Raw genomic sequence first — 54,984 nt, 5'->3', positions numbered from 1 at the left:
CAGGATGGGGCCGGTATCGACCCCGGCATCGGCGATATGCACCGTGCATCCGGTGACCTTCACCCCGTAGGCCAGGGCGTCGCGGACCCCGTGGGCGCCGGGGAAGGCCGGCAGCAGGGCCGGGTGGGTGTTGAGGTAGGTCCCGTCGAAGGCGGTGATGAATTCCTCGCCGACGATGCGCATGAACCCCGAGGAGACCACGTAGTCCGGGGCGTGGGACCGGCAGATGCGCGTGAGTTCGTGGTTCCAGGCCGCGCGGTCGGTGTATTCCTTGAACGGCACCTCGAAGGTCTCGATCCCTGCGGCCGCGGCCCGAGCCACGCCTCCGGTCCCGGTGCGGTCCGCGCCGACCGCGGCGATCTCCAGGTCCAGCTCCCCGCTCGCGACGGCATCGATGACTGCCTGGAGGTTGGAACCGGTCCCGGATACGAGGATCACAATGCGCATGGCACCAGTTTAGGTGCTCCGGCGGTCCGGACTAGGCTGAGGGCATGCCCGAACCAGAACAGGACGTCGCCCAGCGTATTGCCGCCGTGAGCGGATGGATCCGAGCCGTCGTCCTCTTCGTCTTGTTGTCCTATCTGCTCTCCTCGGTGGTCCTGCCCTGGAAGATCGCCTCGGTGGTCTTCGGGCTGGCAGGGATCGTGGCCGGGGTCGTCGCCTCGGTGAAGGTCTTCCGGCGCAAGCTGCCCGGCGTCCTGCGGATCACGTTGCCGCTGGCCACCCTGGCGTGCCTGCTCTTCACCGTCTCCACTTCCACCCAGGTGCTCTTCTACCAGCCGACCCTGGATTACGAACAGTGCATGGCCACCACCGTCACCGACCGGTCCCAGGCCCAATGCAAACACGACTACGACCAGAAGCTCTCCACCCTCCAAGGAGTGATCGGATCATGACCAGCCCCTCCGACCCGGCACCGCATGAGGACATCCAGCCGGTCCCCGACGCCAAGGACTGGACCTGGACCATCGAGCGGGCCTGTCCCGAATGCGGCACCGACGTCTCGGCGCTGAGCCCCCAGGACATCGCCATCGCGTTGCGCACCTGTCTGCCCCGCTGGGCGGCGGTCCTGCAGCGGGAGGATGTCGCCGTGCGTCCGGAACCGGCGGTCTGGAGCCCGCTGGAGTACGCGGCGCATGTGCGAGACGTGTTCAAGGTGATGCACTACCGGCTGGATCTGATGCATATGGAGGACTCCCCGACGTTCCCCGACTGGGACCAGGATGCCACCGCGCTGGAGGATGGTTACGCCGACCAGTCCCCCCGGGTCATCGCCACCCAGCTCGCAGCCGCCGGACGGGGGCTGGCCGATGCCTTCGATTCGGTCCTCAACCGCGATCTGGACCGTCCCGGGCTCCGCGGCAACGGGGCGGCTTTCACGGTCGAGACCCTGGCCCGGTACACCTGGCATGACATCGCCCACCATCTGCACGATGTGAACGGCCGGGACCCGGCGGTCTAGTCCTCCAGCACCGGATCGCGTTCGAGCAGCGGGGCCAACAGGTAGCCGATGACGACCCCCAGGCCCACCTCCCCGGCCAGCAGCAGGGCGGTCATCCAGAGGTTGGGGCCCACGTCGGTCAAACGCCCGATGCCCAGCGATCCGCCGGCCAGCCAGCTGCCGGCCAGGGAGACCACACCGGTCACGATGCCGATGAACAGCCCCAGCAGCACGGTGGACAGGGCCAGCGACAGCCACCGGGTGTTCAGCCGCATCGAGAGCCAGTCCTCGAAGTGGTTCTCCCCTTCACGCAGGAACCACCAGCCGGCCAGGATCCCGGCCAGGACCGGCAACAGCATGAAGGCCCAGGCCGCTCCGAGGTCCCCGGCTGGCAAGGCCCCCAGGAACGGCACCGCGGGCAACGGTCCGACGGCGGTGCCCAAGGGGCCCATCGTGCTGCCGACCCCCAGGGTGATCCCGCCACCGCTGATCCAGGCCAGGGCCCACAACGCCAGGTTGGGCATCATGCCCAGCTGGGCGACGGTCAGCACCGACCCGCCGACCGGCCCTGGCTGGAGCTGTTGGTAGATGTTGGAGATGTCGAGCCAGTTCAGGCCCAGGGCGGCGGTCAATGCCAGCGCGGCCAGCGCGAAGGCCGCGACGTACCCGAGCAGTCCGGCCCGGATGACGGACCAGAGGTAGGAACCGGTCCAGCGCGAATGCTGGCTGGTGGCGGCGATCCACTCCACGAAGTCCACGCCGATGAGCCGGCCCCAGGACCCGGCCTCGCGCCGCGCCCCGATCACGACTCCGAGCCCAGCGGGGATCAACGGGATCAGCGCGGCGGCGCCCAGATTGACTCCGACCTCCTCGGTGGGGACGGCGAAGCCGGTGATCAGTCCCACCAGCAGGTAGGCGCCCAGGGCCCCGGCGATGCCTTGCCACAGCTGGTCGGTATAGGAAGCCCGGGCAATGCGTCGGCCCGACCGCCAGGCCAGGAAGAACGGGATGAGCGTCAAACCCAACGGGATGAGCGTGAGCATCCCGGTCGTGACGACCGGTGAGTCCTCCCCGGTCAGGGTCAGTTGCAACGGCACCCCGTGGATCAGCAGCCAGACCTGCCCGCACATCCTGAACACGGAGTCCAGCGTCCGTTCGGCGAATCCTCCGGCGAACCAGACACCCACCAACGGCACGACCACCAGCAGGGCCGAGAGGAAGGCACACTGGATGAACTCCAGGGCTCCTTGGAGCCACAGCGGCATCGGCAGGCCCTCGCTGAAGGACTCCCGCCAGGAGGCCATGGCTCCACGCCCCCGTGCCGTCTTCGGTTCCCGCGCCTTCTCCGGGCCGGCCCCGGACTGCTGGTCTTTTTTCATCGTCTCAATCGTGCCACTTGCCGTCCCCGATCCGGGCGAGCGACGCGACCCGGGCCGCAGAGTACGACGCCGAAGGGCGCCGGAGGCGGTATCAGTAGCTGTCGGGGGTGGCGCCCTTCGCGGCGGGAACGAACTTCCCGGCCAGCGCCTCGGTCCCGCGGGCCAGGACCGCGACATCGGCGCCGACGCCGACGAAATCGGCTCCGGTGTCCATGTAGCGCAACGCCGCCGCCTCCCCGAAGGCATTGACACCGACGAACTTGCCGGCTGCCTTCACCGCGGCGATCGTGGCATCGACGGCGGAGACGACCCGGCGGTGGCCTTGCTGGCCGATCAGTCCCATGGAGGCCGCCAGATCCGAGGGGCCGATGAAGATCCCGTCGACCCCGTCGACCTCCGCGATCCGGGCGGCGTTGTCCACGGCTTCGGCAGATTCGACCTGGACGATCAGCGTGATCGTGTCCGAGGCCCGTTCCAGATAGTCGGGGACCCGGTTCCACCGCGCCGAACGGGCCAGCGCGGATCCCACCCCGCGGACGCCGTGGGGCGGATATCTGACGGCGGCCACGGCGGCCTGGGCGTCCTCGACGGTATGGACCATCGGGATGATGAGCGTCTGGGCGCCGACATCGAGGTACTGCTTGATCAACACCGTGTCGTTCACCGCAGGACGGACCACCGGGATCACGGGGTAGGAGCGCACGGCCTGGAGCTGGGCCAGGACGGTCTCGGGGGAATTGGGGGAATGCTCGGCGTCGATGAAGACCCAATCGAACCCGGCCCCGGCACAGATCTCGGCCACCAGCGGGGAGGCCGAACAGATCCAGATCCCGGCCAGCGGACGGTCGGCCGTGGCCAGGACGTCCTTGAAGGACGGATCGGGTTCTACGCGAAATGACATGTAATCGTTCCCAGCTCTCCATAGTCGGCGAAGACGGTGTCGCCCTCATTGACCCACATCGGTCGGGTGAAGGATCCGGCGAGGATGATTTCACCCGCCTTGAGACCGTCACCATGCGGGGCGATCTTATTGGCCAGCCAATGCACCCCGGACGCCGGGTGGTTCAGGACCCCGGCGGCGACGCCAGTCTCCTCCACCACGTGGTTCTTGTACAGGATCGCCGAGACCCAGCGCAGGTCCACGGCGTCGGGGGCCACGGGGCGTCCGCCCAGGACCATGGCCCCCATGGCCGCGTTGTCACTGATGGTGTCCACGATGGTCCGCCCCTCCATCTCCACGCGGGAGTCAAGGATCTCCAGGGCGGGGGTGACGTATTCGGTGGCGCGCAGCACGTCGAAGATCGTCGCCCCGGGGCCGGTGATGTCGTCCTTGAGGACGAAGGCCAGTTCCACCTCCACCCGCGGATGGGTGTATTGCTTCCATTCGATGCTTGAGGCGTTCTCCAGCACCATGTCATCAAAGATGATCCCGTAGTCCGGTTCGGTGATCCCGGTGGCGGCCTGCATGGCCCGGGAGGTGAGCCCGATCTTGCGGCCCGCCAGGCGCCGGCCGGCGGCCTCGTTGCGTTGGCGCCACAGGTTCTGCACCCGGTAGGAATCCTCGATGGTCATCTCCGGATACCGGGAGGTCAGTCGCTTCACCGGGGTCCGGCTGCGGCCGGCCTCCACCAGTTCGTCGGCGATGGAGGTGATGGTCTCGTCGTCAAGCATGTCGGAAAGTACCTTCCTGATCCTGTCGGGCGGCGGTCTGCGGGCTGCGGGGCGGCCGCGCGCACGGGGTGCCGTCCACCCACGTCCTGCTGACATCGTATACGATCACGCCGGTGACGGAGGTCATACCCCGACTTCGAACCCGCCGGAAAATCCTGCATCCCCACCATGGCGGGGACCCATCGTCGGAACCTCGATTTCCGAGCGTTTTTGCGGGCCCCACAGCTAGACGTATCCGTTGCACGGCGTTAACGTGGAAGACATCGTGCACGGCCTTGAGGTCGTCGGCCGGCACGACGGCTCCACGGAGCCGCCATCTGAGCAATACCGATGAGAGGAATGCGCAATGGGTTTGGGAGACAAGATGTCGAATAAGACCGAAGAACTCTCGGGCAAGGCCAAGGAAGCATTCGGCAAGGCCACGGACGACGAAGGCATGCAGGCGGAGGGCGTGGGCGATCAGGCCAGCGCCGGAGCCAAGCAGGCCGGCGAGCATGTCAAGGACGCCGCGAAGGACGTCAAGGACGGCCTGACCGGCGAATAATTCAAAGCACGACGGCGGCGCTGGATTGGCTCGCGGCATCTTCCCTTGAGGGGGCCATGGAACGTGGGCGTGCCTGGCGTTAGCGGTTGAATGGACGTGAGGGGCGGACCGATTGGTCCGCCCCTCACGTGCGTCCGGGGTGGTTAGGCTTCCGGTCGGATCTCGGCCAGCAGTTGTTCGAAGGGCAGTGATTCCATCGGGTCCTGCCGGGCCGCCGACAGGCCATGCCGACCACCCAGGGCCCGGGCCAGCTCGGCACCGGCCCGGTCGGACCGCTCGGCCAAGGCTCCCGACCCACTCCCGTCCGACCAGTCCCCGGGGGCCGCGAAGACCGCGGTGGGCATGGTGTTGGCCCTCAGGTAGCCGAAGATCGGGCGCATCACGTAGTCGATCACCATCGAATGCCGTGAGGATCCACCGGTGGCGGCCAACAGGACGGGCTTGTCGTCCAACAGGGTGGGATCCAGAACGTCGAGGAAGGATTTGAACAACCCGCTGACCGAGGCGGTGAACACCGGGCTGACGGCGACCACGGCGTTGGCCGACCCCACGGCCTCGATCGCTTCCTCCAGCTGCGGGGAGACCCATCCGGCGACCATGGCCTTGGCGATGTCCACTCCCAGCTCACGCAGTTCGATGACCTGGACTTCCGCGCTGATTCCGTCGGCGGCCAGGGCGGAGACCGTCGATCTGGCCAGTTGGTCCCCCAGCATACGTGAGGACGACGGCACCCCCAGTCCCCCGGAAACAACGACGATCGATGCGCCCATGACGGCCTCCTGCCACTCACCTTGGTTCATTGCCTGCGCAGATGGAACCACGTTCGTGGCAGGAGTATTCCCTTCAGGGCACCCCGCCGCTAGTCAGCCGGGTGGTGTTCGCGGGAGTCTCCGGTGCTGGTCCCCGGCCGCGGCGGGAAGCTCAGACTCAGTCGTTTCACGATGCCGTAGGCCAGCATGTACATGCCGATCAGCAGGCCGAATCCGAGCGAACCACCGGTATCGGCGTTGCCCAGGACCGCTGCGTTCAGTAGCGCGCAGATCATCAGGACCAGTAATCCGCCGGTGGCCATCGCGCTGCCCCTGATGCGGAAATCGGCGGTGGCGGCCCGTGGTGGGCGGCCTCCGGTTGGAACCGTATGTGTGAACCCCATGACCCTCTCCTTCGAAAGCCGATTCGGCCCCGGACGAGCCGAATGGGTACTTCCACGGTAGGCCGGAAACCCGTACTCCACAAGGGAGGCCCCGGTGGCGGGCCCGGAAACGGCGCCTTCCACCGGGGCCCGACCCCCGGGGCGGCTCAGCCGGCCTCGGCGGCTTCGCGGGAGGCCCGTTCGATTTCCTCCGCCCGTTCCTGGTTGGCCTCCTCGGTCAACGCGGCCCCGGCGTCCGCGTCCCGGGTCAGGTTCTCCCCCGTGGCCGGATCAAAGATGTGCAGCCGGCGGGTGTCGAGCCAGAGTTCGCAGACCCGCCCCCCGCGGATCCGGCTGGCGGCGTCGAGGGTGACCACCACCTGCGGGCGCAGTTCGTCGGCATCCAGGTCGCGGGCCAGGGAGTCCAGCATGTCCTTGACCTCGGGGGAAGGGTCGAAGTCGATGTAGCCGTATTGTTCGTTGCCCAACCACTCCGTGTGGGTCAGTTCGGCACTGAAGGCATTGCCGTGGACCAATTTGGATTCCTCCACCAGGGAGGCATCCTCGAAGTACTCGGGCCGGATGCCCAGCAGCACGATCTCCTTCCCGGCCGCGCAGCGCAGCGCACCCCTGACATCCCCGCAGCATCCTGAACGCCGCACCGTGACGATGACCCGAACGGAGGCCCTGGTGGCCATCGAAACCCCCAGCAAGACACTGACTCCCGAAGAACGCCAGTCGGTCCTGCGCACCCTGAAGTCCCCGCGGCTGCTCAAGACCGAGGTCCTGGCCGGGCTGGTCGTGGCCTTGGCGTTGATCCCCGAGGCCATCGCCTTCTCGATCATCGCCGGGGTCGATCCGCGGGTCGGGTTGTTCGCCGCCTTCACCATGGCCGTCACCATCGCCTTCGTGGGTGGGCGTCCGGCCATGATTTCCGGGGCCACCGGGGCCATCGCCCTGGTGATCGCCCCGTTGGTGGCCAGCCACGGGACCGACTACTTCATTGCCGCCGTGCTGCTGGCGGGGGTCCTGCAGATCGTGTTGGCAGTCCTCGGGGTCGCGAAGCTGATGCGGTTCATCCCCCGCCAGGTGATGGTCGGTTTCGTCAACGCGCTGGCCATCCTGATCTTCTCCGCCCAGGTCCCCGAACTGCTCGGCGTTCCCTGGCTGGTCTACCCGCTGGTGGCCCTGGGCCTGCTCATCGTCTTCGGTCTGCCGAAACTGACCACCGCGGTTCCCGCCCCGCTGGTCGCCATCGTCGTGATCACGCTGATCACCGTGCTGATCTCGATGAACGTGCCCACCGTCGGCGGCAAGGGTGATCTTCCCAATTCCCTGCCGGGGCTGGTCTTCCCGAACGTCCCGTTGACCTGGGAGACCCTGCAGATCATCTTCCCGTTCTCCCTGGCCATGGCCTTCGTGGGGTTGTTGGAGTCGTTGATGACCGCCAAGCTCGTCGACGATGTCACCGACACCCGCTCGAGCAAGACCCGGGAGTCCTGGGGCCAGGGGGTGGCGAACCTCGTCACCGGGTTCTTCGGTGGCATGGGCGGTTGCGCCATGATCGGCCAGACGATGATCAATGTGAAGGCCTCCGGGGCCAGGACCCGCATCTCCACGTTCCTGGCCGGGGCCCTGCTGCTGGTGCTGGTGGTGGCATTGGGCGACATCGTGGCCCTGATCCCCATGGCCGCGCTGGTGGCGGTGATGGTCTTCGTGTCCGTGGCGACCTTCGACTGGCACTCCATCAAACCCTCCACACTGGCCATGATGCCCAAGAGCGAAACCACGGTCATGGTCGTCACCGTGATCGGCACCGTGGCCACCAACAACCTCGCCATCGGGGTCGGCATCGGCGTGCTCACCGCCATGGTCCTCTTCGCCCGCCGGGTCGCCCACTTCGTCACCGTCGACCGGCAGGTCGAGGAAGACGACGGTGCACCGGTCGCCACCTACCGGGTCCACGGGGAATTGTTCTTCGCGTCCTCCAACGACCTCTACACCCAGTTCGACTACGCCGGGGACCCCGACCGCGTGGTGATCGACCTGAGCGATTCCCACCTCTGGGATGCCTCGACCATCGCCGCACTGGACTCCATCACCGAGAAATACGAGAAGTACGGCAAGACCGCCTCGGTCCGGGGACTGAACACCGCCAGCTTGGAAATGCGCCGGCGCATGGCGGGCAAGCTGGGCGGGTAGCCGGAGCCGGATCGAGGCCGTGACGTCATAAAGTAGTTGCCTCACACAATTATTGGTGAAGCCCCGGGGCCGGGTTTAAGGTCGGAGCACGCATCCGCCGACAGGCGGTGCCACCCGCCACGGCCAGGAGGTCTCGATGCCCGCAGCATCCACGGTTTTCAAAAATGCCCATGTGTTCGACGGCGGGGATTTCCTCCCCGCACCGGCCGACGTCGTCTTCGTCGACGGTCTGGTGGCCGCCGTCGGAGCCGGGGTCGGCGACGCCGAGAAATACGCTGCGGCCACGGTCATCGACTGCACCGGCAAGACCGTCCTGCCGGGGATGATCGACCTGCATATCCATGCCACCTCCTCCAACCCCGGGTCGCTACAGAACTTCGCCGAACCCTTCTCGCTGCAGTTCTACGAATCGGTGCGTAACCTCGAAGCCACCTTGAGGGCGGGGATCACCTCGGCCCGCGATGCCGGAGGGGCGGATCTGGGGGCCAAGGTCGCCCAGGCCAGCGGGCTGATCAAGGGGCCGCGGCTGCGCCTGGCGATTTCGATCATGTCCCAGACCGGCGGGCATGGTGATTCGTGGATGCCCTCGGGGGTCTGCAATCCTGGCCTCGGCGCCCACCCGGGCCGGCCCAGCGGGGTCGCCGACGGGGTGGAGGAAGTCCGCAAGACCACCCGGGAGATGCTGCGGGCCGGGGCCGACCAGATCAAGATCTGCTCCACCGGCGGCGTCCTCTCCCCCGCCGACGATCCGCGCCACTCCCAGTTCAGTCCGGAGGAGATCCGGGGCGTGGTGGCCGAGGCCGAGGCCCAGGGCAAATACGTCATGTCCCACGCCCAGGGCACCGCAGGGATCCGCAATGCCCTCGACGCCGGGGTGCGGACCATCGAACACGGCATCTACCTCGACGACGAAACCATCCAGGCCTTCCTGGACCGCGGAGCCTACCTGGTGCCCACGCTTGCCGCCCCGGCAGCGGTGATCAAGAAGGCAGAAACCGGCACCAGCGGCCTGTCCCAGGTGGTGATCGACAAGGCCTACCGCGTCTACGACGACCACCTCGCCTCGGTCTCCCGGGCTATCGAGGCCGGGGTGAAGATCGGCATGGGCACCGACTCCGGCGTAGGCGTCCACGGGGAGAACCTCGAGGAACTGGCCCTGCTCGCCGGAGCGGGGATGTCGCTGCAACAGGTGCTGGCCTCCACCACCTCGGTGGCCGGGGAACTGATCACCCCGGAGGCCTCGGTGGGACGGCTGGCCGAGCACCATGTAGCCGACGCCGTCGTCCTGAACGGGAAGCTGGAATCGACCGATCAGTTGACGGACCTGCACTCGATGATCGAGCGGGTCTTCCAGGACGGGATCGAACAGTTCGGTCCCGCCCCCACGCAGCAGCACTAGCGCCCACCGCGGCCAGGGAGCCACCATGTTTGAATCACCGGTCTACGTCGTCACCATCATCCTGGCGCTGCTGGCCTTCGCCGAGTTCCTGTCCCTGATCACCAAAGCGTGGGTGCCCTCGCTGCTAGTGATCATGGCCGGCTACCTGGTGCTCTTATGGGGCGGGGTGCTGCCGCCGGACCTGATCCCGAAGTCCGCACTGACCACCGTGGGGGCCGTCCTGGTCGGGGCGGTGATCACCCATATGGGCACGTTGATCCCCTTGCAACAAATCAAGACCCAATACAAGGCGATCCTGATCGCGTTGACCGGGATCGTGTTCGGCGCGATCCTCATCCTGGTGGTGCTCAGCCCGATCCTGGGGTATCCGACGGCGGTCGCCGGCACGGGGCCGGTCACCGGTGGGCTCATCGCCTACCTGATCACCACACAGAAGCTCACCGAGGCCGGTTTCGACTCCCTGATTGCGGTTGCGGCGATCGTGCTGGGCCTGCAGAGCCTGGTGGGGCTGCCGCTGGCCAACGTCCTGCTGCGCAAATATGCGACCAAGATGCGCGACCGCGGAGATTTCGACGTCCCGGCCACCGGGATGGATACCTCGGGGCCCGGGCACGCCGGCGAGGTCGACCCTGCCGTGGCGGCCGGGGCAGTACTGGAGCGGGCGCCGCGGCGCAGCTTCCAGCTGGTGCCGGCGAAGTACCAGCAGCCCTCGATCCTGTTGTTCCTGCTGTTCGTTGCCGCCAGCCTGGCCACGTGGCTCGATGCGTTGACCGGGTTGAACTACGGGGTCTGGGCGTTGCTGCTGGGCCTGGCCGGCCGGGTGCTGGGGATCTTCCCCGAAAAGGCCATGGAGAAGGCCAACGCCTTCGGCTTCGGGCTCATTGCCGTCATCGTGGTCATCATGGCCTCGATCAGCACGGTGACCTTCGCAACCGTGAAGGCCACCATCGGCCCGGCGATCCTCATTCTGGTCGTCGGGGCGGTGGGCATCATGCTCGGCGGTTGGTTGGCCTCCAAGATCTTCAAATGGGATCCGCTCAAGGGCATGCCGATCGCGTTGACGGCGCTCTTCGGCTTCCCCGGGGACTTCATGCTCTGCCAGGAGGTGTCCCGTTCGGTGGGCCGGGACGAGCGCGAACGCACTGCGATCTTCGACGAATTGGTGACCCCCATGCTGGTGGCCGGCTTCACCACGGTCACCACGGCCTCGATCGTGGTCGCCTCCATCCTGGTGACCACGCTCTAGCGACGGCCCAAGCCTCCGGGGCGGGCCACGCCGACAGCGCGGAGGATCGGCTTCCCGATATCGTGGACGCCTCCGCGACCCAGGGCGGCGATGGAACCTGGACGTTCGAGATGACGCTGAGTTCGCCCTACGACTCGCCGGAACGCCATGCCGACGGATGGCGCGTCACGGCAGGTGATCAGGTTTTCGGCGAGATGACATTGACGTACAACCACGCGGCCCAGCAACACTTTACCCGCACCCAGACCAGGGTCCAGATCCCCAACGACGTCTCCACGGTCACCGTTCAAGGGCGCGACCTGGAGAATGGTTACGGGGGCTCGACCCTGGAAGTCGGCCTCGGGAACTAAGGGGCGGGTGCGCTGGGTTACGCAGGCATTGGCTCTTTCCCACGCCTAGCCTTGTGCACAATCGTGCACAATTGATATAGTGTACGAACATGCACTATCGATTTAGTGCACGATCGTTCACATGTAGAGAGGCCCGGGCTTTGCGGCCCGGTGAAAGGCTACCCACGTGAGAACCACCCGAGAGTTCGGCATGGCAGTGCGTCGCATGCGCGAGGAAGCCGGACTCAGCCAACAGGGACTCGCTGATCGCGCCGGGGTATCACGTCGCTGGCTCCTCAACCTGGAGAACGGCAAGCCGAACGTGGACTTCTTCCTCGTCCTGAACTGCCTCGACGCCCTTGATGCCCGCCTTCAACTCACCCATCCGGACGGTGAACCATGGCAGTTCTAAAGGTCTTCCTCGACGGAACACTTGCCGGAGAGCTGAGGCAGGCACCGTCCGGAAACCTCACGTTCCATTATGATTCCGGCTACCAGAAACTACCGCACGCCACCCCCCTCTCGCTGTCCATGCCGCTGGCGTTCGCAGACCACCCCAAGCGCACGACCTTGCCGTTCTTCGAAGGACTCCTCACCGACAACCAGACGGCACGCAGGGCCATGGCCAGCCGGTTCGGCGCCAACGCCAAAAACCCCTTCGCACTCCTGCAGCATATGGGCGCCGACGTCGCTGGTGCCCTGCAGATCCTTCCCCCAGGACAGCGGCCCAGCGACGGAGGGTCCGGCTACGGCATGGACACACTCGAGACGGTAGATGTGGAACGCGAGCTCCAGTCCGTCCTTGAGGAGTACCGCGACGGCCATGCGCCCGGGGCCAGGATGGGCAGGTTCAGCCTGGCTGGCGCCCAGGCCAAGACAGCACTCTGCCGCACCCCCGACGGCCGCTGGGCGGCACCGCGCGGGGCGATGCCCAGCACTCACATCCTCAAGCCAGTCGCCGGGGATTTTCGACGCATCGACATCGTCGAGCACCTCACCATGCAGGCCGCCACGCATTTGGGACTCAACGTCGCCGAAACATGGCTAGAGAATTTCGGCGTCGTCCGAGCATTCGTGACCACAAGGTATGACCGCTCCGAAGAGGGCGGCGTGTGGCGGCGCTTGCACCAGGAGGACCTGTGCCAGGCATTGTCCGTATTGCCGGAGAAAAAATACCAACGCGAAGACGGCGGTCCCGGCGTGGCCGAAGCAGCCCGTTTATTCGCCGGGCTTCCCGTCGCCGAGGATCGCACAGCCGCTGCTGCCGCGTTCTACCAGTGGCTGGTTTTCAATATCACCCTGGAATGCACGGACGCGCACGCCAAGAACTTCGCCCTCATGCTGGACGCCGACCGGGTGAGGGCATCGCCGCTCTACGACCTGGCAACCTTCGCCCCCTACCGCGCTGAAGGAAGTACCACTCACTCCGCGATGAAAGTCGGCGGCGAATACCGGTTCCAGGCCATCAGTCCCGTGAAACTCGCCGCGGCAGCCAAGACACTGCGCCTGGATCCTCACTGGGCCGAGAACGAGGTCGAACGCCAGCGCCTCGGCGCCCTGCAGGCATTCAGCCGGGCGCGAGACGAGCTCGTGGCAGCGGACGACTCCGCCACGGATTTCGCTGATCATGTGCTGGACAAGGTGGCTGGGATCGAACGACTCGGCTGGGCCTAACGCTCCGGTTCCGCAGCTCCTTTGCCCTGCTGGAGGGTTTCGGGAACGCGGCCCAGCGGAACCGCCTCCGGCCGGCGACGGCGCTGGATGTTGCGGACCTGAGAGAGCCGGGCCAGGACCAGGACGGTGACGACGGTGACGGCCACCGAGAGGAGCAGGTCCACGAGGCCGACGTCATCGGCGTTGGCGTCGGCGACCCCGAAGGCGACGAACACGAAGATGCTGGCGTTGCCGACGATGTGCAGGGCCATCGCCGCCTCGAGTCCACCGGTGCGCCAGCTCAGCCAGCCGGCCGCGATCGCGAAGACGGCGATGTCGATCTGGCCGAGCAGCTCGTAGTCGTGACCGATGACGAACAGCGGCACCGGCAGCAGGATGGCGAAGGCCGGGTGCCGCAGCCAGCCACCGAGGGTCTGCATCAGATAGCCCCGGAAGACGTACTCCTCGGCCGCTGCCTGGAACGGGACCACCAGCAGGGCCGCAGCCAACAGCGCCAGGGTCGTTCCTCCGTCGTACCTGAATTCGCCTGCCTCCGTGGTTCCGGGGAGGACTTGTGCCACGAATTGGGCGATCACGTTGATCACCAGGGCTGCGCCGAGACACCAGAGCAGCCAGGTCCAACGCAGCCGGCCGACGACGGAGGAGAGCAGCCCCACGGGCTTCGCGCCCAGGATCAGGGTGGCCAGCCAGAGGGCGGGAATCATCAGCGCCAGTGAGGCCAGCATGGGGATCAGGACGAAGGGATCGTTCATGTCCATCAGGCCGGGGCCGCTGAGCACCCGATCCATGGAGCGTTCGAATCCGGGGCTGACCAGCCCTGCGATGACGACCCCCAGCATGGCCGCGATCATGAACCCCACGTAGATGCCGACACCGATCACCCCGACCAGCAACGGCTTCCACCACCGGTAGCCGGCCCATCCGCGGGCCAACCGGTGATAGGCCAGAGGCGCGGTGCCGTCGGTCTCGGTGGTCGCGGCGGTCTCGCTGGTCCGGGGCGGGTGCGGTGTGCTGGTGCTCATCATGGGTCCATCCTTTCCCATCCCCGGCCTCGGGCGCATCGACCCTCGGGACGAAAAACATCCGGCCCAAAGGATGAGCGCCGAACACCCCCTGCGGAGGATGTCTGGGCGGGACCCGCTGGATAGGGTTGGGACCATGACCACCACCGAGCTTTCTGCCCCCGAACGGTCCCGCCTCCGCCGGGCCTGGAGCGGCGTGTGGCGGATGCTGGTGGTCGTCTTCTTCGGCCTCGTGGGCTTCATCGTCGTCTACGCGACGGTCTTCGAACTGGACCCCTCGGGACCTGCCGGGGCTGCCTTCACCGGGTTCATTCTTCTCGATCTGCTGATGGGACTCGCGTGCTTCCTGCTCTATCCCTTCAGGCATCGGGCCCCGCGCACGATCACCGCGCTCCTGGTGGTTTTCGGGGCCTTCTCCGCGTTGGGCTCGGTTGCGGCGATGATGGGCATCGTGTCGCTGGCGACCCGGCGTCGCTGGGGCGAAATCACGTTTGTTTCAGTGCTGTTCCTGACCTCCTCGCTGGTGGCCGAATCCGTGATGCCGGTCCTGCCCGACGAAGAGGCAGCGCCCTGGTGGATCCTTGCCCTGCTGGGCACGGTGTTCACCGCCGTCCTGGTCCTGACCGGGATGTATATCGGCGGGCGCCGGCAATTACGTGCCGCACTGGAGGCCGAGCTGGCCAGCAACCGGCGTAGCCAGCAGGCCCAGTTGGAGCAGGCACGCGCGAACGAACGCACCCGGATCGCCCGGGAGATGCACGACGTGCTGGCCCACCGGCTCTCCCTGGTGGCCCTGCATGCCGGGGCTTTGGAATACCGCACCGATCTACCGCCCGAACAGGTCAGTGAGGCGGCCGGGATCATCCGCGCCAATGCGCATCTGGCGGTCAGTGAACTGCGCGAAGTCCTGGGTGTCCTGCGGGATCCGGCCACGGTATCGAACGAACCCCACTCCACCACTCCCCCGCCCACGCTGGGCCGCCTCGAGGCCCTGCTGGCCGAAAGCCGGGAGGCCGGAACCCCCACCGTCCTGGAGGGGAACCCGCCGTCGGCTACCGAACTGGAGGGGCTGGATGACACCAGCAGCCGGACCGTGTTCCGGGTCCTGCAGGAGGGGTTGACCAATGCCCGCAAGCACGCCCCCGCCCAGACCGTGTATGTGAGGTTGGCCGGTCGTGCCGGTGAACGGCTCACGGTGTCGCTGCGCAATGCCGTCACCGACAGGATGCCCGCCGTGGGCCGGGACGCCGGGGCAGCTGGCCCCAGAGCTGCCCCGGTCTCGGGCATGGGGTTGACCGGGCTCTCGGAACGCATCAGATTGGCCGGTGGATCGCTGAGCGCAGCGGACGACGGCAATGGTCACTTCGTCGTGGAGGCCTGGGTCCCATGGAACCGGTAGACGGAGGCATCCGCGTGGTGCTGGTCGATGACGAGAACCTGGTGCGGGCCGGGCTACGGCTCATCCTGGACGGGGATCCGCTGATCGAGATCGTCGGCGAGGCAGGAGACGGGGCCGCGGCCCTGGACGTGATCCGCGAATCCCGCCCCGACGTCGTGCTCATGGATGTGCGGATGCCCACCATGGACGGGCTGGCCGCGACCCGGGAACTCCTCGCCGAGGACCCCGGGCTCAGGATCCTGGTGTTGACCACCTTCGATACCGACGATCTGGTGTTGCGGGCCCTGGAACTGGGGGCCAGTGGCTTCCTGCTCAAGGACACCCCGCCGGCCCGGCTGGTCGAGGCGGTCCATCATGTGGCCGGCGGCGGGACCATGCTTTCCCCCGAAGCCATCGGGCATCTGGTCACCGCCGCCACCGCCCACCACAGCCGGGCCGAAGCAGATACCGAAGCCGTCCGCAGGATGACCCTGCTCACCGAGCGTGAACGAGGCATCGCGACGGCGGTGGCCCGCGGGCTGTCCAATGCCGATATCGCCGAGGACCTGCACATCGGAATCACCACGGTGAAAACGCACGTGGGGAGGGTGTTGGATAAGCTCGGCGCCGAGAACCGGGTGCAGATCGCCCTACTGGTCCACGACGCCGGCCGGGGACTCAGCTCCTCGCCGCGCCCGCAGCCACCGGTTCCCCCGCGCCATCCGTGAGGTTATCCTGCTCTTCGGCGCCACAGGCGGTGGCCTCCCCGCAAGAGGCATCCTCCGTTTCGGCCGGCTCCCCGGAGCAGACCCCGGTGTAGCCCAACTCGAGTTCCACCGCATCGGCGGCGCACCGGTCCCCCGCCAGCGCGGCGGCCACGGAGCGGACCTGTTCGTAGCCGGTGGCCAGCAGGAACGTGGGGGCCCGGCCGTAGCTCTTGGCCCCGACCAGGTAGAACCCGGGTTCGGGGTGGGCGAGCACGGACTCCCCATGGGCCGGGACGGTCCCGCAGCTGTGGAACTCGGGGTCGATCAGCGAACCCAACGACCGGGGCGCTTCGACCGCGGGATCCAGGTCCAGCCGCATCTCGGCCAACGGCCGCAGATCGGGCCGGAAGCCGGTGGCCGGAACCAACGCATCGACGGTCAACTCCCGCCCGTCGGCGGTCCGGACGGTCAGACGCTCGCCGGAGGCCAGCTGGGTGATCGAGAAGTCCTCCTCGATGGTGACGTCGCCGGACTCGACCAGACGGCGCAGGCTGGCGCCGAGTTGCCCGCGGGCCGGGAGCTGGTCCGCGGCCCCGCCCCCGTAGAGCCGGACCGGGTCGGCGGCACCGCGCAGTCCCCACAGGATGCGGGTTTCGGAGTTGCGTTGGCGCAGCCGGCCCAGGCTGATCAGGGTGTTCGCTGCCGAGTGCCCGGCGCCGAGGACCAGCACGGTTTTGCCGGCCAGCTGGTCCTGGTCCTCGCCCAGCGGGTCGGGCAGCGGGGAGGTGATGAATCCGCACCGGCGGGCTTCGGCCTCGCCGAGGGCTTCGAGGCCCGAGCGTCCCACGGGGTTCGGGGTGTTCCAGGTTCCGGAGGCGTCCAGGACAGCCCGGCCCAGGAGCTCGGTTTCGCCGTCGGGCGTGGCCACCCGGATCAGGAACGCCGTGTCTTCGCGGCCGGCGGTGCGGGTGCGGTCGATGCCCTTTCCGCCGGGGTGGACGCGGGAGACGTGGGTGACGCGGTGGTTGTAGCGGATGCGCGGTGCCAGTTCGGGGTGTTCGGCCAGCGGCACCAGATAGTCGGCGACGAGTTCGGCACCGGTGGGCAGATGGGCCTCCGGCGGGGCCTGCCAGTCGGCGGCATAACCGGGGGCCGGGGTTTCGAGGAGTCGGCGGGCGGCGGGGTCGATGTCGTAACGCCAGGTGGAGAACAGTTTGATGTGTCCCCAGTCACTGATGGCGGCCCCGGGGGTGGCCCCGGATTCGAGGACCAGCACCTCCTGGTCGCGTTCGCGCAGCTGTGCGGCGGCGGCCAGGCCGATGGGTCCTGCGCCGATGATGATCACCGGCAGGGTGTTCTCACTGTTCATGCTGTGTTCCTCCTGTTTCCTGTGGTGTGGTTTCCACCGTTTCGGCTCCCGGCAGCAGCTCGTCGATCAGCGACTGGACCCGGGAGCGGATGTCATCGCGGATGGGCCGCACGGCGTCGACTCCTTGTCCCGCGGGATCGGCGAGCTGCCATTCCTCGTAGCGTTTGCCCGGGAAGACGGGGCAGGCGTCGCCGCAGCCCATGGTGATGACGACGTCGGATTCCTCCACCGTCTCAGCCTTGAGCCGCTGGGGTTGTTGGGTGGAGAGGTCGATGCCGATTTCGGCCATCGCCGTCACCGCTGCCGGGTTGACGCTCTCGGCGGGTTGGGATCCGGCCGAACGGACCTCGATGCGGCCTGCGGCCAGCTGGGTGAGGAAGCCGGCGGCCATCTGGGAGCGTCCTGCGTTGTGGACGCAGACGAACAGGACGGACGGGGTCTTGGCCTGGCTCATGCGCCGACCTTTCGTTCGGTTCCGGGGGTGAAGAACTTGCGCGACCACGGCGCCACATAGACCAGTCCCACCAGGACCGGCACTTCGATCAGCGGTCCGACGACCCCGGCGAGGGCTTGTCCGCTGGTGACCCCGAAGGTGGCGATGGCGACCGCGATGGCCAGTTCGAAGTTGTTTCCCGAGGCGGTGAAGGCCAGCGTGGTGGTGCGTTCATAGCCCATTCCCAGTCCCCGACCGATGAGCATCCCGGCCCCGAAGACGACGGTGAAGTAGATGAACAGCGGTATCGCGATACGCACCACGTCGAGCGGTTGGGCGATGATCGTGTCGCCTTGGAGTGCGAAGAGCATGACGATGGTGAACAGCAGTCCGTAGAGCGCGAAGGGGCCGATCTTGGGCAGGAACGTGTCCTCGTACCAGTCGCGGCCCTTGGCTCGTTCGCCGAACGTCCGGGTCAGGAATCCTGCCACCAGCGGGATCCCCAGGAACACCAGGACGGAGAGGGTGATCGTCCAGACGGAGAAGCCGGCGCTGGTGGTCTCCAGGCCGAGCCAGCCGGGCAGGACCTGGAGGTAGAACCAGCCCAGGGCCCCGAAGGCGATGACCTGGAACACCGAGTTGATGGCGACCAGGACGGCGGCGGCTTCACCGTCGCCACAGGCGAGGTCGTTCCAGATCAGGACCATGGCGATGCAGCGGGCCAGCCCCACGATGATCAGCCCGGTGCGGTATTCGGGCAGATCGGGCAGGAAGATCCAGGCCAGGGCGAACATGAACGCCGGAGCCAGCAGCCAGTTCATGACCAGGGAGGTGATCATCAGTTTCTTGTCCCCGATGACCCGTCCGGTCTCGTTGTAACGGACCTTGGCCAGCACCGGGTACATCATCACCAACAGCCCGATGGCGATGGGTAGGGAGACCCCGGCGACCTGCAGTGAATCCAGCGCTTCCCCCAGCCCGGGGATCAGCCGTCCCAGTCCGAGCCCAACGGCCATGGCCGCGAGGATCCAGACGGCAAGGTACCGGTCCAAGGTGGAGAGCTTCTTGGTGACGTGTCCGGTGTCGGTGGGCACGGCGGTGCTGTTCATGGTGTGGAACTCCCGGGGTCTATATCGACGAACATCGATGCATCGAGTATGTTGGTCGATATCGACAGATGTCAATCTCCCGATCGGGAGCGCCAGAAAGCAGGGCAGTTCATGTCCACGTCAACGACCGGCCGGCTCGCCCCGGGCACCGACCCGGCATCCGCCGCCACGAAAACCGCGCCGGGGTGCACCTCCTCCCCCGCCAGGATTCCGCTGGCCCTCGACGCTGCCGAAGCGCTGTCCGTCTCGTTCAAGGCGCTGGCCGATCCGAGCCGGCTGCGGATCCTGTCCATCGTGGCGGCCGGCACCAACGCCGAGACCTGCGTCTGTGATCTCTCCGAGCCGTTGCAGCTGGGCCAGCCCACGGTGTCCCACCACTTGAAGATCCTGGTCGACGCCGGTTTCCTGCACCGCGAGAAGCGCGGGGTCTGGGCCTACTACTCCCTGGTCCCCGGGGCCTTGGATCACGTGGCGGAGAACTTGACCGGGCGCATCGCCCCCGACGGAACTCACTGATATGAGAATCCACCTGACCAGTGTTCAAGGACGCCCTCGTGGCACTTGGGATTCCCTTCAACCAGTTCGCTGTTGATGACGTCCACGCCGAATTCGAACGCCTACGCTGTCTCGGGGTGCATTTTTCCTGGGAACCAATGACCCTCGACCGGTGACCACCGCGGATTTCGATGACACCTGCGGGAACCTCATCCAGATCGTCACCATGGCTGACTAGGCACTACTGCTGGGAGAACGCCGCATCGAAGGAGGCCTCCGGCCGCTTCCACAACAATTCGCGGATCCGCCCGACGGCTTCCGCGGCGCCGTGCAGCCGGTCCATTCCGGCGTCCTCCCACTCCACCGAAATGGGTCCGTCGTAGCCGATATGGGCCAGTGCTCGGAAGGCGTCCTCCCAGGGGATGTCCCCGTGGCCGGTGGAGACGAAGTCCCAGCGCCGCCGTGGGTCGCCCCAGGGCAGATGGGAGCCGAGGATCCCGTTGCGGCCCATCGGCGGGCGCAGTCGGGTGTCCTTGCAGTCCACGTGGTAGATCCGGTCGGCAAAGTCGCTGATGAATCCGACCGTGTCGATGCCCTGCCAGAACATGTGGCTGGGATCCCAGTTCAGCCCGAAGGACTCCCGGTGGCCGATCGCTTCCAGGGTGCGCACGGTGGTCCAGTAGTCGTAGGCGATCTCGGAGGGGTGCACTTCGAGCGCGAATTTCACCCCTTCGTCGTCGAACACGTCCATGATGGGGTTCCAACGATCGGCGAAGTCCCGGTAACCGGCGTCGATCACCTCGCCGGGGACGGGAGGGAACATGGCCACGTACTGCCAGATCTTCGATCCCGTGAAGCCCACGACGGTGTCGGCACCGAGTTTGCGGGCTACCCGGGCCGAGCGTTTCATATCTTCTGCGGCGCGCCGACGCACGCCTTCGGCCTCGCCGTCGCCCCAGATATAGGGGCGCAGGATGCCCTGGTGGCGGAAGTCGATCGGGTCATCGCAGACGGCCTGCCCACCCAGGTGGTTGGAGATGGCCCAGACCTTGAGCCCGTGGCGGTCCAGGATCTCGAGCCGGGAGGCCAGATAGGCGTCGTCCTCATCGGCACGCTGCAGATCCAGGTGGTCGCCGGAGGCGGCAATCTCCAATCCGTCGTACCCCCATGCGGCAGCCCTGCGGGCCACCTCCTCGAAAGGCATATCGGCCCATTGGCCGGTAAACAAGGTGACGGGCTGCTGCGGGGCTGACTGCGGTGTCACGGTCATCGGTTCCTCCTGTGGGTGCGGGGGTGAAGGGGTGGGGTTCAAGATCAGGGGCTCACCGGCTATGTTGCACCGCCGGGTGATCGGTGACCGAGGAGACGTCGACCCACCGGCCGGTGGCTGCGGAAGCCAACACCGCGTCGGTGATCGCGCTGGCCCGCAACCCGTCGGCGAAGGTCGGCAACCCGGAGGGAGATCCGCCGGAGATGTGGTCGTAGGTATCGGCGACGAAGGCCGCGAAGGCTTCACGGTAACCCATGGGATGCCCTGCGGGAACGGTGGAGAGTCGCTGGGCATCGGGGACCAGCTGCGGGGCGTCGCGGGCCAGGATGGTGGATCCTGCCCGGCCGCCGAGCCAGAGTTCGTCGGGGTGCTCCTGGTCGAAGACCACGGAGCCCCGGGTTCCGGCAATTTCGAGCATGAGGGCATTTTTCCGGCCGGCGTCGACCTGGGAGACCATGAGGCTGCCGATGGCACCGCCGGCCATCTCCACGATGCACACGGCAGCATCCTCGGTTTCCACCACCTCTCCCCCACGGGTGGGGTGTGCGATACCCAAGCGGGCATTGACCCTCGCAATGCGCTCGCCCGAGACGAATTCGAGCAGGTCCACCAGATGGGAGCCGATATCGCCGAAGGCCCTGGAGGGTCCCCCGGAAACGGGGTCCACCCGCCAGTTGGTTTCCTGGTCGCAGAGCATCCAATCCTGCAGGTAGTTTCCCCGCACGGTGAGCAGGCGCCCGATCCCGCCATCGGCTGCCTGGTGCCTGGCTTGCCGGGCCATGGGGTGGAAGCGGTAGACGAACGGGACCGTGGCGGTCAGACCGGTGCGGGCAGCGAGCTCGGCCAGCTCCCCGGCTTCCTCCCGGCCGGTGGCCAGCGGTTTTTCGCAGACCACGTGTTTACCGGCATTCAGTGCCGCGCGGGCTTGATCAGCGTGGACGGCATTCGGGGAACAGATATGGACGACGTCGCAGCGGTCCAGGAGTTCTTCCCAGGAGCTGGACGCGTGCGGGATGCCCAACTCGGTAGCGGCGATTGCCGAGCGGTCGGGGTCCGAGGACATCAGGGTGACGATCTCGGCGCCGGCGGTCCGGGCGGCGCGGGCATGGGTGCTGGCCATGAAGCCGCCGCCGACGATCCCGACTTTCAGCGGTGCTGTGGATGTGGTGCTCACGGGTGTCTCCTGCGCAGATGGTCGGGTGGGGGTTACTTAACGGAGCCGGAGGACAGCCCGGCGATGAGGTGGCGCTGCACGAGCATGAAGCCGATGAGGACCGGCAGCGAGACGACCACCGAGGCGGCCATCAGCTGATTCCAGTACACGTCGTTCTGGGAGGCGTAGGAGCGCAGCCCGATCGCCAGGGTGCGGGTGGAGGAGTTCGTCAGCACCGAGGCGAAGAGCACTTCGCCCCAGGCGGTGATGAAGCAGTACACCGACACCGCGACGATGCCGGGCCTCGCGACCGGCAGGACCACCCGAATCAGCGCGCCGAGTCGTCCGGTTCCGTCGATCATCGCCGCCTCCTCCAGTGCCCGCGGGATGGAGGCGAAGAAACCGGTGAGCATCCAGATGGCGAAGGGCAGCGAGAACGTCAGGTAGGTCAGGATCAGGCCGAGGTAGCTGCCCGAAAGCTGCAGCCCCACCGTCCGTTCGATCTGGGTGAAGATCAGAAACAGCGGCAGCAGGAACAGGATGCCCGGGAACATCTGGGTGGAAAGGACCACCAGGGAGAAGGTGCGGGCCCCCTTGAATTCGAAACGGGAGATGGCATAGGCGGCCATGATGGCCAGCACGACCGAGAAGAAGGTGGCGCTGACGGTGACGATGAGGCTGTTGACGAAGTAGTCGGCCAGCGGGACGGTCGTCCAGATGTCCACGTAGGGCTGGAGGGTGATGGTGCTGGGCCACCAGGTGAAGAGCCCGCGCACATCCTCGAGCGGTTTCACGCTGGTGATCAGCACGACATACAGCGGCAGGATCACGATCGCGGAGAGTCCGAGCAGCCCGAAGGTGCGCAGGATCCGGAATCCACGGGTTTCAAGCATCGGTGCTCTTTCCCTTCGGCATGACGAGTCGGATGTAGAAGGCGGAGGCGATCAGCAGCACGATGAGCAGCAGGACGCTCATGGCCCCACCGACGCCGAAGTTCCAGTTGCTGAAGGACTGCTGGTAGATCAGCGGGGAGATCAGTGTTGCCTCCGGTGGGGAGGCCGGCCCGAACAGGACGTAGGGGACGTTGAACTGGTTGAAGATCCACAGCGAGAGGATCAGCAGCAAGACCGTGTTCGCGTGGCGGATCATCGGCAGGGTGATGTTGGTGAACTGCTTCCACAGGCTCGCCCCGTCCAGCGCTGCGGCCTCATAAACGTCGCCGGGGATGTTCTGCAGGGCCGCGAGCAGCATCAGGAACGCGAAGGGCCAGAACTGCCAGACCGTCACGATCACCATGACCCAGAAGGCGTTGGAACCCAGTAGCCAAAACGGCCGGTGGTCCAGGAGCCCCAGGTCATCGACCAGCAAACGGTTGATGACGCCGTCGCGCTGGTTGAACATGAACGCCCAGGCGATGGTGCCCACATAGCTGGGCAACGCGTACGGGACCAGGAACAGGGTCCGCAGGAAGCCGCGGCCCCGGAAGCTCGAGGAGAGCAGAACCGCGGCGAACATCCCGATGCTCCAGGCCAGGCCCACCACGATGATGGTGAACAGCACCGTCCGGCCGAGGGCGTCGTAGAACTGGCTGCCGATCGGGCCTGCCGGGTTGAGCCCGTCGACGAAGTTCTGGAATCCGATGAACTTCGCCTGCACCCAGTTCGCGATGCTCAACTGGGTCAGCGCGATGAACGCAATCCAGACCCCGAGGGCCATGGGAATGATGTGGATCAGCAGTTCCATGATGCTCGCCGGGGCGACGAGCAGATACGGGAACAGGTCCTTTTTGCGTTTGCGGGGCGTTGCGGCCGGGGCCGGGCGCCCCGCGGTGCGGGTGCCCGGATCGGATGCGGCCCGACGGCGTTTGCCGGCTTCGAGGGTGGGGCCCATGGTCAGTCCTTTCAGCGGATTCGACGAGGGGTGGGCGGAGACGGTTACATCTGCGAATTCGCGTTGTCCAGCGCCTTCTTCACGTCCGCTTCACTGACCTTCTCGCCCTGGGCGATCTTGGCGAAGAGGTTCTTCACCGCGGTGCCGACCAGGGTCTCCATCTGGCTTTCGGAGGGGTAGAGGGGCATCGGCTGGGCATGGTTGGCCAGGATGTCCTTCTTCAGCGTGATCTCGTCTGATTGGAAGGCCTCATCGTCGTAGGCGGCGGTGACCACCGGCAGCGCGGTGTATTCCTTATTCAGGTAGATCTGCTCATCGTCGCTGGTCAGGTGCTTCACGAAATCGACGGCCGCCGCCTTGTTATCCGAGTTGTCGAAGACCGAGACGTTGATCCCGGCGACGTGGCTCTGCGTACCCTCCAGGCCGGTCGCCTCGGCGGTCATCATCGGCACCGGCGCTGCCTTATAGTCCTTCATGTCCCGGGCGTTCAGGGTCTTGCCGGGGGCCTGATCGAAGAACATGGCCGACTTTCCCGCCGCGAAGTCCTCGACCATATCCGAGCCGTTCTGGGCTTCGGCCATGGACGGGTTGACCACGCCGTCGGAGCCCATCAGCTGGACCCACTGGTTCACGCCCTTGACCACTCCGTCGGTGGCGAACTGTGGCTTGCCGTCGGCGTCGTACAGGGATCCGCCGTTCTGCAGGCCGCGGATGAAGGCTGCGTGGGCGTTATTGGTGACCGAGGCTCCGGCCAGGGACACGCCCCACTGATCGGTTTTGCCATCGTCGTTGGTGTCCTTGGTCAGCTTCTTGGCGTCGGCGACGAAATCATCCCAGGTGGCCGGCGGGCTCTCGATGCCGGCCTCCTTGAACATCTTGGTGTTGTAGTACATCGAATAGCTCAGCCCGTAGAGCGGGACGGAGGTCGGCACTTTGCCCTCGGCCCCGCCGGTGGCCCAGCTGGTCTGCACGAAGCGGTCCTGTCCGCCGATCTTGTCCAGGGCGTCGCCTTCCCAAGGCATGAAGGCGCCGGAGGCCTGCAGGGAGACAGCCCAGGTGTTGCCGATGTTCAGCACGTCGGGCCCGTCGCCCGAGGAGACGGCGGTGAGGATGCGGTTGTAGAGGTCGCTCCACGGGATCACCTCGAGCTCGACCTTGGTTCCGGTCTCCTCGGTGTAGCGGTCGATGGAATCCTGCAGCACCCGCTCGTCGTCGGTAACCGAGGTGCCCTGGTTGGAGGCCCAGTAGGTGATGGTTCCACCGGCCTTTGCGTCGCCGACGTCGTCATTACTTGAGCTGCCGCAGGCCGAAAGGCCCAGGGCGAGGGTACCGATAGAGAGGACGGCGGCCCATTTCATGGGGGTTTTCATGGTGGTTTCTCTTTTTCTTCTCATCGGGCGGGGCCCGGGTGCGGTGATGCTGAGGGCAAGCGGTGGCTAGGTGGCCTGTTGCTGGAGTGGATACGGAGGGATGCGCCGGGCTGGCCCGGTGTGTTTGATCAGACGGAGCTGCTGGCTTTCGAAGGGTCCCAGTCGGCGTCCAGCGGCGTGGAGGGCTGGACCGTGCTGGTCACGTCGACAAATTGTCCGGAGTTTGCGGCTTCGCTGATGGAGACCATGGTGTCCAGGACGTGGAAGGCCAGTTCCCCGGGAACCCGTTCAGGTCGGCCCTCGTGGAGGGCTTGCGCGAGTTCGGCGACACCGGTGCCCCGGGTGAACAGGGAGCCTTCGGCCTCGATGACGCGGGATTCGTCCTCGCCGGTATGGAGGGTGGTCTCACCGTCGAACATGTTGGGATCCGGGAACACTGCGGTGCCCTCGGTGCCGGCGATCTCGACGAACCCGGCGCGCGGGAGTTTCGAATCGAAGCTGAAGACCGATTGCGCGCTCGCCCCGGATTCAAATTCGATCAACGCGGATATATGGGTAGGCACCTCGACGGGGAACTCGGTGCCGGCCTTCGGCCCGGAGCCAATGGTGCGGCTGGCGCGGGCCTGGGAGGCTGTCGCGGCTACCCGACTGATCGGACCGAAGACCTGAACCAGCGTGGTCAGGTAGTAGGGGCCGACGTCGAACATGGGGCCGGCGCCGTGCGCGAACAGGAATTCGGGGCTGGGGTGCCAGGATTCGGGTCCGGGAACCTGGAAGAGGGTCAGCCCGGTCAGCGGCTGGCCGATGGACCCGGCGTGGACGGCGCGCAGTGCAGTTTGCAGCCCGGCGCCCAGGAACGTGTCGGGGGCCACGGCCACGCGGACCCCTGCTTCGGCGGCGGCATCCATGAGTTCGCGCCCGGACTCGCGGTCCAGCGCATAGGGTTTCTCTCCCCAGACGTGCTTGCCGGCGCGGACGGCTTGGAGGGCGACCTCGACGTGTACTGCCGGGATGGTCAGATTGACGACGATCTCCACATTGGGGTTCTCCAAGAGTGCTTGATAGGAACCCGAGGCCGGGACCCCCCATGCGGCAGCCTGGCTGGCAGCGCGTGCCTCATCGAGGTCGGCGATGAAGAGCACCCGTAAATCAGGGAAGCGCGTGAGGTTTTCCAGATACTGGTCGCTAATGGTTCCAGCGCCGACGATTCCAATGCCCGTGGTGGTGCTCATTTGGTTCCTGCCAGGAAGTTGTAGGAATCGGTGACGGCCTCCAGGACGTCACCGTCGAAGTCATCGAGCTCAATCACGCGCAGCGCGTGGGGTGCGGCGGCAAGGATCTCGGCAATCGGCATCGATCCCGCACCGACCGCTACTTGTTCCAGGTCGTTCTTGGTCTTGGGCCCGTCCTTCACGTGAAGGGCCTGGACGCGATCACCCAGCCGGCCCAAGAGTTCGGGAGCACTTTCTCCTCCGACTTCCGCCCAGTAGGTGTCCACTTCCAGGACAACGGCCTCCCCCACCTCCTCGGCAAAGACCTCCAGGGCTGCGGTTCCGTCGATCCGGTTCTCCAGCTCGAAGGCGTGGTTGTGATAGCCGACGGCCAGCCCGTGCTCGGCGGCCTGCGCAGCAATGTCCTTCAGCTCGCGGGCAATGGCGGCTACGGACTCGCGGCTGGCCCAGCGAGATTCGTCGATATGGGGATCGATGATGGTGCCGATGCCCAGTTGCTTCGCTGCGGCAAAGATCGCGTCGAGGTCCCCTCCCAAGAGCTTCACATGGGCGGTCGGAGCAGAGAGGCCAAGGCGCCCCAAGTGTTCCGCGTATTCCGCGGCCCGTTCGACGAAGGCGTAGGGCTCGACCTGGCTGAAGCCGATGCCGGCAATCGCTTCAAGCGTTCCTGGTAGGTCCTCGGCCAAATGGCCGCGAACCGTATAGAGCTGGACGGACGGTGTCATGAAGAGGCTCCTCGGTGCTGCACGGACTATCGGGACTACTACTGTTGCGACCATCGTCGTGATGACGATCACATCAACGTTGGATTGAGCGTACGATTACTTTTGACGAACGTCAAGCAAAAGATGTAGATATATACTCAAAAGGTGATTCGCGACCATTCCTCTTCACCAAGATGGGGAATGGCGAATCTACTGGCATGATCGCTGCAAGCAACCGATCACCGACGACGCACGAGAAGAGGGACCATGCCAATCGACACGGCGGAGAACGGCACGGCCGACCTAGCCAAGGCCGGCGAATTCCTGCAGTTGCTGCGTGACGGACGCCCGCGGACTCGGGCCGAGTTGGCCCAGGTCACCGGCATGGCTCGTTCCACGGTGGCCTCCCGGGTGGACACCCTCCTGCAGCTCGGCTATGTCGCCCCCGTGGGAGATTCCACCTCTACCGGCGGTCGCCCGCCGTCGCTTTTTGCGCTGAACCCCGACGCCCGCGTCGTCATCGGCGCGGATCTGGGGGCCAGCCACGCCCGAGCCGTACTGGCGAACCTTGCCGGGGACGTCAAAGCCGAGTTCTGGGAGATGCTGCCGATTGCCGACGGCCCCGAAGCAGTGGTGGGCTGGCTGGCCCAGACCATCGGGCGGCTACTTGCCGAGGCGGGACGCACAACCAACGAACTCGCAGCCATCGGCGTTGGGCTCCCCGGCCCGGTGGAATTCCAGACGGGCCGTCCGGTCAGCCCTCCGATCATGCCGGGCTGGGATGGCTACGACCTACCGGCCCGGCTGCACCAGGACTACAACGTTCCCGTGCTGGTGGATAACGACGTGAACATCATGGCCCTCGGCGAGCACAAAGCAAACCTGCCCACCGACCAGGACATCCTCTTCGTGAAGGTGGCCACGGGCATCGGCGCCGGCATCATTGCCGGCGGCAACCTCGAACGTGGCGCCCAGGGAACCGCAGGAGACCTCGGGCACGTGCGGGTCCCCGGCGGACCAGAGACCCTGTGCACCTGCGGGAATGTGGGCTGCCTGGAGGCAGTTGCTAGCGGCCCGGCCATCGCCCTGAAGTTGGGCCTAACCCCCAAACCGGGCCAGAACATCCCATCCCTCGTGGCCCAGCAAGTGCGCGACGGCGATGCCGCCGCCATTGCTGCGGTGCGTCAGGCCGGTCGGGACCTCGGCAGTGTGCTGGCCACCTGCGTCAGCCTGCTGAACCCGTCGGTCATCGTCGTCGGCGGCTCATTGGCCCAGGTGGGCGAGCACCTCTTGGCAGGGATCCGAGAGGTGGTCTATCAACGCTCACTCCCCCTGGCCACCAAGCACCTGCGCATCATCGCGTCCAGCTCCGGTTCCCACGCCGGCGTCCTCGGCGCCGTGGCCTTGGCGTCGGAGTTCGCGCTCTCGCCGAAGGCTATCGAGGTGCCTCATAGCTAGGCCCTGAACGCGGTGATGCGACTACCGTTTCACCAATTATCGTTACATAGGGGGCCTGATGAACTCCTGCCGCCAGACACCGCGCGTCTAGACCCAGGGCTGCGCCCGCAGACCGTGAGCACCTCGATAGCGCGGTGACTCCGGCTCGCACCAGCCACGGGTCAGTTCCTCGTCGAGAGCGTAGACAGTTACCTGTAGGGGATGGCAGTTCTCCACCGGGTCCTCGGTTCCGGCACCGAACATGGGCTGAGAGAGGTCACCGCCGGGGCACGCCGACAGTGCGGCCAACAGATCCTGCTCGGCGAAGAACTCGAAATAGTCCCCCGGCCGGGCCGGGCAGGTCTTCATGAAGTACTCATCCCGATCATTCAGTCCCGTGCATTGGAAGACGTTGAGCACATCGTGGACATCGAATTCTGTGAGTCCGAACGGCAGCACGGCACGCACCAGGTTCGAATGGCAGTGGAAATCGAAATCAACGTCGTTGAGTATCTGAGAAACATAGGGGTCGCACCGCGTACCCAGGGTGTCGTGCAAACGTCCACCGTCGGCATCGGTACCGTAGTCCGTCAGGGTATCCCCCACGATCGTTGCCATGGGCCTCAGGAACGGCAGGGTCGACCAGAGTCGGTCGTAGGTACCCAGATGCGCGGCCTGGAGTTGACGGGTGCGCGCCGCCCAGAAGCGTTCGCGGGGATCGTGGCGGTTCCACAAATTCAGATCCCCGACCTGTGGACCTTCGACCGAGGAGATCCGGCATACGTGTCCTGCCGGTACCTCCCACGCCTCCCCCGAACGGATCTGCACAGTCAGTTCGCGCACCACGGTGCGTTGCTCCGCCTGTTCGCCAATCCGCCCGTAGAACTCACGGTCAACTTCCAAGGCCCTTCCTTGGTAGGCGGCTTCGGTCAATCGAGGATCTGGTGTCATCGGAACTCCTAGGGGCGAGGCTGGATCCCGTGGTCCCGAGGGCCAACAGGTACCTGCCTATGCTGTCGCTCACCGAGACTAACCACAAGGCCTCTGCTGATGCGAAGCAAGAGATGAAAGGCGGCAGCCATGAGGATCGTTGACTGACCGGGGTTTCCGCGGAGGACCCCGAGGGCACCGAACTCCTCCTCGACCCCAGCGGCCATCCGGCAGCAAAGCCATTCAGGGACGCCCTGGTCGCAGACGGCATCCCGTTCACGCAATTCTCCGTTGACGACGCCCACGCCGAGTTTGAGCGCCTGCGAGGCCTCGGTGTGGCGAGTAGGGCTTGACGGTAGCGCGAGTCCGCGTAGTTGGTAGCGTTTCTGACGAGGCGGTAGCGGCCCTAGTCGAGTTCCCGGGCCGCTACGCTGCTATTCCCAATAGTCCTCGTGGGCCCGAGCCTGGTCGTTGCGGTGTCTACGCATGTCGATCTGGCCAAGGTTGATGATTCTGGCGTTGTTGGCGAGCCGGTTCACGATCGAGTCCGCAGCAACGCGGTCCGGCAGTTCGGCAACCCAGTGCGCCGGCTCGGTCTGCGAGGCAATCATCGTTGGCAACCGATGCTCGCGGTTCGCGAGGATCGCGAACAGGTCGCTGGCCGCGTCACTGTCGATGCCGACCGTAAGGAAGTCATCAATGATGAGCAGGTCAATGTTGGAAAGTTCGTTCAACAGTTTCTGGTGGGCGATGCCGTCGCTCCGCGCGACGATGAGCCGACGGGCTAGATGTACTCGGCCAGGACATTGTTGACAGTTAAATAGGTGGAGACCTCTTAGGTTGGTAGTTACCACAACAACCGATCCAAGAGGTCTCCATGTCCCACGATATCGTCCGTCGCCCGATCCTCAACCACAATTCCCGCCTGACCCCGCACGGTCGACGTCTGCTCGTGGACCGGGTCCATGCCGGCCAACCAGCAGCCCACGTAGCCAAGCAAATGGGAATCTCCCGAACCGCCGCCTACCGGTGGGTCAAACGCTATACCGATCAAGGCCCTGACGGCCTGCGGGACCGTTCCTCTCGGCCACACTCCCACGCGAACGCGACCGATCCCGACCAGGCCGCCAAGGTCCTGAACGATCGACAAGAACACCGCGAAGGCCCCGCGGACATTTCTTGGCGCACCGGCATCCCTGAGCGCACCGTCTCGCGGATCATCGCCCGTGCCGGCTTGCCACGGATCTGGGAAATGGACCCGATGACCGGGGAAAGGATCCGCGCCGGCCGGGCCTCCGAACGCCGCTACGAACGTGAACATCCCGGGGAACTGATGCACACCGACGTGAAGAAACTCGGCCGGATCCCCGACGGCGGAGGCTGGCGCGCGGATCCGGAACAATCGCGGCAGAACCACAAAACCGGCCACGGCAAGGTCGGCTACGACTACGTCCACGTCGCAGTGGATGAACATTCGCGTCTGGCCTATGCCGAGGTCCTACCCAACGAGACCGGAAGCACCAGTGCCGCGTTCATCCGGCGTGCAGCGGCATTCATGACTGGCCACGGGGCTCCAGTCCAACGAGTGATGACAGATAACGCGTGGGCCTACACCCGTTCCAAGGACTTTGCCCGGGCCTTGGCCGACCTCGACGCCAAACACGTGCGCACCAAGCCGCGTCATCCCTGGCAAAACGGCAAGGCAGAACGCTTCAACCGCACACTGCAGGAAGGCTGGGCCTACCGACAGCCATTCGCTGATAACGAGTCACGAACGAACGCATTGAAACCATGGCTAGACTTCTACAACTACCAACGCCGCCACAGCGCCCTCGGAGGACATCCACCCATGAGTAGGTGTCAACAAGGAAATGGCTGAGTACAGCTAGATCGTCCATCCGGAAGTAGAGAACCGAGTGTTCACTCTGGCAGGCGCCGATGGCCAGCGCGCATGCGAGGTAGGTCTTCCCGCCACCGGTAGGCGAGATGATGAGCAAGTTCGTCGCGTCCGATCGCCAGTCATGTACTGCATAGCGTCGCATTCTGACCGGCGTGATGCCGCGCCCATCGCGGTAGTCCACCTCCGCGACAGTCGCCCCCGGGATGGGGAAAGCGGCCTGGCGGATGAGTTTGTCGACTTTGTTGATGCGTCGGGACTCCAACGCATCATCGACGGCGGTGAGGAACAACTGCTCGGGGGTGAGCGTGTCGTTGGCTTCGTCCTGGATGAGTTCCTCCAGCCGGGTCGCGACATGGGTCACGCGCAAGGCCCGGAACTTGTCGTAGTCAATGCTGGTGAACATCACTGTCCCTCCTCGTCGCGTACGTAATGAGAGGCATCGCGAACATAAACATCCGCGGTGATGTCGGGGAAAACGACGGGTCTGACGCGTTTGCGCGTCGAGGCCACCGGGACCACCGGCCGGGGCTTTTTCGCATCGCTGTCGATCGCCGCCATCAAGCGCTTCAGGCTCGTATAGCTCGGATGGGCACGGCGGTTCATGAGTTCCTGGCAGGCCGCCTCCAATCGTTCCCGGTTGTTTTTGCCGAGACCGTCGAGGATGTTCTGGCAGGTCAAATAGCCCTGCGCCTCGATCACTTGGCCATCGAGGATCTGTTCGATGACTGGCACTGTTGCCGGCCCGACACTGCGGGCCCGATCGGTGAACCAACTCCTGGACCACAGCCCATCGATGTTGCGATGCTGCGGCGGAACATGTTCGGGCAACGTCGAGTATTGCCCCTTGCGGCCCGTCAACCGGGGGTGCTCGCAGATCCTCTCGTGTCCGTCGAAGACGGTCAGCCGGGACGATGTCAGCCTCACCCGCAGCAACCGGCCCGCCAACGCAAACGGCACGGAATACCGTTGCGTGTCCGCGGTGACGTGGTAGTTTCGAGCCGCCTTCAGCTCCTTCCACTCGACGTCCTCAAACCCGTCCTCGGGCAGCGGGCCGAGAACGGGGGCTTCCTCGGCTTTGAATCTCTCCCACCGGGACGTGTCGTCGGCGCGGCGGATATCATGATTGATCTCCCTCACCCGCTCCTCGATCGCCTCGTTCAGCTCGCTGAGGGTCGTGAATACATCGTCCTCGAGATAGCCGATGACGCGTTTGTTCACCACGTTGACCGCGTTTTCGGCCGCCGCCTTGTCTCGGGGTTTCTTCACTCGCGCCGGCACGATCGCGGTCTGGTAGTGGTCGGCGAGCTGCTGATAACGTGCGTTCACCACCCGCTCGGCATCACCCTTGCGGGCCTGGTGGGTCGAGGTCGTCGGGTTATCAGGCACGACGATCTGCGCCACGCCACCAAAGAACGCGAAAGACTGCACGTGGGCGTCGAGCCACGCCGGGGACTTCATATCCGCATAGGCGCGGCAGAACACCGCGCCAGAGTACGGCAACACCGCAACGAACAGAACCGCTCGGACCACCTCGCCGGAGATCGCGTCCACGACGTCCATTGTGTCGCCGGCCCAGTCCACCAGCATCGCCCGACCTGGCTGGTGGCGCAGCACGGCCACGAGATCGTGGGTGCGGAGGTAGTCGGTGAACAGTGCACAGAACTGCGAATACCCATACTTCTTCCCGGCTTCCTTGGTGTCGATGTATCGACGCCAGGCCAACAGCAAAGTGAAGTGCCGGTTCTGCTTCATCGCCGCCACCACCCGCGACAGGTCGGGCTGGTCATACTCATCCGAGACTTTCCGCCGCCCGTCCGGGAACCACTGCGCGAGCTCAGCGTCGCTCACCGCGACCACCGAGGTCAGGGCCCGCTCACGGATTTCTTGCCGAACCCGTGACACGTCGCGGTGCGAGCATTCCGCGATCTCTACAACCTCGCGGTAGCTGCGCCCCTCCAGCAGCAGCACCAAGATCTTTCGATAGTCCGCCATGACCCCACCCTCCAAAATGAAAAGACAACACCCCTTGTGTCGTCATCTCACATCAGAGCAGCCCCATGCCCGGAGCGCTACCATATCCCCGGAACCGTGCTACCAAATGTCCAGACGTGCGCTACCGTCAAGCGCTACTCGCCACTCGGTGTTCGTTTCACGCAAGAACCCTCCACCTTGGGCCCGGTGACCACCGACCTGTTGGACGACGACTGCATGAACCTCACCCAGATCGCCAGTCAACACGCTTCCACGGGTCCCTAAACCTCTACTCTAGGGCGACGTAAGATACCTGAGCGGGCCCGCAGCGGAGTCGACACCCAGCAGCACCAGCATGCCGATCGATAACGGCCCGCAGGAAGGCCCCTCCACCAAGCTGAGCAGGTTCAGCAGGATGATCCCCAGGAACAACAGCAACCCACCCGGGCGGAGGGCCGATGCCGTGTGCCGCCGGAAGCGGCTTCCGCCCCGTTCCTTTCGCGAGAAGAGGACCGGCACGGCACTGGAGGCTGTCGTCAGCAGCAGGACCACACCCACCGAGGCAATCCCACCGAGCCAGTTGTAGAACCGGGCAGCCCGATCCCACGGCTGGATCATGGCGACGGCCACAAGGATTGCCACCACGAACGAAGCAGCTGGCGGGTACGGGTTGTTGGTACGGCAGGTCTGGGCAGATGGTATGCCATAAGATCCACTGTCCACGCAGGGAAGAGAACCGGTATCTACACTGTATTGAGGTTCCACACCACCTACCCGGATCGGCAGTGCCCGAAAGCCGCACTCGCCAGTAGCCAACCATGTGTTCGTCGTGCCTTGGCATGGGAATGCGCGTCCGTCTATGCTGGCTCCGCCTCCAAAAACTTCTTGTACGCAATCTCCAGGAGGTCCGAACGCGGCCGTTCGCTCCTTTTCGCGGGGAGTTTCATGAGCTTCGAACCGTGCAGTTCCTTTAGCCCATGCTGCAACATGGGCCCGTCGATCTCCTCAAGAAGGTCTCGTCGAATATGGATACGATGATCTGGACTGACTCCGAGAATCGATGAATCGAATGCGGCGTGATGAATCTTGCACAGCGCCATTCCGTTAACTACAGAAGCGATCCCAAGTTCGTCTGCATCGGGAACCACGTGTGCGGCATCGAGAAGGACCCGGTGGCCCAAGTTGCACACAGCACAGTGTGTTTCGTACGCCCGAAGAACGGTAGCCCTGAATACCGGCTGATGAAGCCGAACGCGAGTCTCACGGGACAGGTAGCGCTTGACCGTTTCCTGAATTTCCGTCTCCTTACCTGTCTCTCGAGGCAGGAAAGCTTCATCATCAACGGGCGCAATCACGAAGCGCCTAAATTTGGGCTCTTCCGCGATCAGATAGACCGGACACACTACTTGGAACGTCGCTGGCCCCATACCAACTCCGATAAACCATATAATTGGAACCTGGTTCTCCATGGCGCTTCGGAGAGCACGGTTATCATGATGATTGGGGTCGTCGCCTCGCCATGCATAACGAATAAGGTTGTCATTCCCAATCGTGTCTTCATACGGACGTTTCTGTTTCGGGCCACGGAAAACAGTCACAATTGATAAAGCCGCTTCAAAACCCCGAGGTTTCCAAATTCCAGTCTGCGTAGGCTGCAGCCGAAATGGCTCCCCCTCGAAATGAAAATCTAAAATCTCGTCTCGATCCAACGGAGTGGCGCCATCATCGCTCCTGAACTTCAGCCACTGAATTGCCTCTCTCCGAATCGCGCCTTCTTTGTTCATGATCCCCCTGCCGACGTTCATTTGCGTAGAGTCACTCTGCCGCGGCTAAGAGCTTTCCCTAATCTGCTGGAAATCAAGGACTCAGTCGTTCCAGCACTTACTCCAAGTATGTAAAACCACTATCCAAAATACTCAGGAACGAAAGTTTGACTCATTTCCCGTCTGCCATCGCAGGCAACAAATATTCGGATGAGCGTCACTGCCTACTCACCTTCTTGACGGCGAGATCCTTCACTCTTAGAACGAATTCTGAGCTGTCAGCGTCCCATCCTCCAAGTAATCCTGAGAGTGGACAAGCACCTATACGGGAAGCACCTATACACGAATATTTACGACTCTTCGTCGTCATCCTCGTTCTCTCCAGACTCAAGAATTTCAGCTACAAAAGTATTCTGCGGTCGGTTCTTTCCGATTTGAAGAGTCCGGGATTCTCGTACCCGCCGTAAGAACTCCCCCATCAAGTAGTTCCTAGTTCTGTTGTCTTTGTAAACGTAACGCTGCTCATTCCGTTTCCTAAGGAACTGCAAAATCTTATCTTCGTCTTCCCGTGAGAGCACCTGTGACCTGTATGCCATCATCATGAGCACAAAAATGAAGTCACTAACCATCCAGCGGTCCCCGTGGGTCTCAATAAGGCTCGGCAATCTTTCTGTCCATCCCGATGCTTGGACCCAAGCCGCAAATATTGCTGCCATCGGCGGGCCGTAGGGGCTCCGTCCAAAAACAGGATTGCTCGGCAACTCATCGAATGAAACTAGCAGCTTGTTCGACGCTAGAGCCGACGAAATCCCAGTCATTACAGAAAAAGCGGGGAGCAGTAGAGCCATCTGCGCAGCTATGGCTTCTTCTTCATCCTCAGGAACATCGCCATTTTCAACCATGGCATTCACAATTCGACGAATAGGACCGGCAAACACTTCCTCCTTCTCCCAAAGCTCCACCAGATATCCCCACGCGCACAGCACGTCAGCGAAAGCCTGGTTCTTGAGTTGCGCATCAGAGACTTCATCCGAATCCCTCAAAACTCTCGAAACTAGATCAACAGTCCACGAAAGCTTCTCGGCTGGTTCAAACTCCGAAGTGTCAACCAACGGAAATGGTATGCGGTCATGATCATCAGAGATGTCGTAGTCGTCATCATGAGAAATACCCTCAGCGTCCCCGTGCGCGTCGTGCGCGTCTTCCGGAAGATCCTCAGCTTCATCGAAACCAAGTCCTGTTGTGAGCGACTCTGGAGCAGCTCTTCTTTCAGAGACGCGAAACGCTCGACCTTCCGGAACATCAGAAATGACGTACGGTTGTACTATTTCCCGCATTCGCTGCACTACGGGCGCGCTGTTCCGTACCAATGCAGCGTAGTGACCGATAATCGGCGCGAAGAAGATCGGGTCCGCCAACAACTCTTCTAGGAAAATGGGATCACGCATTGCTGCTTTCGCAGCGAATAGGTGCAAATAACTCGACTGTTGGAATTGGACTTTTTCAGCATTGACCGGACGTAAGATTCTGATACTGCAAAAGTTCTTGTAGACCTCGACTGGGCTATTTTTCCACTGGACAGCATCAAAATATTCACCAATCAAACTGACAATTTTTTGTTCTGACATCGCGCCTTGCCGCTCACGGACAAACGACTTCGCCAGTTCCGCCAATACTGATTCTCGATTCTTAATATCGAGAGCGACGCGTGCATCCACCACGGGCCCGTTGCGCCCCAACAGGAGGTGAATGTAGTCATCAAGCACAGCCGTCTCAGAGTTATGTGAACGGTCGGTCCGTGATTGCACCATCAGGGATATCAAAAGCGACACAGTGAATGGATTGCGCGGGAGATGTTCGCGTCTAAGCACATCGACAACTTCCGCGGAAATTTCGTCGCGTCTGGCAGGCGAAATCAGCTGTACCAATGCTTTGATATCAGATCGACTCAGCTTGCCCAGAAATATCTTCTCGACAGACTTGAAGCTGTCAGGCAAATCATTCTCGAGGCGATCTTCCATTCCTTGACGGCACCCCAAAACGATAAACGGTGCCTCCAAGGCAGCCAAGTCATTCAAGGCCTTCCCATACGTGTCTCTGCCGACGTCAGTAATATTGTCCACGGCCAAGACACACGAAGGGAGATCTGCTTTCTTAGAGTCTATTAACCGTTGATTTCTTGCCTCGATGTTCATCAAAGACGAGAGTGGTCTTTTTGCGGTGGTAGAGGCTTTCTGCATATCCACATACATCGGCGGTAACTCGAAGTGACCCGTCGAAGCTTCTGAGATAAGCCACCTAAGGGCAGTCGAAAGCCCAGAGTGTTCTTCTCCTGCAACGATCAGTACTTTTGGCGAATTGCAAAGCTCATTCGCACTCAACCTCTTTGGCCTAGCTGCCCCCTTTGCCGCACGCAAGGAAGCAAACTGATCATGCGAGTACGGCAATAGAACGGGTGGAACTGTCAATTGGGCCAACTCTAGATCGTCGACATCATCGAACTCGGCACCAATAACGATTTGTTCACGAACCTGCTCTGTAATCGCTAGTCGTGCGTATGCGAGCTTGTCCCATTTTTGCGGAACTACAGCTGCCGTATTTTCACTTGGGCTGAGACTATTCAAGAACGCAGGAAGCTTGGAATGATCGTCACCATAAGGAATCACACGAATGTCGTGGCCAGCATGAGCACGAGTCAGTTCAAGTGCTTCCGCATCTTTGCAAAGCCGAAAGTGATCACTCTGGGAAGCCGGAAACATGCTTGCGTGCCACTCGATCAGTTTCGAGAAATTCGGGTCGCTCAATCCTCCACCGTAACCAATATAGACGAAGGACTTCGACGCATAGTGGGTATGCTGCACAAATTGGGCTGCTTTATTTCCGATGATATTCGCATAGTCCGACTCAGTAAGAACTACGGAATCTGGTTTGGTATAAATTCCATGCAGGTGGCCAACTTTCTTACTTGCTCCTCGAAAGACCGCTCTCATGGATTCAACTTCGGTCCAGTCCGTTGAGTCCCGCCCGCTGGCATCTTCAAGCAACGTGTCATAGTTGGTCGTCAGAGTAGGACAACCAAGTCGAAAAATACTCTCCGCTAAGGACTCATCGGATACCGTCAACGAGCCGACGGTATCTCGCAACCAGTCAGAGTACAATTGACTAGAGAATCCCTTCAGTTTCCCGCCGACAGCGGAAGCAACCGAAATCAATTCGCCTGGGTCCCCACTCTGGCACGCCAATTCGAGCCCACCTCTCTGATGGATAGACCAATCAGTAAGACCTTCGAGGTTGCTCTCCGCGCGTTCAATTCCGTTCTTTATGAGTCCTACCCAATCAGACGCCGGATGGCCTCCCGTCAAAGCCTTGCTAGCACCAGCGCCGACGATGACTACAGCAGATCCGTCGTTTATGACCGACCGCAGTCTTTCCAAATATTGATTCATTTCTCCCCACTTCCGAAAACAATCGCGACAATTCCCGGCTGTGGGGATGCCAATACTAGAAAACACTCTAATCGTTCAGATTTGCGCATAATACAATCGCTCAATAGTGATTTTCTACACTAGCCTGAATGCAACTGCCTCCTGCTCTTTGGCAACTAACAACTCGACACGAACGTCACCGCCAATTACGGGACTACGATCCCAAACGGCGAATTCCTGAATAAGGCCGTCCATCCATGGGCCGTGACGCGTCTTGTCTAGCTTGGCCTCGCTGGTGGCCGGTCAACCGCGCCGAGTCGGCGCACCGCTGCCAGCACCAGGGCCGCCCCCGAGAGGATGACCACCGCGAAGACGAGACAGGCCATGAGCCAGGATCCGGCGTCGTACAAGAAACCTGCCGCGAGTGAACCCACCATGGCCCCGGCCAAGGTGCTGGCCTCGTAGAGGCTCAGCCCGCGTCCCAGGTGGCGGGAGCCGACCGATTCGGCGATGACCGCCTGCTGGATGGGCATGATGGCCGCCCAGGCTGCCCCAGAGAGCACCCACAGGCCCGCGATCACCAAGGGATTGGGCGCAAAGCCGAGGCCCGCGGCGAAGAGTGCACTGGCCCGTGAACCCAGGATCAGGATCTTTCGACGCCCGAATCTGACGACGGCGCGGTGCAGATGCGGCGGCAGAATACTCATCGCGATTGCACCGGGCAAGAAGATCAGGGCGATTTGAAAGGGCGCCAGATCGAAGTGGCGCTGCAGCTGCAAGATCATCAGCAAGCTGATGGCGGCCTCCGCGGCCTCGACGATGACCACTGCCAGCAGCATCGGGCGTAGCTTGCGGCCCACCCCACCCAAATTCAGGGAGGTCAGCGCCGTTGCGGAGGCCTCGCCGGTCTCTTCTCCCCCGCTGGCGGCAGGACCATCGGACACCGCTGGTAGGTCCCGCCCGCATGGTGCCGTAGCCAGCACCACTGCGGCAGCGAAGGAACACAGGGCCAAGGCGAAGAACACCGAAACATAGCTGGTCGCCGAGAGCAGCACGACCGCCGGAACGAAGACGACCCAGCTGCCGTATTCCTCGGCCGAAAGCAGCTTCGCGAAGACCCCCGAGTCCACCTCCAGCCGTTCGCCCACGATGGCGCGGACCGCCACCCACAGGAAGGCCCCTCCCAGCCCGGACACCGCTGCTGCCGTCACGGCCAGAGGCAACCCCGAGGCCAGCCCGAACAGGCCGCAGCCCAGCCCCATGGTCGCTGCCCCCGCCGCCGCGATTCCCGACCGTCCGCCGCGGTCGACCATGGCCCCGGCGAATGGCCGGGCCAGCAGGGAAACCATCACGTCCACGGCGAGCAGGACCCCGGTCTGGGAGGCCGAGAGACCTAGGACTGCCCCGGCGAACAGCGGCAGGACGAAGTCGATGAACGTTCCGGTGCCGCTGGTGAGCGTGGCACTGGTGAGGACCCGGCGTTCGCGGCGCAACACCGAGGGCGTTCCCGGGCGATCCGCGCCATCGAGACGTGCCATCACTGCCCTCCCCCGGCTCCAACTCCGGCCGCGACCCGGCCCCTTGGGTAGAAGCGTACTCACAGACCCAAATTGACGGTCCCACCCCTTAGAATCACGTTATGGGTGCAACGCAAGGGGGCGCCATTTCCAAGGGGGAAACATGGAAGACAACGCACAGCTACCACCCGAAGCCCACGCTCCTGGTGCTCTTCCGCCCAAGCAACACCGGATGACGAAGGCCCGTCTCGCGACTCTCGGCATCGGGGCCGGCGCTGGTCTGGTCATCGGTGGGCTCATCGGCGGCTTCATCGGGGCCGCTCCGGTAGGCGATCTGGAACAACAGGTGTCCACCCAGCAGGCCTCCATGGAGACCCTCACGGCGCAAAATGAAACATTGGAAGCCGGTGCCGAGGGGTACGCGGCAGCCATCAAGGAGCAGGAGGATCTGGCGACAGCGGCCTCCGTCAACGCGGAAACGACGATAGCGGACTTCAAGGACAGCCAGAAGTCCTCCCAAGCGAAGCTGAAGGATCGCGAGAGCGCTGTCTCTGCCGCCGAAAAGCAGCTTGCCAAGGACCAGAAGAAGTTTGACGGGGCCGTCGCGGACCGCGAGAAGAACACCTTCGGTCCCGGCCTGTATGAAGTCGGTGTCGACGTGAAGGCCGGCAAATACAAGACCTCCGGACCGGATGGAACCAATCCCGTTGGCTGCTACTACGCGTGGATGTCTTCCTCCGAAGCGGATGCGGACATCGTGGATAACAACATCGTGAGCGGCCAGGCGGTCGTCACGCTGCGAAATGGTCAGTTCTTCGAAATCGATTCCTGTGCGGACTTCGTGAAGCAGTAAACGTGCCCCCTTCAGATTACCTGCCCGTGTTTCTGCACAAATACCTAGCGGTGTTTGTGCTTTGTACCTCGAAAATACCTAGGTTTCGATGCTGTGCCTCCTCACACGTCGTTGAACGAGGATGATCACCCCTAGTTCTGCTCCCCCTAAACCGGACCCACAGGACATTGCAATTATTGGGGTGTTTCGCCATCATTTCCGCGCATTTGATTGTGAAAACAACGAACGGCAGGCTGAGCAACACACACAAATACGTGGACTCGCTTTCGCGAAGTTCAAATTACCTTCCAGGGATTGTCCAAGAAAATGTTGCCAATAGGCTTGGGCAAAGTTTGCGCGCTTCACGATAGTTCGCACCCTTGGAAGCCTTTACTACCGTAGAACCTTGGTCGGCCCCGCAGACTACTAAGGGGAGGGTTGCTCATCACACTTCACCCATACTGCCGCAGAGCTACCTTATGAAGCCTTAGTCAGGATCACGAAGCTAAAACGGCCTACGGTGGATACGTGACACCCGACCCGCTTGAGGCCCCAGACACCGCGACTGCCACCGGCCCTTCACTCACCGACCGCCGGGCGCGACTGGCGGTTTCGCTGCTCTTTTTGACCAACGGCGCCCTGTTCGCCAACCTGCTGCCGCGCTACCCGGCGATCAAGGACGGACTCGGGCTCTCCAACGGGGAATTCGGGGCTGCCGTCGCGGCCTTCCCGCTCGGGGCCCTCATCGCCGGTCTGGCCGCGGCCACCCTGATCCGTCGCTTCCGCTCCTCACGGGTCGCCGTGGCAGGGACCATCCTCACCGGCACCGGCATCCTGCTGGCCGGACTGGCCCCGAGCTGGGCGTTGCTTGCCGGGGCGCTGTTCATCGCCGGTGCCGCCGATGCGATCACCGATGTCGCCCAGAACTCCCACGGACTGCGCGTCCAACGCCGCTACGGCCGCTCGATCCTGAACTCCTTCCACGCCGCCTGGAGCGTGGGCGCCGTCCTGGGCGGGCTGATGGGGGCCGCGGCCTCCGGAGCCGACATCCCACGCGGAATCCATCTGGGGGTCTCGCTCATCCTCTTCAGCACCCTCGCCCTGTACTGCCGCCGCACGCTTCTTCCCGGTCCCGAACCGACCGGGATGGACACCGCGGAGCAGCACGACGGCGGCATCCCCCGGGCCCGCATCTCCCGCCTGGCCACCTACGGGATCCTCGCCGCACTGGTCCTGGTCGCCACGGGCGGCTCGATCATCGAGGATGCCGGCAACTCCTGGGCGGCCATCTACCTGCACGATTCACTCGGCGCCGTTGCGCCGGTCACCGCGCTGGGTTTCGTGGCCCTCATCGGCTGCCAACTGGTGGGTCGGCTCATCGGTGACCAGCTCTTCGATGCCTTCGGCCAACGACTCGTGGCCCGTGCCGGGGGCGTCATCGTCGTGGTGGGCATGGGGTTGGCGCTGGCTTTCCCGACCATCCCGGGGACCATCATCGGTTTCGGGCTTTCCGGCTTCGGCATGGCCACGCTGATCCCGGCGGCCATGCACGCCGCCGACGAGCTCCCCGGCCTGCGCCATGGCACGGGGTTGACCATCCTGGGCTGGCTGATGCGCGTGGGGTTCCTGTTCTCCCCACCGATCGTCGGGTTTGTTGCCGACCGCACCACCCTGGCCACCGGGCTGCTCATCGTGCCATTGGCCGGACTGCTGGTCATCGTCTGTGCCGGGGTCCTGCCCCGCAAGATCCGGGTCTGACCCCCGTCACCTGTTGAGGGAGTACCGTGGCCGGAACAGGACATCAGGACCGGAACGGAGGCAGGACCATGGACACCGGATTGCTCTGCACACTGCTATCGACCGCCATCCTCATCGGAACCTTCAGCGCCGTGGGCGTGATTTGGAAAAACGGCAAGAAGACCGGGCAGATCCGACACATCTTGCGGGACTAGGCGGAAGTTTCGGGCTTGCGGGTCAAAACAACAGGTTTGGGGACCCGAACTTTTGTTTTCTGGGTGCTTGATCGTAAAGTACAGATATGCACATCCCTCACTTTCCCTGGCCAAAAAACGCTAGGCGGCGCCCCGTTGCCGCTGCTGCCCTGCTGGCTGCGGCCCTGGGCCTGACGAGCTGCAGCGCAGCAGCCTCGTCCACCGGTACCGACGACGACTCCGACCTGCCCGTGGTCCTGACGACCTTCACCGTCCTGTCGGATCTGGCCACCAATGTCGCCGGCGAGCACCTGCAGGTGGAGTCGATCACCAAGCCGGGTGCGGAGATCCACGGCTACGAGCCGACCCCCGGGGACATCAAGAAGGCCTCGAAGGCCGATCTGATCGTGGATAACGGGATGAACCTCGAAGCGTGGTTCGAGAAGTTCGTGGACCACCTGGACGTCCCCCACATCGTGGCCAGCGAAGGCGTGGACGTCATCGACATCAGCGAGGACGAGCAGGCCGGATTGCCCAACCCACACGCCTGGATGAGCCCGGACAACGCCAAGCTCTACGTCGACAACATGGCGAAGGCCTTCGGTGAACTCGCCCCCGAGCATGCCGAGGATTTCCTGGCCAACGCCGCGGAATACAAGAAGGAGATCCAGCAGGTCGGTGACGATCTGGAAGCCGATCTGTCCACGTTGCCGAAGAACGAACGGGCGCTGGTCACCTGCGAAGGCGCCTTCTCCTATCTGGCCCGCGACGCCGGACTGACCGAGCAGTACATCTGGGCGGTCAACGCCGAGCAGCAGGCCCGGCCCAGCCAGATCGCCGCGGCCATCGAATTCGTGAAGGACCAGCAGGTCCCCGCGGTGTTCTGCGAATCCACGGTCTCCGATGCCCCGATGCAGCAGATCGTCGAGGCCACCGACGCTGACTTCGGCGGAACCCTGTACGTCGACTCGCTCTCCACCGCCGACGGACCGGTCCCGACCTATCTGGATCTGCTGCGCCATGACTCGGAGACCATTTCCGACGCGTTGACCGGAGCCAACTCATGACCGCCGCGATCGACGTGCGCGAGGCCACCGTCCACTACGGCGATGTCCTGGCCCTGGACCACGCCAGCGTGAGCTTGCAGCCCGGCCGCATCTGCGGACTGGTCGGCATGAACGGCTCGGGCAAGTCCACGCTGTTCAAGACGATCATGGGTTCGGTGACCCCGGACCAGGGAACCGTGAAGATCAACGGCGGGGCCCCGGCCGCCGCCCGCAAGGCGGGCACCATCGGTTATGTCCCGCAGAGCGAGGAGGTCGACTGGGCCTTCCCGGTGTCCGTCCGCGATGTGGTGATGATGGGCCGCTACGCGCAGATGGGCTTCACCCGCCGGCCACGCCCGGCCGACCGTGCCGCGGTGGCGGATGCCCTGGAACGGGTGGAACTGACCGAATTCGCCGACCGGCAGATCGGCCAACTCTCCGGAGGACAGAAGAAGCGGGCCTTCGTGGCCCGAGGGATCGCCCAGGGTGCCACCATCCTGTTGTTGGACGAGCCGTTCGCCGGCGTCGATAAGCGCACCGAGGCGACCATCACCGGACTGTTGCGCGGGCTCGCCGCCGACGGCGCCACCATCCTGGTCTCCACCCACGACCTCCACGCCCTGCCGGCCCTGGCCGACGAGGCCGTGCTGCTGATGCGCAAGGTGTTGATGCACGCCTCCCCCGACGAAGTCCTCCAACCCGAGAACCTGGCCCGCGCCTTCGGCCTGGACGTCATGGACCGGGAGGTGCTGGCATGAACCTCATCGAGCTCTTCGCCGAACCACTCAGCTACGACTTCATGGTCCGTGCCCTGGCCACCACCATCATCGCCTCGGTCGTCTGCGCCGTGCTCTCCTGCTGGCTGGTGCTGGTGGGCTGGTCCCTGATGGGCGATGCCGTGTCCCATGCGGTGCTTCCCGGGGTCGTGCTGGCCTACGTCGTCGGGGCGCCCTTCGCTCTGGGGGCCATCGTCTTCGGGTTCCTGGCCGTCGCCCTGATCGGGGTGGTGCGTGACACCAGCCGGGTCAAGGAGGATGCCGCGATCGGGATCGTGTTCACCACGCTCTTCGCGCTGGGTCTGGCACTGATTTCCGTCACCCCCTCCCAGACCGACCTGAACCACATCATCTTCGGCAACCTGCTCGGGGTCTCCCGGGCGGAGCTGTGGCAGGTGGGCATCCTGGGGGCCATCACCCTGGCGGTCCTGCTGCTCAAGCGCCGCGATTTCACCCTCTACGCCTTCGATCCCACTCACGCCCAGGCGATCGGGCTGAACCCGCGGCTGCTCGGAGCGGGTCTGTTGGGTCTGCTCGCGTTGACCTGCGTCGTGGCGCTGCAGGCCGTCGGCGTGGTGCTGGTGGTGGCCATGCTCATCATCCCCGGGGCCACGGCCTACCTGCTCACCGACCGGTTCTCCCGGATGCTGGTGATCGCCCCGATCATCTCGGTGGTCTGCGCCGTGGCCGGGCTGTATGTGAGCTACTACCTCGACACCGCCTCGGGAGCCATGGTGGTCCTGTCCCAGGGCGCCGCCTTCACGGTGGTCTACCTGTTCGGCCCCCGCCACGGACTGCTGGGCAAGCGGTGGGCGGCGCAGCGGCGCAAGCGCCTGCTCACCACCGCAGCCTGAGGGGGAACGGCAAAAAACTGCCCGCCCGGTTGAACCGGGCGGGCAGTTTTTTGCTTCTGTTCTCTAGCGGCCGGCGACCGAGACGAAGAGGGCGTCGCTGGCCGTCTTCCCCAGGCTCAACGGCGGCTGGTCGGAGCCGTCGATCTGCACTTCGAGTGTGCCCGAATACGGTTCGCCGGCGCCCACGGTCAACCGCACACCACAGATGATGTCCCGGTCCCTGAAGTAGCCCAGCAGTTCGCTGTCGGAGTCGGAGATCCGCTCGACCACCACGACGGTTCCGGGTTCGACGCCGGTGAGCTGGACGGCGTCGGGCACCTCCACGGTGCCGTCCGCCGCGGGGATGGGATCCCCGTGCGGGTCGCGCGTGGGGTGCTCCAGGATGGTGTCGATGCGTTCGATCATGAAGTCCGAGACGGCGTGCTCGAGGACTTCGGCCTCGTCGTGGACCTGTTCCCAGCCGTAGCCCAGGATGTCGACCAGGAAGGATTCGATCAGCCGGTGGCGGCGGACCATCGCCACCGCGTGGGTGCGACCGGTTTCGGTGAGTTCAACGGTGCCGTATTTGGCATGGTCCAGGTAGCCCTGCTCGGCGAGTTTGCGCACGGCATCGGAGACCGTGGAGATCCGCAAGCCGGTTTTTTCGGCGATGTCCTTGGTGGTGACCGGTTCGCTGGTCCACTCCGAGAGGCTCCAGACGGCTTTGAGATGGTTTTGGGCGCTGTCCGACAATTCAGTAACCGACATGCAGGCCAGTCTACGCAGCCCGGGCCCCACAAGCCCGTCGGAGGGTCCCGGCCCCACCGGCTAGAAGGCCAGGACCACCCGGGCCACGACATAGGCGGCGACCACGAAGACCAGTGAGGCGAAGCCTCGTTTGAGTACCCGTTCGGGCAGCGAGCGTCCGATGTGCCCGGCGATGTAGGAGGCGACCATGGCGGTTCCGGCGAAGGCCCCGGTCAGCGCCCAGTCCAGGTCCAGGTTCCCGATATGGGAGATGAATCCGCCCAGGGAGTTGACCACCACGATGACCAGCGAGGTCCCCACCGCCGTGGTCATCGGCAGCCCCAGGACCAATGCCAGGGCCGGGACGATGAGGAACCCTCCGCCGACCCCGAGCAGACCGGTCAGGAATCCGACGACGATACCGGTGGCCACCGCCTTGGGTAGGCGGCGACGCCAGATGATGGTTCCGTCGGCGGCATAGTCGTGGCCGGCCCGGGAGCCGACGGGCAGCAGCATCCGGATGCCGGCCAGCACCATGATCGCCGCGAAGACGATCAGCAGCACCTGCTGATCCATCAGCGAGTTCACCGCGGTGCCGGCGAAGGCCGTCGCCCCGCCGGTGACCCCGATGACCAGCGCCAGCCGCCAGTCCACATCGCGTCGTATCCGGGGCAGCACCGCCATGGTCGAGGAGGCCCCCACGACCACCAGCGAGCTGGGGATGGCCGCCGAGAGTGGCATCCCCACCCCATAGACCAGTGCTGGAACCGCCAGGATGGACCCTCCCCCGCCGACGAGCCCCAGCAGCCCGCCGACGATCAGCCCGAAGACCAGTGCGGCACCGATCACCGCCGGCTACCTGGCGTGCTGTTCGGCCCAGGCGGCATAGCTGCCCTCGAGCTCGACGACGTCGTACCCGGCATGACGCAGCGTGCTGGCGACCACCGAACTGCGCACCCCACTCTGGCAGTAGGTGACGATGGTTCCACTGGTGGGCAGCTTCTCCAGGTTCCACAACACCCTCCCGCCGTGGAGTTGTTCCGAGCCGGGGACGTGGCCGTCCTCGTGTTCGGATTTGGCCCGGACGTCCAGCAGCAGCGCCTTGTCGAAATCGGCGATCTCGCCCGGCTGGACCAGTTTCGGCGTATGCCGGGGCAGGCCCTCGATGCTGGTGACGTAACCGGAGACATCGTCGATGCCCACCCGGATCAGGTGGTCCCACATCGTCCGGGCGGCCTCGGGGCCCTCTGCCAGCAGGACCAGCGGGCGGCCGTCGCGTTCGGGGTCGATGGCCCAGGCCCCGTAGGTGGCCATGGATTTGATCGCCGGGATGTTCACCGACCCGGTGACCGTGCCCCGGTGGACCTCGCTCTGGGCCCGGGTGTCCACGAAGGTCACCTCGTGGGCGTCCAGCGAGGCGGCGACCTGGTCCACGTCGAGCTCCTGAAGCGGCTTCCGTTCGCCCAGGACGGCGGGGCCGGCGAGGTTCTGGCGCTTCATGCGCCCGAAGTAGGCCGGGGCGTCGGGCTGGCCCTCGAGCAGTTCGGCGACGAAGCCTTCCTCGTCGTCGGCCTCCAGGTATTTGCCCCACCAGGCGTTGAGCCGTTCATAGCCCACGGTGCTCGAGGGCACGGCACCCAGCGCCTTGCCGCAGGCGCTGCCGGCGCCGTGGGCCGGGTGGACCTGGACATGGTCGGGCAGGGTGAGGAACTTGTCCCGCAGGCTGGCGAACATCTGCTTCGCCCCGATGAAGCGGGTATCCACGCCGCCGGCGGCCTCGTCGAGCAGGTCGGGGCGGCCCAGATCCCCGCAGAAGACGAAGTCACCGGTCAGCGCGTACCCGGGATCCTTCGAGAAGGCCCCGTCGGTGACCAGGAAGGTCAGATGTTCGGGGGTGTGGAGGGCGGTGAGGGTGATGTTGCCCAGGGTGATGGTGCCACCCTCGGTGAGCACGGTGGCCTCGAAGTCATAGAGCCAGTCGGGTCCTCCCTCGCCGGAGACATACATTGTGGCGCCGGTATCGGCCGCCAGTTCGCGGGTGCCCGAGAGGTAGTCGGCGTGCACGTGCGTTTCGGTCACGGCGGTGATCTTCAGTCCGTTCTCCGCGGCGATCCGGTGGTAGACGTCGGTATCGCGGCGGGCGTCGATGACCACTGCTTCCCCGTTGCCCTGGCAGCCGATGACGTAGCTGGCCTGGGCCAGATCGGTGTCGTAGATGCGTTCAAAGAACATGGCGTACTCCTTAGGCGGTCGCTCGTGGGTTCAGGCTCGTCCCTTGAGGATGAGATTCCAATACATGTTGGGCAGTCCGTAGCGTTTGAGGTACCACATGTCCTTGCGTTCATGGGTGGTGTCGATGAACGGGAAGCTTGGTGCCGGGCGCATGCTGTAGTCGAATTCGGCCAGCAGCATCGTGTGGCGTGAGGTGGTCAGCGGGCAGGAGGCGTACCCGCCGTAGCTGGCCGACGGCGTCGCCCCACGCATGACGGCCAACAGGTTCTCCACCACCACGGGGGCCTGTTTGCGGATGGCCGCCCCGGTCTTGGAGTTCGGGCTCGAGCCGGCATCGCCCAGGGCGAAGACCTCCGGGTACCTGGTGTGGCGCAGCGTGTTCTTGTCGATCTCCACGTAGCCGGCGGGGTTCTGGGGGTCGGCCAGGGCATTGTTCTTCAACCAGTCCGGGGCGGACTGCGGCGGGACGGCGTGGAGGAAGTCGTAGCCGAGTTCCTCGTCGGTCCCGGTGGTGTTGTTGCGCACCGAGACGGTTTTGGCCTCCGGGTCGATGGAGGTTGCTTCGCTGCTGAAGCGGACCTCGATGCCGTAGTCGGCGACGACCCGGTCGAGTTCGTCGGAGAATTCCTTGACCCCGAACATGCCCGGGGTGGGCAGGACCAGGACCATGTGGATATCGTCCAGGACCCCCTGTTCACGCCAGTAGTCGGCGGCGAGGTAGGCGATCTTCTGGGGTGCTCCGGCGCATTTGATCGGCCCGGCCGGCATGGTGAACACGGCGGTGCCCGAGCGCAGGGCGCGGATCATGGTCCAGGTCTTGGGTGCCAGGTCGAAACTGTAGTTGCTCGAGGCCGAGGGGGTCTTCAGGGCCTCGGGTAGGCCGGGCAGCTTGTCCCAGTCCAGCTGGATGCCGGGGCAGACCACCAGGTAGTCGTAGCCGACGGTGGTCCCGGAGGCGAGGGTGACGGTCTTCGCCTCGGGGTCGACCCCCGTGGCGGCGTCCTTGATCCAGGCGACCCCCTGGGGCATGACCGAGGCCTGGGACCTCACCGATTCCTTCGCCGGGGCCCGTCCCCCGCCGACCAGGGTCCAGAGCGGTTGGTAGTAGTGCTTGTCGTTCGGTTCGATGACGGCGACGTCGTCCTGGCCGGCATGGCGTAGCCGGGCGGCCACGCTCAGTCCGGCGTTGCCGCCGCCGATGATCAGGATGCGATGGTGCAGGCCCATATGAAACGTCTCCACTTCGTTCGGCGCTGCCCGCCGGAGCTGTGCATGCGGCGGGGAGGTGCCGGATCCCAGCGGGAAGCACCCTACGACCTAATGTACGTACATTTACCGATTCTGGGAAGCCCCCGGATGGTGGCAGTGGTCGGCGCGCCGGGAACCGGCGGGGTCAGCGGGCGGCGGCGGGGGCCGAGGGATAGGAGGTGGTGACGGTGAAACGGTCTCCCCGGATGAGGGTTTCGCGCCATTCCACCGCCTGCTCCCCGGCCAGACCGAGGCGTTCGATGAAGAAGACGGCGGTGCCCTCGGGGCAGGCCAGGCGCCGCGACTGGGCCCCGTCGGAGGCCAGCGCGTGCAGGGTTTCATGTCCGGCGCTGAGGGTGATCGAGCACCGGCGGCGCAGCACCTCATAGAGGGCCGTATGCCTCAGATCGGCCTCCAAGACCGGCGCGGCAAGGTCGGCGGGCAGCCAAGTGTCGTCCACGGCGATGACGTCGCGGTCCGCATAGCGGGTACGGGAGATGAAGACGAGTTCGGCATCGGCCGCCAACCCCAGATGGGCCGCCGCCGTGGCGGAGCGGCGCAGCTCGGCGACCTCGACGACGCTGCGCTGGGTCATCCCGGCGTTCTCGACGGCGGCAAAGAGGCTGTAGACGGGGCCGAACCGTTGTTCGTCCACGACGTTGACCACCGAGGATTGCCTGCCGCGTTGGGCCGAAAGCAGCCCGTCCCGACGCAGCGGGGCCAGGGCGGCCCGGATGGTGGACCGACTGACCTCGTATTCATCGGCCAGGGCCATTTCCCCGGGGAAGCCGTCGACGAACTCCGCGCGGTCGATCCGCTCCTTGAGCCGATCCTGGACCGCTTGCCAGAGGGGGACCTTGCGCCCTGGTTGATCCCGTTGCCCGGTGGCCATCGTCTCCCCGCCTCGCTGTCTATGGTGCCGGCCGGTTGCCGGACGCCCGGACGCCGAGAACTGACGTGCCGGCTCCCGGGACCGATGCTATCGCGGGTCGGGCCCGGGCTGCCTCAGATGCGGACGTAGGCGGCCCCCTCGCCCTGCCGGCGGGCCAGCTGGGCGATGGCTGCCGGCACATCGCGGACCCCGGGGGCCAGCTCCGAGACCTCCACCCCGGCCGAGCGCAGGGAGTTGGCACAGGCACTGATCGCCACCCGTCCCGTGCCGAGCAGCTCCGTGATCCGTGCCGAGTCCTCCGCCGGGGCGGCCAGCCGGGTCACCGACGGACCCTGGACCACGATCTCCACCTCGGTGCCGGGCAATTCGGCCAGCGCGTTGGCGGCGATCCTCAAGGCCGTGGCCAGATCGGGGAACGGCGCCTGCCCCGGTCCGGCCAGGTGCAGCACCAGGGAGTTCATGGTGCCTCCGTTCCCGCGCCGCTGGTGGCCCGTTCGCCCGACTGGCCCGAACCAGCGTCCTGCGAGCCGGCGTCGTGCTCCGCGTCCTGCCCGTTCCCCGGGTCCTCGGCCTTGAGGTGACGGCGGACCGCCAGGATCCACCAGCCCAACAGCACCAGTCCCAACAGTGCCGGCCAGACCCAGCCCGGCAGCGCCTGGTCGACGGAGCCGGCCGCGGCGGAGATCTTGTCCATCACCGAGGCGGAGATCAGTTCATTGGAGGTGACGAGTCCGCCGGTGGCCAACATGACGACCCCGACGGCCACGGTGACCACCCCGGCGATCAACATGTTGGTGTTGAAGCGGAACCTGCCCAGATACACGGTGCGTCCGCGCAGCCAGCCGGCCTTGAACACCCCGGTCCGACGGATGATGCCGGCCACGATCAGCACGGGGATCACCATGCCCAGGGCGTATATGGCCAGCAGCAGTCCTCCCGAGAGGGCACTGCCCTGGGCCAGGACGAGGGTGAGGATCGCTCCCAGGACGGGGCCGGTACAGAATCCGGCCACCCCGGCGGCGGTCCCCAGCAATACGGCCCCACCCAGTGACGGGGTCGCCGGACCCTTGCGCCGGGCCCGGCTGGGCAGCAGCTTGCCGACATCGAATCCCCCGCCCAGGATCTGCACGACCCCCAGGGTGATGATGACCCAGGCGGCCACGACGATCAGGGCCCGGCGATCCACCGCGATGGTGCCCCCGAGCCAGCCGATGCCCAGGCCCAGCGGGACCAGGGTGGCCAGCATGCCGATCAGGAAGGCCAGCCCCAGGGCCGAGAGCCTGCGGGTGGAGGTGGCCGCATGGGCGAAGAACGCCGGAAGCAGCAGGGCGTTGCAGGGGCTGAACAGCCCCAGCACTCCCCCGACGAAGGCAAAGAGCAGTCCGGCCTCCATCTACTTCTCGTCCTTTTCAGCGGCCTTGATTTCCTTGTCGATGGCCTCGATGAAGTTCTCCGTGGGCTGGGCGCCGACGAACGGGGTCTTGTTCAGCAGGAAGGACGGGGTGCTGGTCACGCCCAGCTCCATGGCCTCGTCGATGTTCTGCTGCACCACATCCGGGGCGTGGACCCCGTTCATGTCCTCGATGAGCTGATCGCCGTCCATCCCGAGCTTCTCGGCGGTGGCCTTCAGGTTCTTGTCCTCGAAGGCGGAGGCATCGGCGATCTTGCCGTCCTTGGACATCTCCTCGTGGAATTCGAGGTAGCCGTCCTGCATGGCCGCCGCCTGGGCGGCTTCGGCGGCCTTCAGGGACGCATCGCCGAAGATGTCCAGGTCCCGCCATTCAATGCGCAGCTTTCCCTCGTCGACGTACTTGTCCATCAGGGTCGGCAGGGTGTTGGCCGTCCATTTGGCGCAGAACGGACACTGGAAGTCCGAGTAGGCCACCATGACCACCGGCGCATCCACATCCCCCACGGCGGTGGGATCCTCCGGATCCACGCGGGCCATGTCCGGGACCTCGACGTCCTCGCCCGGGGCCTGCTCCTGCTGGGGTGGTTGCTGCTGTTGCTGTTCCTGCGGTGCGGCGGCCGGGGCCGGTTCGGAAGGGCTTCCGTTGCCGAAGGGCAATTGCATGCCGATCAACAGACCGATGACGAGGGCCACGGGGATCGGAATGATCCACACCCATGGCAGTTTCCTGGCTCCGCCGTTCCGGCGGCCCGGCGTCGCCGGTTCGTCGTGCATTGGTGTTTCAGACATGGGGGTGCTGCTTTCGATCGATTAGCTACTATGTTGCATAGTATCTCTACTATCCTTGATAGTAGATAGAACGGCGACGATCAAGTTTTCCGTTGAAGATCACACACCACCCAGGAGCCAGTACCCATGTCACGCCCCGCACGACCGCGCATCGGCTTCACACGCCGCATCACGTTGGCCGCGACCGCCCTGAGGTGGTGGGGGCCCCGGCAATGGATCGTCGCCGCCCTCGGCGCCCTGGGCATCGGCGTGCTGCTCGGCGTGGCCACCGTCCTGATCCCCAACGACTTCTTCAGCCGCGACATCGCCCCCACCGCATGGGACCGGCCGGTATGGATCGCCACGTCCCTGCTCTCCGGACTGTTGGTGGGCAGCTATGTCAGTCCCCGGGGGGCCGCCCCGGCCCCGGAAGACTCTTCGGCGGATAGCGGCTCGCGCTGGGGGTTGGCCGGCGGGCTGCTGGCCTGGTTCGCCATCGGCTGCCCGGTCTGCAATAAGATCGCCCTGTTGGCCCTGGGGTATTCCGGCGCAATGGCCTACTTCGCGCCCCTGCAGCCCTGGATGGCCGCCCTGGCCCTGGTCATGACCTTCGGCGCCGTGATCTACCGGCTCTCGGGCCAGGTCGAATGCCCGGTGTCGATCCCGCGACCGGATGCCCTACAGGAGACAGCGGAAAGGACCCAGGCATGAGCACCACCACCACCGGCGAGGCCGCCGTCGAGCCCGGGGCATCGCCCCGGCAGCCCCTCCTGCCCTTCGACCCCGGAGAGGCCCCCCGGGTCGGCACCCTGGAACGCCGGGTCCTGGACGTGCTGTGGAAGACCAAGCAGACCCACACCACGCGCAGCATCCTCGAGGAACTGGCCACCGGCGAACCCCCGCATCCGGCCTACACCACGGTGGCCACGGTGTTGGGGCATCTGGTGGAGAAGCAATTGGCCACCCGGGAACTGACCGGCCAGGTCTGGTCCTACACCGCCGCCTTGAGCGGTTGTGAATTCTCCGCGGCCCATATGGTCCGGGCGCTGGGCGAAACCAACGACTGTCGCAGATGCCTGGCCAGCTTCGCCACGTCACTGGATCCCGCCGACCGCGCCTACCTGAAATCCCTGCTCTAACCACCCCGCCCGGGCCCGTCCGGCCCGGCGACTCGACCCCGCCGAACGCACCGGATACCCGGTCCCCCGCCCCGCATTGGTAAAATGGTACGGATCTTTTAACCCGTCACGGCCCGTGGCGGTCCGGAACCACCGAGGCAGGGACAGGGGGAAGACGCCATCGGCCAGCGCAACCAGCACGAGCAACCGGCCGGGACCGATACCGCCCCGACCGCCCGGCCCGGGAGGCTCCGGGCGTTCCTGACGGGCCTGTCGGTCCCTGCCGGGGTACTCGTGCTCTGGCAGGGCATCATCCTGGTGTTCGTACTGCCGTTGGTGAAGTTCTTGTTCACCCACGCATTGGCGCTGGCCGGGACCCCGAACCTGACCGACCGGAACTTCCCGCGGATCCTGCATAGTCCCCCGTCGGTGTTGCTGTTCCTGGCCATCGGGTTCATCGCCCTGGGCGCACTGGCCCTGCAATACACCTCGGTCATCGCCCTGGTGGGCAGGATCCGCGCCGGGTCACGGCATCCGGGAACGACGGCGGGACGCCAGGCCTGGCGTGCGACCGGCAAGGCGCTGGGGCTGCAGGCCCCGCTGGTGGCCCTCTACGTCTTCCTGCTCATGCCGCTGGGCGGGTTGGCCGATCTCTCCCCGCTGACCCGCGATATCGGGGTCGCCCCGTTCGTCACGGCCGAGTACCTCAAGAAACCGTTGAGCATCAGCTTGTACCTGTCGATGATCAGCGCGCTGGTGTATCTGAACCTGCGCCTGTTGCCGACCATCCCGCTGCTGGTCACCCGCGGGCTGACCCCGTTGCGGGCCATGCTCACCAGCTGGCAGGCGACCTGGACCCCACGCCTCCGCCTCCCGACGATCCTCGCGGCCCCGCTACTGGCCGCGGTGCTGACCTTCGATCTGCCCTCGCGCACCGTGGCCTGGGCCGCGACCCTGCCCGGGGCCGTGCTGGACACCGATTCCCATCTGGTGACCACCCTGGGCCTGGGGGCGGCGCGGGCCGCTGACTTCGTACTCATGGTCATCGCCACGGTGGC

The 54,984-nt window shown here is 64.9% G+C and carries 56 protein-coding genes and 1 pseudogene (2 of these 57 running past the window's edge); 23 read left to right on the top strand and 34 right to left on the bottom strand.

Annotated elements, in window-relative coordinates:
* Window positions 1-447: the 5' portion of a phosphoribosylglycinamide formyltransferase gene (gene purN, locus ACT3S2_RS04335; RefSeq protein WP_444554311.1), read on the bottom strand. The gene continues 126 nt to the left of window position 1, outside the view; only the first 447 of its 573 coding nucleotides appear in the window; the start codon lies at window positions 445-447; the stop codon falls past the left edge of the window.
* Window positions 448-491: 44 nt separating this feature from the next.
* On the opposite strand from purN, the gene ACT3S2_RS04330 reads away from it, so the two are divergent.
* Window positions 492-896, top strand: coding sequence for a hypothetical protein (locus ACT3S2_RS04330; protein ID WP_444554312.1), 405 nt, complete (start codon window positions 492-494; stop codon window positions 894-896).
* The gene (locus ACT3S2_RS04325) at window positions 893-1,462 is read left to right on the top strand and encodes a DinB family protein (RefSeq protein WP_444554313.1); all 570 of its coding nucleotides are present in this window, start codon (window positions 893-895) and stop codon (window positions 1,460-1,462) included. The genes ACT3S2_RS04330 and ACT3S2_RS04325 overlap by 4 nt, the downstream gene beginning before the upstream one ends.
* On the opposite strand, the gene ACT3S2_RS04320 is transcribed toward ACT3S2_RS04325, so the two are convergent.
* The 3 genes from ACT3S2_RS04320 to hpaH all read right to left on the bottom strand — a co-directional run bounded on the left by ACT3S2_RS04320 (window position 1,459) and on the right by hpaH (window position 4,491).
* Window positions 1,459-2,745, bottom strand: coding sequence for a cell division protein PerM (locus ACT3S2_RS04320; RefSeq protein ID WP_444554334.1), 1,287 nt, complete (start codon window positions 2,743-2,745; stop codon window positions 1,459-1,461). The two genes, ACT3S2_RS04325 and ACT3S2_RS04320, sit on opposite strands and share 4 nt — an antisense overlap.
* 166 nt (window positions 2,746-2,911) lie before the next feature.
* The gene (locus ACT3S2_RS04315; RefSeq protein WP_444554314.1) at window positions 2,912-3,721 is read right to left on the bottom strand and encodes an HpcH/HpaI aldolase family protein; all 810 of its coding nucleotides are present in this window, start codon (window positions 3,719-3,721) and stop codon (window positions 2,912-2,914) included.
* A complete protein-coding gene (gene hpaH, locus ACT3S2_RS04310) occupies window positions 3,706-4,491 on the bottom strand; it encodes a 2-oxo-hept-4-ene-1,7-dioate hydratase (RefSeq protein ID WP_444554315.1) in 786 nt (261 codons plus the stop codon). Before hpaH ends, ACT3S2_RS04315 begins: the two co-directional genes overlap by 16 nt.
* A 346-nt stretch (window positions 4,492-4,837) precedes the next feature.
* Here hpaH and ACT3S2_RS04305 point away from each other — a divergent pair, with 346 nt between their 5' ends.
* Complete coding sequence (locus ACT3S2_RS04305) at window positions 4,838-5,035, top strand: CsbD family protein (protein ID WP_444561312.1); 198 nt, start codon at window positions 4,838-4,840, stop codon at window positions 5,033-5,035.
* Window positions 5,036-5,178: 143 nt separating this feature from the next.
* Here the strand turns inward: ACT3S2_RS04305 and ACT3S2_RS04300 are convergent, their stop codons facing one another.
* From ACT3S2_RS04300 to ACT3S2_RS04290, 3 genes are all read right to left on the bottom strand, one after another.
* Window positions 5,179-5,805 (bottom strand): FMN reductase, encoded by a 627-nt coding sequence (locus ACT3S2_RS04300; protein WP_444554317.1) that lies wholly within the window; start codon window positions 5,803-5,805, stop codon window positions 5,179-5,181.
* An 89-nt stretch (window positions 5,806-5,894) separates the two neighbouring features.
* Window positions 5,895-6,188, bottom strand: coding sequence for a hypothetical protein (locus tag ACT3S2_RS04295; protein WP_444554318.1), 294 nt, complete (start codon window positions 6,186-6,188; stop codon window positions 5,895-5,897).
* 146 nt (window positions 6,189-6,334) lie between these two features.
* Window positions 6,335-6,865, bottom strand: a complete 531-nt coding sequence (locus ACT3S2_RS04290) for a hypothetical protein (protein ID WP_444561320.1) — start codon at window positions 6,863-6,865, stop codon at window positions 6,335-6,337.
* On the opposite strand from ACT3S2_RS04290, the gene ACT3S2_RS04285 reads away from it, so the two are divergent.
* The 6 genes from ACT3S2_RS04285 to ACT3S2_RS04260 all read left to right on the top strand — a co-directional run bounded on the left by ACT3S2_RS04285 (window position 6,837) and on the right by ACT3S2_RS04260 (window position 13,017).
* A complete protein-coding gene (locus tag ACT3S2_RS04285) occupies window positions 6,837-8,369 on the top strand; it encodes a SulP family inorganic anion transporter (RefSeq protein WP_444561319.1) in 1,533 nt (510 codons plus the stop codon). The genes ACT3S2_RS04290 and ACT3S2_RS04285 overlap by 29 nt on opposite strands.
* 136 nt (window positions 8,370-8,505) lie before the next feature.
* The gene (locus tag ACT3S2_RS04280) at window positions 8,506-9,768 is read left to right on the top strand and encodes an amidohydrolase family protein (protein WP_444561311.1); all 1,263 of its coding nucleotides are present in this window, start codon (window positions 8,506-8,508) and stop codon (window positions 9,766-9,768) included.
* A 25-nt stretch (window positions 9,769-9,793) separates the two neighbouring features.
* Window positions 9,794-11,014: a hypothetical protein gene (locus ACT3S2_RS04275; RefSeq protein WP_444561310.1), complete on the top strand. Its 1,221-nt coding sequence runs from the start codon at window positions 9,794-9,796 to the stop codon at window positions 11,012-11,014.
* Window positions 11,015-11,124: 110 nt separating this feature from the next.
* A complete protein-coding gene (locus tag ACT3S2_RS04270) occupies window positions 11,125-11,364 on the top strand; it encodes a hypothetical protein (RefSeq protein ID WP_444561309.1) in 240 nt (79 codons plus the stop codon).
* A gap of 166 nt (window positions 11,365-11,530) precedes the next feature.
* Window positions 11,531-11,755 carry a helix-turn-helix domain-containing protein gene (locus ACT3S2_RS04265; protein ID WP_444561308.1) on the top strand — a complete coding sequence of 75 codons (225 nt, stop codon included), beginning with the start codon at window positions 11,531-11,533 and terminating at the stop codon, window positions 11,753-11,755.
* Window positions 11,743-13,017, top strand: a complete 1,275-nt coding sequence (locus ACT3S2_RS04260; protein ID WP_444561307.1) for a HipA domain-containing protein — start codon at window positions 11,743-11,745, stop codon at window positions 13,015-13,017. Before ACT3S2_RS04265 ends, ACT3S2_RS04260 begins: the two co-directional genes overlap by 13 nt.
* Here ACT3S2_RS04260 and ACT3S2_RS04255 read toward each other — a convergent pair.
* On the bottom strand, window positions 13,014-14,042 hold the full coding sequence (locus tag ACT3S2_RS04255; protein WP_444561306.1) for a lysostaphin resistance A-like protein: 1,029 nt from the start codon (window positions 14,040-14,042) through the stop codon (window positions 13,014-13,016). The two genes, ACT3S2_RS04260 and ACT3S2_RS04255, sit on opposite strands and share 4 nt — an antisense overlap.
* Window positions 14,043-14,175: 133 nt before the next feature.
* Between ACT3S2_RS04255 and ACT3S2_RS04250 the strand changes: the two genes are divergently transcribed.
* Together ACT3S2_RS04250 and ACT3S2_RS04245 are read left to right on the top strand one after the other, a co-directional pair.
* Window positions 14,176-15,438 (top strand): histidine kinase, encoded by a 1,263-nt coding sequence (locus ACT3S2_RS04250; protein ID WP_444561305.1) that lies wholly within the window; start codon window positions 14,176-14,178, stop codon window positions 15,436-15,438.
* The gene (locus ACT3S2_RS04245; protein WP_444561304.1) at window positions 15,426-16,145 is read left to right on the top strand and encodes a response regulator transcription factor; all 720 of its coding nucleotides are present in this window, start codon (window positions 15,426-15,428) and stop codon (window positions 16,143-16,145) included. The genes ACT3S2_RS04250 and ACT3S2_RS04245 overlap by 13 nt, the downstream gene beginning before the upstream one ends.
* Here the strand turns inward: ACT3S2_RS04245 and ACT3S2_RS04240 are convergent.
* Genes ACT3S2_RS04240 through arsB form a run of 3 tightly spaced genes read right to left on the bottom strand, consistent with a single transcriptional unit; the run spans window position 16,096 to window position 19,035 of the window.
* Window positions 16,096-17,493 (bottom strand): FAD-dependent oxidoreductase, encoded by a 1,398-nt coding sequence (locus tag ACT3S2_RS04240; protein WP_444561303.1) that lies wholly within the window; start codon window positions 17,491-17,493, stop codon window positions 16,096-16,098. The genes ACT3S2_RS04245 and ACT3S2_RS04240 overlap by 50 nt on opposite strands.
* A complete protein-coding gene (locus ACT3S2_RS04235) occupies window positions 17,483-17,947 on the bottom strand; it encodes an arsenate reductase ArsC (protein ID WP_444561302.1) in 465 nt (154 codons plus the stop codon). The genes ACT3S2_RS04240 and ACT3S2_RS04235 overlap by 11 nt, the downstream gene beginning before the upstream one ends.
* On the bottom strand, window positions 17,944-19,035 hold the full coding sequence (gene arsB / locus ACT3S2_RS04230) for an ACR3 family arsenite efflux transporter (protein WP_444561301.1): 1,092 nt from the start codon (window positions 19,033-19,035) through the stop codon (window positions 17,944-17,946). Before arsB ends, ACT3S2_RS04235 begins: the two co-directional genes overlap by 4 nt.
* A 111-nt stretch (window positions 19,036-19,146) precedes the next feature.
* On the opposite strand from arsB, the gene ACT3S2_RS04225 reads away from it, so the two are divergent.
* Complete coding sequence (locus tag ACT3S2_RS04225; RefSeq protein WP_444561300.1) at window positions 19,147-19,551, top strand: ArsR/SmtB family transcription factor; 405 nt, start codon at window positions 19,147-19,149, stop codon at window positions 19,549-19,551.
* Window positions 19,552-19,771: 220 nt separating this feature from the next.
* On the opposite strand, the gene ACT3S2_RS04220 is transcribed toward ACT3S2_RS04225, so the two are convergent.
* From ACT3S2_RS04220 to ACT3S2_RS04190, 7 genes are all read right to left on the bottom strand, one after another.
* Window positions 19,772-20,800 (bottom strand): sugar phosphate isomerase/epimerase family protein, encoded by a 1,029-nt coding sequence (locus tag ACT3S2_RS04220; protein WP_444561299.1) that lies wholly within the window; start codon window positions 20,798-20,800, stop codon window positions 19,772-19,774.
* Window positions 20,801-20,852: 52 nt separating this feature from the next.
* The gene (locus tag ACT3S2_RS04215; RefSeq protein WP_444561298.1) at window positions 20,853-21,974 is read right to left on the bottom strand and encodes a Gfo/Idh/MocA family protein; all 1,122 of its coding nucleotides are present in this window, start codon (window positions 21,972-21,974) and stop codon (window positions 20,853-20,855) included.
* 32 nt (window positions 21,975-22,006) lie between these two features.
* Window positions 22,007-22,846: a carbohydrate ABC transporter permease gene (locus ACT3S2_RS04210; protein ID WP_444561297.1), complete on the bottom strand. Its 840-nt coding sequence runs from the start codon at window positions 22,844-22,846 to the stop codon at window positions 22,007-22,009.
* Window positions 22,839-23,843: a carbohydrate ABC transporter permease gene (locus ACT3S2_RS04205; protein WP_444561296.1), complete on the bottom strand. Its 1,005-nt coding sequence runs from the start codon at window positions 23,841-23,843 to the stop codon at window positions 22,839-22,841. Before ACT3S2_RS04205 ends, ACT3S2_RS04210 begins: the two co-directional genes overlap by 8 nt.
* A 44-nt stretch (window positions 23,844-23,887) precedes the next feature.
* Window positions 23,888-25,213: an ABC transporter substrate-binding protein gene (locus ACT3S2_RS04200; RefSeq protein ID WP_444561295.1), complete on the bottom strand. Its 1,326-nt coding sequence runs from the start codon at window positions 25,211-25,213 to the stop codon at window positions 23,888-23,890.
* A gap of 128 nt (window positions 25,214-25,341) precedes the next feature.
* Entirely contained in the window at window positions 25,342-26,445 is a 1,104-nt protein-coding gene (locus ACT3S2_RS04195; RefSeq protein WP_444561294.1) for a Gfo/Idh/MocA family protein, read from the bottom strand.
* On the bottom strand, window positions 26,442-27,170 hold the full coding sequence (locus ACT3S2_RS04190; protein ID WP_444561293.1) for a sugar phosphate isomerase/epimerase family protein: 729 nt from the start codon (window positions 27,168-27,170) through the stop codon (window positions 26,442-26,444). The genes ACT3S2_RS04195 and ACT3S2_RS04190 overlap by 4 nt, the downstream gene beginning before the upstream one ends.
* A gap of 246 nt (window positions 27,171-27,416) precedes the next feature.
* On the opposite strand from ACT3S2_RS04190, the gene ACT3S2_RS04185 reads away from it, so the two are divergent.
* A complete protein-coding gene (locus ACT3S2_RS04185) occupies window positions 27,417-28,607 on the top strand; it encodes an ROK family protein (protein ID WP_444561292.1) in 1,191 nt (396 codons plus the stop codon).
* A gap of 87 nt (window positions 28,608-28,694) precedes the next feature.
* Here ACT3S2_RS04185 and ACT3S2_RS04180 read toward each other — a convergent pair whose 3' ends face one another.
* Together ACT3S2_RS04180 and ACT3S2_RS04175 are read right to left on the bottom strand one after the other, a co-directional pair.
* Window positions 28,695-29,537 carry an urea carboxylase-associated family protein gene (locus ACT3S2_RS04180; RefSeq protein ID WP_444561291.1) on the bottom strand — a complete coding sequence of 281 codons (843 nt, stop codon included), beginning with the start codon at window positions 29,535-29,537 and terminating at the stop codon, window positions 28,695-28,697.
* Window positions 29,538-29,950: 413 nt separating this feature from the next.
* Window positions 29,951-30,370 carry an ATP-binding protein gene (locus ACT3S2_RS04175; RefSeq protein WP_444561290.1) on the bottom strand — a complete coding sequence of 140 codons (420 nt, stop codon included), beginning with the start codon at window positions 30,368-30,370 and terminating at the stop codon, window positions 29,951-29,953.
* 50 nt (window positions 30,371-30,420) lie between these two features.
* On the opposite strand from ACT3S2_RS04175, the gene ACT3S2_RS04170 reads away from it, so the two are divergent.
* The gene (locus tag ACT3S2_RS04170; RefSeq protein ID WP_444561318.1) at window positions 30,421-31,395 is read left to right on the top strand and encodes an IS481 family transposase; all 975 of its coding nucleotides are present in this window, start codon (window positions 30,421-30,423) and stop codon (window positions 31,393-31,395) included.
* Window positions 31,396-31,414: 19 nt separating this feature from the next.
* Here ACT3S2_RS04170 and ACT3S2_RS04165 read toward each other — a convergent pair.
* The 6 genes and pseudogenes from ACT3S2_RS04165 to ACT3S2_RS04140 form a co-directional block, all read right to left on the bottom strand.
* A pseudogene (locus tag ACT3S2_RS04165) lies at window positions 31,415-31,819 on the bottom strand (ATP-binding protein); the annotation flags it as partial.
* Window positions 31,819-33,408 (bottom strand): IS21 family transposase, encoded by a 1,590-nt coding sequence (gene istA / locus ACT3S2_RS04160; protein WP_444561289.1) that lies wholly within the window; start codon window positions 33,406-33,408, stop codon window positions 31,819-31,821. The pseudogene ACT3S2_RS04165 and the gene istA, both read right to left, overlap by 1 nt.
* Before the next feature lie 273 nt (window positions 33,409-33,681).
* On the bottom strand, window positions 33,682-34,032 hold the full coding sequence (locus tag ACT3S2_RS04155; RefSeq protein WP_444561288.1) for a hypothetical protein: 351 nt from the start codon (window positions 34,030-34,032) through the stop codon (window positions 33,682-33,684).
* 212 nt (window positions 34,033-34,244) lie between these two features.
* The gene (locus ACT3S2_RS04150) at window positions 34,245-35,171 is read right to left on the bottom strand and encodes an HNH endonuclease (RefSeq protein ID WP_444561287.1); all 927 of its coding nucleotides are present in this window, start codon (window positions 35,169-35,171) and stop codon (window positions 34,245-34,247) included.
* A 329-nt stretch (window positions 35,172-35,500) separates the two neighbouring features.
* Window positions 35,501-38,596, bottom strand: a complete 3,096-nt coding sequence (locus ACT3S2_RS04145) for an SIR2 family protein (protein ID WP_444561286.1) — start codon at window positions 38,594-38,596, stop codon at window positions 35,501-35,503.
* A 257-nt stretch (window positions 38,597-38,853) separates the two neighbouring features.
* Window positions 38,854-40,113, bottom strand: coding sequence for an MFS transporter (locus ACT3S2_RS04140; RefSeq protein WP_444561285.1), 1,260 nt, complete (start codon window positions 40,111-40,113; stop codon window positions 38,854-38,856).
* A 211-nt stretch (window positions 40,114-40,324) separates the two neighbouring features.
* Here ACT3S2_RS04140 and ACT3S2_RS04135 point away from each other — a divergent pair, with 211 nt between their 5' ends.
* The 6 genes from ACT3S2_RS04135 (at window position 40,325) to ACT3S2_RS04110 (ending at window position 45,531) form a co-directional block, all read left to right on the top strand.
* Window positions 40,325-40,945: a hypothetical protein gene (locus ACT3S2_RS04135; protein ID WP_444561284.1), complete on the top strand. Its 621-nt coding sequence runs from the start codon at window positions 40,325-40,327 to the stop codon at window positions 40,943-40,945.
* Window positions 40,946-41,452: 507 nt separating this feature from the next.
* Window positions 41,453-42,682, top strand: a complete 1,230-nt coding sequence (locus ACT3S2_RS04130) for an MFS transporter (protein ID WP_444555013.1) — start codon at window positions 41,453-41,455, stop codon at window positions 42,680-42,682.
* A gap of 68 nt (window positions 42,683-42,750) precedes the next feature.
* Window positions 42,751-42,876 carry a hypothetical protein gene (locus tag ACT3S2_RS04125; protein WP_444555012.1) on the top strand — a complete coding sequence of 42 codons (126 nt, stop codon included), beginning with the start codon at window positions 42,751-42,753 and terminating at the stop codon, window positions 42,874-42,876.
* 86 nt (window positions 42,877-42,962) lie between these two features.
* On the top strand, window positions 42,963-43,922 hold the full coding sequence (locus ACT3S2_RS04120) for a metal ABC transporter substrate-binding protein (RefSeq protein WP_444561283.1): 960 nt from the start codon (window positions 42,963-42,965) through the stop codon (window positions 43,920-43,922).
* A complete protein-coding gene (locus ACT3S2_RS04115) occupies window positions 43,919-44,659 on the top strand; it encodes a metal ABC transporter ATP-binding protein (protein WP_444561282.1) in 741 nt (246 codons plus the stop codon). Before ACT3S2_RS04120 ends, ACT3S2_RS04115 begins: the two co-directional genes overlap by 4 nt.
* Window positions 44,656-45,531 carry a metal ABC transporter permease gene (locus ACT3S2_RS04110; protein ID WP_444555009.1) on the top strand — a complete coding sequence of 292 codons (876 nt, stop codon included), beginning with the start codon at window positions 44,656-44,658 and terminating at the stop codon, window positions 45,529-45,531. Before ACT3S2_RS04115 ends, ACT3S2_RS04110 begins: the two co-directional genes overlap by 4 nt.
* A gap of 63 nt (window positions 45,532-45,594) precedes the next feature.
* On the opposite strand, the gene ACT3S2_RS04105 is transcribed toward ACT3S2_RS04110, so the two are convergent.
* From ACT3S2_RS04105 to ACT3S2_RS04070, 8 genes are all read right to left on the bottom strand, one after another.
* Window positions 45,595-46,278 carry a metal-dependent transcriptional regulator gene (locus ACT3S2_RS04105; protein WP_444555008.1) on the bottom strand — a complete coding sequence of 228 codons (684 nt, stop codon included), beginning with the start codon at window positions 46,276-46,278 and terminating at the stop codon, window positions 45,595-45,597.
* A 60-nt stretch (window positions 46,279-46,338) separates the two neighbouring features.
* Window positions 46,339-47,106: a sulfite exporter TauE/SafE family protein gene (locus ACT3S2_RS04100; protein ID WP_444561281.1), complete on the bottom strand. Its 768-nt coding sequence runs from the start codon at window positions 47,104-47,106 to the stop codon at window positions 46,339-46,341.
* A 6-nt stretch (window positions 47,107-47,112) separates the two neighbouring features.
* Window positions 47,113-48,489, bottom strand: coding sequence for an MBL fold metallo-hydrolase (locus tag ACT3S2_RS04095; protein WP_444561280.1), 1,377 nt, complete (start codon window positions 48,487-48,489; stop codon window positions 47,113-47,115).
* A 30-nt stretch (window positions 48,490-48,519) separates the two neighbouring features.
* Window positions 48,520-49,716 carry an FAD-dependent oxidoreductase gene (locus ACT3S2_RS04090; protein ID WP_444561279.1) on the bottom strand — a complete coding sequence of 399 codons (1,197 nt, stop codon included), beginning with the start codon at window positions 49,714-49,716 and terminating at the stop codon, window positions 48,520-48,522.
* A 166-nt stretch (window positions 49,717-49,882) separates the two neighbouring features.
* Complete coding sequence (locus ACT3S2_RS04085; protein WP_444561278.1) at window positions 49,883-50,629, bottom strand: GntR family transcriptional regulator; 747 nt, start codon at window positions 50,627-50,629, stop codon at window positions 49,883-49,885.
* A 113-nt stretch (window positions 50,630-50,742) separates the two neighbouring features.
* The gene (locus ACT3S2_RS04080) at window positions 50,743-51,090 is read right to left on the bottom strand and encodes a DsrE family protein (protein ID WP_444555003.1); all 348 of its coding nucleotides are present in this window, start codon (window positions 51,088-51,090) and stop codon (window positions 50,743-50,745) included.
* Window positions 51,087-52,022, bottom strand: coding sequence for a cytochrome c biogenesis CcdA family protein (locus ACT3S2_RS04075; RefSeq protein WP_444561277.1), 936 nt, complete (start codon window positions 52,020-52,022; stop codon window positions 51,087-51,089). Before ACT3S2_RS04075 ends, ACT3S2_RS04080 begins: the two co-directional genes overlap by 4 nt.
* Window positions 52,023-52,829: a thioredoxin domain-containing protein gene (locus ACT3S2_RS04070; protein ID WP_444555001.1), complete on the bottom strand. Its 807-nt coding sequence runs from the start codon at window positions 52,827-52,829 to the stop codon at window positions 52,023-52,025.
* A gap of 126 nt (window positions 52,830-52,955) precedes the next feature.
* Here ACT3S2_RS04070 and ACT3S2_RS04065 point away from each other — a divergent pair, with 126 nt between their 5' ends.
* The 3 genes from ACT3S2_RS04065 to ACT3S2_RS04055 form a co-directional block, all read left to right on the top strand.
* Window positions 52,956-53,519, top strand: coding sequence for a hypothetical protein (locus ACT3S2_RS04065; protein WP_444561276.1), 564 nt, complete (start codon window positions 52,956-52,958; stop codon window positions 53,517-53,519).
* On the top strand, window positions 53,516-53,947 hold the full coding sequence (locus tag ACT3S2_RS04060) for a BlaI/MecI/CopY family transcriptional regulator (RefSeq protein WP_444561275.1): 432 nt from the start codon (window positions 53,516-53,518) through the stop codon (window positions 53,945-53,947). The genes ACT3S2_RS04065 and ACT3S2_RS04060 overlap by 4 nt, the downstream gene beginning before the upstream one ends.
* Window positions 53,948-54,220: 273 nt before the next feature.
* A protein-coding gene (locus ACT3S2_RS04055) for a glycerophosphoryl diester phosphodiesterase membrane domain-containing protein (protein ID WP_444554998.1) crosses the window boundary here: on the top strand, window positions 54,221-54,984 show its 5' portion. Its footprint extends 1,012 nt past the window's final position; 764 of the gene's 1,776 nt are visible here — the first part of the coding sequence; it begins with the start codon at window positions 54,221-54,223; its stop codon lies off the right edge, out of view.

This window comes from Arthrobacter sp. AOP36-A1-22 (genome assembly GCF_052377615.1).
GTDB lineage: Bacteria > Actinomycetota > Actinomycetes > Actinomycetales > Micrococcaceae > Arthrobacter_H.
The sequence above is the reverse complement of the archived record's forward strand: the minus strand, read 5'-3'. Positions and strand labels throughout refer to the sequence as shown.

Excerpts from the sequence above, each read along its gene's own strand:
- ACT3S2_RS04330 (WP_444554312.1), top strand. The coding sequence starts at position 492 with ATGCCCGAACCAGAACAGGACGTCGCCCAGCGTATTGCCGCCGTGAGC.
- ACT3S2_RS04325 (WP_444554313.1), top strand. The coding sequence starts at position 893 with ATGACCAGCCCCTCCGACCCGGCACCGCATGAGGACATCCAGCCGGTC.
- ACT3S2_RS04320 (WP_444554334.1), bottom strand. The coding sequence starts at position 2,745 with ATGGCCTCCTGGCGGGAGTCCTTCAGCGAGGGCCTGCCGATGCCGCTG.
- ACT3S2_RS04315 (WP_444554314.1), bottom strand. The coding sequence starts at position 3,721 with ATGTCATTTCGCGTAGAACCCGATCCGTCCTTCAAGGACGTCCTGGCC.
- hpaH (WP_444554315.1), bottom strand. The coding sequence starts at position 4,491 with ATGCTTGACGACGAGACCATCACCTCCATCGCCGACGAACTGGTGGAG.
- ACT3S2_RS04305 (WP_444561312.1), top strand. The coding sequence starts at position 4,838 with ATGGGTTTGGGAGACAAGATGTCGAATAAGACCGAAGAACTCTCGGGC.
- ACT3S2_RS04300 (WP_444554317.1), bottom strand. The coding sequence starts at position 5,805 with ATGGGCGCATCGATCGTCGTTGTTTCCGGGGGACTGGGGGTGCCGTCG.
- ACT3S2_RS04295 (WP_444554318.1), bottom strand. The coding sequence starts at position 6,188 with ATGGGGTTCACACATACGGTTCCAACCGGAGGCCGCCCACCACGGGCC.
- ACT3S2_RS04285 (WP_444561319.1), top strand. The coding sequence starts at position 6,837 with ATGACCCGAACGGAGGCCCTGGTGGCCATCGAAACCCCCAGCAAGACA.
- ACT3S2_RS04290 (WP_444561320.1), bottom strand. The coding sequence starts at position 6,865 with ATGGCCACCAGGGCCTCCGTTCGGGTCATCGTCACGGTGCGGCGTTCA.
- ACT3S2_RS04280 (WP_444561311.1), top strand. The coding sequence starts at position 8,506 with ATGCCCGCAGCATCCACGGTTTTCAAAAATGCCCATGTGTTCGACGGC.
- ACT3S2_RS04275 (WP_444561310.1), top strand. The coding sequence starts at position 9,794 with ATGTTTGAATCACCGGTCTACGTCGTCACCATCATCCTGGCGCTGCTG.
- ACT3S2_RS04270 (WP_444561309.1), top strand. The coding sequence starts at position 11,125 with ATGACGCTGAGTTCGCCCTACGACTCGCCGGAACGCCATGCCGACGGA.
- ACT3S2_RS04260 (WP_444561307.1), top strand. The coding sequence starts at position 11,743 with ATGGCAGTTCTAAAGGTCTTCCTCGACGGAACACTTGCCGGAGAGCTG.
- ACT3S2_RS04255 (WP_444561306.1), bottom strand. The coding sequence starts at position 14,042 with ATGATGAGCACCAGCACACCGCACCCGCCCCGGACCAGCGAGACCGCC.
- ACT3S2_RS04250 (WP_444561305.1), top strand. The coding sequence starts at position 14,176 with ATGACCACCACCGAGCTTTCTGCCCCCGAACGGTCCCGCCTCCGCCGG.
- ACT3S2_RS04245 (WP_444561304.1), top strand. The coding sequence starts at position 15,426 with ATGGAACCGGTAGACGGAGGCATCCGCGTGGTGCTGGTCGATGACGAG.
- ACT3S2_RS04240 (WP_444561303.1), bottom strand. The coding sequence starts at position 17,493 with ATGAACAGTGAGAACACCCTGCCGGTGATCATCATCGGCGCAGGACCC.
- ACT3S2_RS04235 (WP_444561302.1), bottom strand. The coding sequence starts at position 17,947 with ATGAGCCAGGCCAAGACCCCGTCCGTCCTGTTCGTCTGCGTCCACAAC.
- arsB (WP_444561301.1), bottom strand. The coding sequence starts at position 19,035 with ATGAACAGCACCGCCGTGCCCACCGACACCGGACACGTCACCAAGAAG.
- ACT3S2_RS04225 (WP_444561300.1), top strand. The coding sequence starts at position 19,147 with ATGTCCACGTCAACGACCGGCCGGCTCGCCCCGGGCACCGACCCGGCA.
- ACT3S2_RS04220 (WP_444561299.1), bottom strand. The coding sequence starts at position 20,800 with ATGACCGTGACACCGCAGTCAGCCCCGCAGCAGCCCGTCACCTTGTTT.
- ACT3S2_RS04210 (WP_444561297.1), bottom strand. The coding sequence starts at position 22,846 with ATGCTTGAAACCCGTGGATTCCGGATCCTGCGCACCTTCGGGCTGCTC.
- ACT3S2_RS04205 (WP_444561296.1), bottom strand. The coding sequence starts at position 23,843 with ATGGGCCCCACCCTCGAAGCCGGCAAACGCCGTCGGGCCGCATCCGAT.
- ACT3S2_RS04200 (WP_444561295.1), bottom strand. The coding sequence starts at position 25,213 with ATGAAAACCCCCATGAAATGGGCCGCCGTCCTCTCTATCGGTACCCTC.
- ACT3S2_RS04195 (WP_444561294.1), bottom strand. The coding sequence starts at position 26,445 with ATGAGCACCACCACGGGCATTGGAATCGTCGGCGCTGGAACCATTAGC.
- ACT3S2_RS04190 (WP_444561293.1), bottom strand. The coding sequence starts at position 27,170 with ATGACACCGTCCGTCCAGCTCTATACGGTTCGCGGCCATTTGGCCGAG.
- ACT3S2_RS04185 (WP_444561292.1), top strand. The coding sequence starts at position 27,417 with ATGCCAATCGACACGGCGGAGAACGGCACGGCCGACCTAGCCAAGGCC.
- ACT3S2_RS04180 (WP_444561291.1), bottom strand. The coding sequence starts at position 29,537 with ATGACACCAGATCCTCGATTGACCGAAGCCGCCTACCAAGGAAGGGCC.
- istA (WP_444561289.1), bottom strand. The coding sequence starts at position 33,408 with ATGGCGGACTATCGAAAGATCTTGGTGCTGCTGCTGGAGGGGCGCAGC.
- ACT3S2_RS04150 (WP_444561287.1), bottom strand. The coding sequence starts at position 35,171 with ATGAACAAAGAAGGCGCGATTCGGAGAGAGGCAATTCAGTGGCTGAAG.
- ACT3S2_RS04145 (WP_444561286.1), bottom strand. The coding sequence starts at position 38,596 with ATGAATCAATATTTGGAAAGACTGCGGTCGGTCATAAACGACGGATCT.
- ACT3S2_RS04140 (WP_444561285.1), bottom strand. The coding sequence starts at position 40,113 with ATGGCACGTCTCGATGGCGCGGATCGCCCGGGAACGCCCTCGGTGTTG.
- ACT3S2_RS04135 (WP_444561284.1), top strand. The coding sequence starts at position 40,325 with ATGACGAAGGCCCGTCTCGCGACTCTCGGCATCGGGGCCGGCGCTGGT.
- ACT3S2_RS04125 (WP_444555012.1), top strand. The coding sequence starts at position 42,751 with ATGGACACCGGATTGCTCTGCACACTGCTATCGACCGCCATCCTCATC.
- ACT3S2_RS04120 (WP_444561283.1), top strand. The coding sequence starts at position 42,963 with ATGCACATCCCTCACTTTCCCTGGCCAAAAAACGCTAGGCGGCGCCCC.
- ACT3S2_RS04115 (WP_444561282.1), top strand. The coding sequence starts at position 43,919 with ATGACCGCCGCGATCGACGTGCGCGAGGCCACCGTCCACTACGGCGAT.
- ACT3S2_RS04110 (WP_444555009.1), top strand. The coding sequence starts at position 44,656 with ATGAACCTCATCGAGCTCTTCGCCGAACCACTCAGCTACGACTTCATG.
- ACT3S2_RS04105 (WP_444555008.1), bottom strand. The coding sequence starts at position 46,278 with ATGTCGGTTACTGAATTGTCGGACAGCGCCCAAAACCATCTCAAAGCC.
- ACT3S2_RS04095 (WP_444561280.1), bottom strand. The coding sequence starts at position 48,489 with ATGTTCTTTGAACGCATCTACGACACCGATCTGGCCCAGGCCAGCTAC.
- ACT3S2_RS04090 (WP_444561279.1), bottom strand. The coding sequence starts at position 49,716 with ATGGGCCTGCACCATCGCATCCTGATCATCGGCGGCGGCAACGCCGGA.
- ACT3S2_RS04085 (WP_444561278.1), bottom strand. The coding sequence starts at position 50,629 with ATGGCCACCGGGCAACGGGATCAACCAGGGCGCAAGGTCCCCCTCTGG.
- ACT3S2_RS04080 (WP_444555003.1), bottom strand. The coding sequence starts at position 51,090 with ATGAACTCCCTGGTGCTGCACCTGGCCGGACCGGGGCAGGCGCCGTTC.
- ACT3S2_RS04075 (WP_444561277.1), bottom strand. The coding sequence starts at position 52,022 with ATGGAGGCCGGACTGCTCTTTGCCTTCGTCGGGGGAGTGCTGGGGCTG.
- ACT3S2_RS04070 (WP_444555001.1), bottom strand. The coding sequence starts at position 52,829 with ATGTCTGAAACACCAATGCACGACGAACCGGCGACGCCGGGCCGCCGG.
- ACT3S2_RS04065 (WP_444561276.1), top strand. The coding sequence starts at position 52,956 with ATGTCACGCCCCGCACGACCGCGCATCGGCTTCACACGCCGCATCACG.
- ACT3S2_RS04060 (WP_444561275.1), top strand. The coding sequence starts at position 53,516 with ATGAGCACCACCACCACCGGCGAGGCCGCCGTCGAGCCCGGGGCATCG.